Below are 55,888 nucleotides of genomic sequence, written 5' to 3' on the forward strand. Positions count from 1 at the left end.
CGACGCGGACGGGAAGTATGCCTTCTGGGGCCTGACCCCGACCCCGTACCCGATCCCGCACGACGGGCCGGTGGGCCAGATGCTCGAATCCGTGGGCCGCTCCCCGGTGCGCGCGGCGCACCTGCACTTCATGGTCACCGCCCCGGGCCTGCGCACCCTGGTCACCCACATCTTCGTCGACGGGGACCCGCAACTGGAAATCGGCGACTCGGTCTTCGGCGTCAAGGACTCGCTCATCAAACGGTTCACCGAACAGCCCGCCGGAACCCCCGCGCCCGACGGCCGCGACCTCGGCACCGCGGCCTGGGCCCGGGCACGCTTCGACATCGTCCTCGCCCCGGCCGAGGCCGAAGTCTAGGCGCCCGCCCGGCTCCGCCCAACCCCGGTTCACTACCCCGCCGCAAGTCCGAGGACGCGGCGGCGGTAGTGTGCCGGGGTTTCCGCGTAGGTCTCGCGGAAGACGGTGGTGAAGTGGGAGGGGCTGGCGAACCCGCAACGTGCGGCGAGCGCGGCAACTGGCTGGCTGGAATTTTCCGGAAGGCCGAGCTCCTCACGGCAACGCTCCAGCCGGCGGGCACGCACCCACGCGCCGACGCTGGTCCCCTCAGCGGCGAAGAGCTTGTGGACCAGGCGGACCGAGACGTAGTGCGCTGCGGCAATGCTGCGCGCACCGAGCTCCGGATCTCCCAGATGCGACTCCGCATACGCGGCCAGCTGGACGAAGTTCGCACGGCCGCCATCGTCCTCGACGGCGGGCGTGCCCAGCACTTCCAGGAACAGTCCGGCGACCAAGCCGGACAGCCCGGCAAACGCGCGGGACCGGCTCGGGGAGGAAAGCCTGGAATAAGCCGGCGCCAGGGAATCCAAGGTTGCCGCCACCGCGCCGGCCAGCGCGGCGTCGGGCCCGATCCGACGAGCCAGGAGTTCACCCATGATCCCGGGCGCAATGCCTGTCGTGGATCGCGGAAAGGTAAAAAAGCGGGTCTTGAACCCGAGCGGAGCAACGATCTCCATGGGACGGGTGGAGTCGTAGACCACCAGGTCTCCCGGCCGCAGCAGCGCCGTTCGACCGGCCTGGAAGATTTCCGTCCGGCCCTCCAGCACTTGGCAGAGCACGAAGTCGCCATGCCCGTCCGCAAGATCCTCCTCGCCACGGCGTCCGATGTGCCCGGTGGCCTGGACTTCGGCCAAGCGCATCCCGCCCTCGCGGCGGGCCAAGACCCTGCCGCGGAACGACAACGAGTCCACGGTTTCGAAGTGCAGGGGCAGCAGGCTTTGCGTGATGGCACCACGCCACGCACCGGCGTCATCGGCCTGTGCCTCGTAGTCCATTCCACCAACCGCACTCGGTTCCATCGTCCCCCTTTCCGGGGCTTCCACGCGCCCGAAAGGCTCCTGCGGGCAAGCGTGCACGCGGGAGCAATCACCGTGCACCCCAGCGTATCAAGTGTGATGCCAGCCACACCTAGTGTTGAACCCAACCAAGCCACCCGCGGACCCAAGGAGACGAAAATGCCGCAGACCCTGAGTCAGACACCCACCCGACTGCACGTCAGCGAGGAGGTGCCGGAATTGCTGCAGCGGCTGGAAGCGATCGCACCGCTGCTCGCCGATGCCGCAGACGAGAACGAGCGACTCGGCGAACTCCGCGCAGACGTCGCGGCGGCGCTTCACGACTCCGGCGTCTTCCGCCTCGGTATTCCCCGCGAACTCGGCGGATACGAGGCCTCCCCGCGCCAGGTCGTCGAGGTCATCGAGAAGCTTTCCCATGCGGATGCCTCCACCGGCTGGGCGGTGATGGCCCTGCAGATGGTCACCGGCACCACCGCGGCCTACCAGGGACGCGCGGCCACCGAAGAGATGTTCGGCGCAGGACGCTACAGTCTTTGCGCCGGCCAGGGCACCCGCATGGGCACCGCGCGCCGGACCGACGGCGGCTACCTGCTCAGCGGTTCTTGGCAATTCGCCTCCGGGCTGCCGCTGGCCAGCCACATCCACACCGCCGCGCTGGTGGAGGAAACGGGGGCGCCTCTGGTCTTCACCTTCCCCAAGGAACAGGCACGGATCGTGGACAACTGGGACGTCATGGGCCTGCGCGCCACCGGCAGCATCGACTACCACTGCGAGGACCTCTTCGTTCCCGAGGATTACACCTACGACATCACCACCAAGGCGCCGCTGCACGGCGGGGCCCTCTACCGCATGGGACTGGCGAACATGTCAGGGATCAACCACGCGGGATGGGCGCTGGGCGTGGCGCGCCGCATGCTCGACGAGCTCCGCGACCTGGCCGCCCAGAAGACCGGAGCCCCGTTCGCCGCCGTGGACACCGACGAGTTCGCCGCCGACTACGCCCGCGCCGAGGCGAAGCTGCGCTCCGCCCGGGCGCTGGTCATGGACGTCTGGGAATCCAACGAGGCCGCACTCGCCGCCGGAAAGGAGCTGGACGACGAACAGGAAACGCTCACCCGACTGGCCTTGAACAATGCCACCTGGTCCGCACACGAGGTCTGCATGACCGTCTACAAGTGGTCGGCCACCGCGGCCCTGCGCCACGGCACGCTGCAGCGCTTCTTCCGCGACATGCACGCCGGAACCCAGCACATGACCTCCGGCCCGGTGGTGCTGCAGGGCTGCGGCCGCAAGCTGGCCGGCCTGGCCAAGGACAGCACCTGGGTGTTCTTCTCGCTGGTCAAGGACGGGCAGTGAGTCCCGCCGCCCGAGCGCACCGCGCACCGGTTGCCGGCAGCACAGTGGCCACCCTCCCGTCCGCCGGGGTGGGACCCGCGGAGTTCAAGGCAGCCTTCCGCAACCACCCCGCCGGCGTTGCCATCATCACCGCCACCGGGCCCGAGGGTCCGGTGGGGCTCACCGTCAGCTCCGTGATCTCGGTGTCCGCCGAGCCGCCCCTGCTGGTCTTTTCACTCTCCGCAGGCTCGCGGACCACGCCGCTGATCGCGGGGGCGGACACCGTGGTGGTGCACCTTCTCGGCGCGGCCCAGGCCCCACTGGCCAAGGCCTTCGCCACCCCCGGCGTCGACAGGTTCGCCGCCACAGACTGGCATCTGCTGCCCACCGGTGAGCCGGTCCTCAGCCAGGCCCCGGTCTGGCTGCGCGGGCGGATCGTCAATGCGATGGACGCCGGCGGATCGGTGGTCGTTGCCGTCCACCTGCTCCAGGCCAACGTTCCCGCCGACGGGGACCTACCCGAAACCCCGCTGGTCTACCACAACCGCAGCTGGCACCGGCTTGGTGACCACTCCGTGATCGACTGAAAGGAAACAACACCATGGCACTCGACGAGGCAACCCAAGGCTTCCTGCGCGGCATGGCCGACTCCACGCCACCAGGCACACCACCTATGTGGGAAATGACTGCCGAGCAGGCACGCGCTGCCAGCGCCGGGCTGAAAAACCTCTACGGCGCCGGCCCGGACATGCACCGAGTGGAGGACCACGAGATCGAGGCGATCGACGGCGGGAGCTTCCGTGCCAGGATCCTTGTTCCGTCAGGGGCCCCGGACGCCGTGCTGGTCTACTACCACGGTGGCGGCTGGGTGCTCGACGGACTGGACGGCTATGACACCCTGGGGCGGCAGCTGGCCATGAAATCCGGGGCCGCCGTCGTCTTGGTCGAATACCGCAAGGCCCCCGAACACCCCTTCCCCGTACCGGTGGAAGATGCCTGGGCCGGGCTCGAGTGGACGGCCGGCCGGATCGATTCGATCGCAGGGTCCCCCGTGCCGCTCTTCGTCGCCGGCGACAGCGCCGGCGGCAACCTCGCGGCCATCGTCACCCATCGTGCGCGGGACCGGCAGGGACCGGAGATTGCCGGCCAGGTGCTGGTCTATCCGGCCACGGATGCCGACCTCGGCCGGGCGTCCTACCTCGAGCCGGAGAATCAGTCGTTCCTCACCACCGAGTTCATGGCATGGTTCTGGAACCACTACCTGCCGCAGGAGGCCGAGCGCACTCATCCCGAGGCATCGCCGCTTCGCGCCGCCTCGCTGGCCAGCTTGCCTCCAGCACTGGTGCTGACCGCGGAGCACGACGTGCTGCGAGACGAGGGCGAGGAGTATGCGCAGCGGCTCGTCGAGGCGGGCGTGCCGGTGGTGCACCGCCGCTGGGAGGGCCAAATGCACGCTTTCTTCACTATGGTCAATATTCTGCCGGCCAGCGCCGAGGCGATAGACCTGGTGGCAGGGCACGTGCGTGAGCGCGCCGCAGAGGCGCAAGCAGCACTCGCTCCGTAGCACCAAGGAGGAGGCATCCACGCCGGGCCACCCAGGCCACTGCCGGGTGGCCCGGCCAGTGCACTGCACCGGGAGAATCGCCAAGAATCGTGACCATCAATCCGGCCTCAAGGCAGGTTCCCCCTCCTGCATGCCGGTGCCTGCCTGGTGCATGGCGGTCTGCATCTTATTTCCCATTCAATGAGATGCCGTGTGGTTCTTTGGTGTGCGCGACCACAGACTTGATGCAGATACCTCACACTCCGGGTTCCCCCGCTGCGTGGCGCCGGCACAACGACGTGCCAAGGCCACCGGCGAACCTCCCCCGCACCAAAGGAACGCGACCACCTCATGACTTCAGCGCGCACCATCCTCAAGACCCAGGTCGGCATCGTCGGCGGCGGCCCCGCCGGGCTGATGCTCTCGCACCTCTTGGCCAAGAGCAATGTAGAGAACATCGTCGTCGAGTCACGCGACCACGAGACCATCCGCAACACCCACCGCGCCGGCATCCTGGAGGCGGGCTCGGTCAAGATGCTCACCGACACCGGCGTGGACGGCCGGGTGCTCACCCACGGTGACGAGCACGCAGGCATCGACCTGCGCTTCAACGGCGAATCCCACCCGTTGGACTTCACCGACCTGGTCGATGCCACCGTCACGCTCTACGCCCAGAACGAGGTCTTCGTCGACCTCGCCGCCGCCCGCAAACGCGATGCCGGCGATGTGCGCTACTCCTCCGAGGTCACCGCGGTCTTCGACCTGGAAACCGAGACCCCGAAGTTCCACTTCACCGACGCGGACGGCAACGGCTTCGAGGTGCACTGCGACATCCTGGTCGGCGCCGACGGCTCGCGCAGCTTCTGCCGCCGCGCGGTTCCCGGAACCCAGGACTTCAAGATCGAGTACCCCTTCGCCTGGTTCGGCATCCTCACCGAGGCCCCCAAGTCCTCCCCCGAACTCATCTATGCGAACTCCCCGCACGGCTTTGCGCTGATCTCCCAGCGGTCCGAGACCGTCCAGCGCATGTACTTCCAGTGCGACCCCAACGAGGACGTGGATTCCTGGAGCGATGACCGGATCTGGTCCGAGCTGCAACGCCGCGTCGACGGGCCGGACGGTTTCCAGCTCAAGACCGGGAACATCTTCGACAAAACGGTGCTGAAGTTCCGCTCCTTCGTGCGCGAACCGCTCTCCCATGGCCGGATGTTCCTCATCGGCGATGCCGGGCACACCGTCCCGCCCACCGGCGCCAAGGGCCTGAACCTGGCCTTCGCCGACGTCAAGGTGCTCTTCGAGGCCATCGACTCCTTCTACTCCACCAAGGACTCCGCGCTGCTGCACGGCTACTCCGACCTGGCGCTGAAGCGCGTGTGGAAGGCCCAGAACTTCTCCTACTGGATGACCTCGATGCTGCACACCCCGGTGGACGCCGACCCGTTCATGGCCAAGCGCGCCCTGGGCGAGCTCGACACCGTGGTCTCCTCGCGCTACGGCCAGCAGTACTTGGCCGAGTCCTACACCGGCTGGCCACACTCCTAACCTTCACCCCCGTCTTTTCTCCACCACACCCGCACGCCCCCACCGAAAGGAGCACGCAGTGAGCACCGAAACCACCTCGCCCGAGACGTTCAACGATTCGCACGTGCTGGATCCCGCAGCCACCACGCTCTCCCAGGAGGCCATCTCCACCGAGATCGCCGACATCCACGCGGCCTACCGCCAGTCCGTCGTTGACGGCAAGAAGGCCGAGACGCAGCCGCGCATCGACTTCGCGCCCTACCGTTCCTCGCTGCTGCGCCACCCCACCAAGAACCTGCACCACGCGGACCCCGAGACCATCGAGCTGCACTCCCCCGCCTTCGGCGAGCGCGACGTGCACGCCCTGGAGTCCGACCTGACCATCCAGCACAACGGCGAGCCGATCGGCGAGCGCATCGTCGTGGCCGGACGCGTGCTCGACGGCGACGGCCGCCCGGTGGCCGGACAGCTGGTGGAAATCTGGCAGGCCAACGCCGCCGGACGCTACATCCACAAGCGTGACCAGCACCCCGCTCCGATCGACCCGAACTTCACCGGCGTGGGACGCGCGATCACCGGTCCCAACGGCGAATACTCCTTCACCACCATCAAGCCGGCGCCGTACCCGTGGAAGAACCACCACAACGCCTGGCGCCCGGCGCACATCCACTTCTCGCTCTTCGGCACCGACTTCACCCAGCGCATGATCACCCAGATGTACTTCCCGGGCGACCCGCTCTTCTCCCTGGACCCGATCTACCAGGCCATCACGGACAAGGACGCCCGCGACCGCCTGGTCGCCACCTACGACCACTCGATCACCAGCCACGAATGGGCCACCGGCTACAACTGGGACATCGTGCTCACCGGGTCCAACCGGACCTGGATGGAAGACGAAGAGGGAGAGCTCTAAATGACCGCCACACCCAACACCCAGGCCCCCGCGCTCAAGCTGGCTCCCACCCCGGGCCAGACCATCGGCCCCTTCTACGGCTACGCGCTGCCCTTTGAGAAGGACAACGAGCTGGTCAACCAGGCACGGCCCGGCGCCGTCCGCCTGCACGGGGTCGTCACCGACGGCGCCGGCACCGTCATCCCCGACGCGTTGCTGGAAATCTGGCAGGCCGACGAGGACGGCAACGTGGTCTCGAAGGACGGCTCGCTGGTCCGCGACGGCTACACCTTCACCGGCTGGGGCCGCACCGCGGTGGACAACGTCGGGCACTACACCTTCACGACCCTGAATCCCGGGGCCACCGAGGAGGGCAAGGCGCCGTTCATCATGCTCACGGTCTTTGCCCGCGGCCTGCTCAACCGCCTGTTCACCCGCATCTACCTGCCCGAGGATGTTGCCGCGCTGGCCAACGACCCGTTGCTGGCCTCGCTGCCCGAGGACCGTCGCCGGACGCTGATCGCCACCCGCGAGGAAGACGGCTCGCTGCGCTTCGACATTTCGCTGCAGGGCGAGGGCGAAACCGTGTTCCTCTCCTACCCGCGCGAGTCGTAACACGCGCACCCCATGTGACCCCCGCCAGGGGCGGGACTCGCCTTTTGTCTCCCCGAACCGGGATGATGGAAAAGGCGGGTTCCCGCGCCGCGGGGGTTTTGGAGGTTCCACGCCCCCACCGCATTGATCCCGACCGGTGCCTGGATCCACCCCCGCGAACCAGCACCCCCCCAACCACAGACCTACAGGAGAAGCACCGCCCATGTACCCGGCCGATTACGGATTGCTGACCCCGGCCTGGGCGGCGACGCCCGTGGCGGACACCGCCTCGGATGCCGCCTTTGCCCAGGGAATGCTCGAGGTGGAGGCCGCCTGGGTCAAGGTCCAGGCCGACGCCGGACTGTGCACCGACGCGGACGCCCGGGCCGTCGCAGCCATCGCCAAGGTCGAGCTCTACGACCTGGCGGCCCTGGCCGCTGCGGGCCCGGACGGCGCCAACGCGCTGATCCCGCTGCTGGGCATGATGCGCGTCCAGCTCGCCGACACCGGCGCCCCGGCGACCGCCGCGACCGCCCTGCACCGCGGTGCCACGAGCCAGGACGTGATCGACAGCGCCCTGATGCTCATCGCTTCCCGGTCCATCGCACGGATCCGCACCGACCTGCTCGCCGCCGGGCAGTCGCTGTCCGCGCTTGCCGCCGAACACGCCTCGACCCTGTGCGTGGCGCGCTCGCTGACCCAGCACGCGCTGCCCACCGTCTTCGGGCTGCGCGCCGCCAACTGGCTCGCCTCCCTCACCGCCGCCGGGCGCCAGCTCGACGCGATCGCCGCTTCCCTGCCGCTGCAATGGGGAGGCGCCGTGGGCACCCTGGCCTCGCTGCACCAGCGGCTCGGCTCCGCGCTGCCGTACAAGTCGCAGCAGCGCCTGGCCGAACGCGCACACGAGCTCACCGCCGCCCTGGCCGCCGAACTTTCCCTCACCGCTCCGATCGCCCCCTGGCACACCGTGCGCCAACCCGTGCTGGGGCTCGGCTCCGCGCTGGGTTCCGTCATCGCGGCGGCCGGGACCTTCGGCGCGGACGTGCTCACCGCGTCGCGTCCGGAAATCGGAGAGCTGTCCGAACCGCGCGAGGCCGGCAAGGGCGGCTCCTCGGCCATGCCGCAAAAGCAGAACCCGGTGCATTCGGTGCTGCTGCGCAATGCCGCACTCTCCGCACCCGCCCACGTTGCCACGCTCTACACCGCCGCGGGCACCGCCGTGGACGAACGCCCCGACGGCGGCTGGCACGCCGAATGGGCTTCGGTGCGCGAACTGGTCCGCCTGGCCGGGGGCGCCGCACACCACGCAGCCGTCCTGGCCGCGGGCTTGGGCGTTCACCCGGGCGCCATGGCCCGGAACATGGCACTGTCCGGGGACCTGTTGGTCTCCGAACGTGTCTCTTCCGTCGTCGCACCCCTGGTGGCCGGCGGCAAGGCGGCGGTGCAGGAACTGGTCCTCGAGTCCCTGCGCACGTCCACCCCGTTGCGTACCCTGTTGCAGGGGGTTTTGCCCTCCGACATGGACAACCAGTTGTTCCTCGATGACCTGCTGGACCCGGCCGGCTACCTGGGTTCGGCCACCGACTTCATCACCCGCATCCGCGAAGACTTCACAGATTGGAAGGACTCATGAGCATTCCCACCCTGACCCCGTCCCTGCTGCATGCCGCAGCCGACCTCCCCACCCTGGTGCTGGGCCCGTCGCTGGGCACCGGCTCGCTGGCCCTGTGGGGACCGGCCGTGCCGTTCCTCAAGGAGCACTTCCAGCTGGTGGCCTGGGACCTGCCCGGCCACGGCGAATCCGCACCCTCCACCGAGGAATTCTCCATGGCCGAGCTGGCCGCCGGGGTCATCAAGATGATCGAGGCGCTGGAGACCGAGAAGGCCATCACCGCGGCCGCACCGCTGTTCTACGCCGGCGTTTCCGTGGGCGGGGCCATCGCCCTGCAGCTGGCCAACGACTTCCCCGGCGCCTTCGCCGGGCTCTCGGTCATCTGCTCGGCAGCCAAGATCGGCACCCCGGAGGCCTGGAAGGAACGCGCCGAGCTCGTGGCCAAGGCCGGCACCCCGGTGGTCGTCACCGGATCGGCCGAGCGCTGGTTCGCCCCCGGCTTCATCGAGGCCAACCCGGTGGTGTCCACCGACCTTTTGCACAACCTGCAGGACGCGGACCGGTTCGCCTACGCCCACGTCTGCGGCGCCCTGGCCGGCTTCGACCTGCGCGAGGCACTGCCGTCCATGAAGGACCCGATCCTGGCCATCGCCGGCGCCCACGACGTGGTTTGCCCGCCGGCCGATGCCCAGTTCATTGCCGAGCACGCGCCGAACGCGCAGGCCGCCACGATCGACACCGTCGCGCACCTGGCCCCGGCCGAGGACCCGGAGGCGACCGCCGCGCTGCTTCTCGAGTTCTTCGCCTCGATCTCGCAGGAGAAAATCGCATGACCGACGCTTCCCGTCTCCCGGGCGACACCTACGACGCCGGGCTCGAGGTGCGCAAGCAGGTCCTCGGCACCGAACACGTTCAGCGTGCCACGGCGAACTCCACCGACTTCACCGACGAGTTCCAGGAAATGATCACCCGCTATGCCTGGGGCACCATCTGGACTCGCGACGGGTTGCCGCGCACCACGCGCAGCGCCATCACGCTGACCGCGCTGATCGCGGGCGGCTACTGGGAAGAGCTCGAGATGCACGTGCACGCGGCCCTGCGCAATGGCATGACCGCCGACGAGATCAAGGAAGTCTTCCTGCAGTCGGCCATCTACTGCGCGGTGCCGGCGGCCAACACCGCGTTCAAGATCGGCAAGGCAGTGCTGGCCGAATACGAAGCACAGGACGCCAAGTAGTCCCTAAGTCCAAGGCAATGCGCCGGGCCCGGTCGATTCACCGAATTGACCGGGCCCGGCTTGCTTTTAGGCCGAGGGCGCTTGGACGATATCATCGGCGTGTTCGCCGATCCAGGCGACCAACGGAAGCAGCCGTTGGACAAGTTCACCGCCAAGGGTCGTGAGGCTGTAGTCGACCCGCGGCGGGATCACCGGCTGCGCGTCGCGATGGACGAACCCGTCCGCCTCAAGTGTCTTCAGGGTCTGGGCCAGCATTTTTTCGCTGATGCCCTCGGCGCGGCGGCGCAGTTCGCTCCAGCGTTGCGGGCCGCGCGCCAAGGCCACGAGAATGAGCACGCCCCATTTACTGGTGACGTGGTCAAGGACCGTCCGGCTCGGGCACCCGGCCTGGAATACCATGGCGGATGCGGGGACGGCCGGTGGTTGGAGGCTGCTGGTTGCCGACATGCAAGCACCTTACCTTAAAGTGCGTACTCTCTTTTGGGAAGTATTCTTCCGGATGCGCGGTTGTGAGTGAAGACAGTCATTTCTTCCGCGAAGGGAAACCCCATGACCATCCTCGTCACCGGCGCCACCGGCAAGCTCGGCCGCCTCGTAGTTGAAGCGCTCCTCGAGCGCAATGTTCCTGCCGAACAGATTGTGGCAGGAGGCAGGAACACGGCAAAGCTCGCCGACCTTGCACGGCTGGGGGTCCAGGTCCGCGCCATGGATTACTCCGACCCGGCTTCGCTGCGCGAGGCATTTGCCGGCGTCGAAAAGGTCCTGCTGGTCTCGGGCAACGAGCCGGGCCCCCGCGTGGCCCAGCACCTCGATGTCATCGAGACGGCCAAGGATGCAGGCGTCCAGCTCCTGGCATACACCAGCATCCCCAACGCCGACACCACCACCATGGCCCTGGCCGCCGACCACCAGGAAACCGAGCGGGCGCTGCGCAACTCCGGGCTCCCCTACGTTCTGCTGCGCAACGGCTGGTATCTGGAGAACTACACCGAACAGCTGGGAGGAATCCTGCAGCACGGCTCGGTTTTCGGCAGCGCGGGCGACGGCCGGCTCAACGGCGCGACCCGCGCCGACCTCGCACAGGCCGCCGCGGCCGTCCTTCTGGCCGAGGACCAGGCGGGCCTGGTCTACGAACTGGGCGGAGAAGAATCCTTCACCCTCGAGGACCTGGCACGCGAGGTCAGCACCGCCACGGGCCAGGCGGTGACCTACCAGGACCTGCCGGAGGAAGACTTCTCCCACCTGCTCGTGGGCGCCGGGGTTCCCGGCGACTTCGCGAGGATCCTGGCCGACAGCGACCGGGGCATCGCCCGCGGTGAACTGCTCGTCGACGGCAACGCCCTGGCAACGCTGCTTGGCCGCCCCGCCACGACACTGGGCGAAGCCGTGCGGGCCGCCGCCGGTGAATTGGCCACCCAGCGGGCCTGACCGGACACGGACACCAAACGGCGGGTCGACACGCCCCTCCACCTCAAGTACGCTCCAAATATGCCAACCCCCTTGTCTTCCCGAAAGCAGCCCCGCCCACCCGGGCGGGGCAAGATCCGGGAAGGAACATCAAATGGCTCATTCGCCTCACCGTCGCAATCGGGGCTGCGCTCTGTGCAAGCCGCACCAATGGCGCGGCCAGGGCAAGGCCCGCAAGTCCCCCTGGCGCGTCAACCGCGCAATCGGACGCAAACGCCGCTGGGACCGCCGCGTCAGCGATGACTAACTGCTGAAGGCCCGGGCCAAACGGCCGGCACGGCTCCCCGCGGGGGATGCAGTGCCGGCCGGGCTCGGGCTCTTGGTCAGGAACGCCCGGCCGCACGCGACCAGACGGCGTCCTCCGAATCCGCATCTTTACGCATCCACGCCTCGGAATCGCCCTCAAGCTGTACCGCTGCGGCGAACCAACAGGTATCCCCCGCCATGTGTCGGCCAACCGTCATGTGTTGGCCATGGCTCCACCGTACGTGGCCCAGCTCCTATGATGAAGCCATGCGCATAGCCGTCCTCGATGACTACCAAGACGTTGCCCGTTCCCTGGCGGACTGGGAGTCGCTGCCCGGCGACGCCGTCTTCTTCACCGCGTTCCTCGGGCACGACGACGATGCCGTCACCGCCGCCCTGCGGGACTTCGAGGTGGTGGTGGCCATGCGCGAGCGCACGCCATTCACCGCCGCGCGGTTGGCCGAGCTGCCGAACCTCAAGCTGCTTGTCACCACCGGCATGCGCAACGCCTCCATCGACCTGGACGCGGCGCGGGACCTCGGCATCACGGTGTGCGGAACCGCCGGCAGCGCGACGGCCGCGGTGGAACACGCCTGGGCGCTGATCCTGGCCGCCGCCCGCCGCCTGGATGTGGAGCTTTTCTCCACCGATCGCCCGCGTGCCGCCGGCCGGCCCTGGCAGCAGACCCTGGGCACCGGGCTGTCCGGCAAGACCCTCGGGGTCTACGGCCTGGGCAAGCTGGGCGGCCAGGTCGCGCTGATCGGGAAGGCCTTCGGGATGCGGGTCATTGCGCACAGCCAGAACCTCACGGCCGCCCGGGCCGCCGAGGTCGGCGCCGAGCTCGTAGCAAAGGAAGAACTCCTGGCCCGCAGCGACGTGCTCACCATCCACCTCAAGCTCTCCGAGCGCACCACCGGGGTCGTCGGAGCGGAGGAACTGGCACGCATGAAACACGGCTCGATCCTCGTCAACACCTCGCGCAGCGCGATCGTCGACACCGAGGCGCTGATCGAGGCCCTGGATTCAGGCACCCCGGCGCTGGCCGCCCTCGACGTGTTCGACGTCGAACCGCTGCCCAGGGGCCACCGGCTGCTGGACGCTCCCGGGGTGATCGCCACCCCGCACCTGGGCTACGTGACCGAAGACCAGTTCAGGATCTTCTACACCGGCGCGGTGGAGGACATCTCGGCCTGGGCGGCCGGAACACCGGTCAATATGCTGGCCTGACCTGCTCCGCCCTCAGTAATCCAGCGGTTCGGTGCCCAACAAGGCGTCTTTCACGGCGGCCGTGCGGCGGCGCAGCGCCTCGGCCACCGCCGCGACGGCGGGCTGGCGCAGCGAGTCCGGCCGCAGCACCATCCAGTACGGCAGGCGCTCGGCGAAGTCCTCGGGCAGCAGCCGCACCAAATCCGGGTGGCGGCCGGCCATGAAGCAGGGCAGGAAGCCGATCCCGGCGCCGGCACGAGTCGCCTCGACATGGACGAAGACGTTGGTGGAACTGAGCGAATCCAGCATCCCGGGAACCAGCCGCCGCGGGGCATCCAGGTCGTCGACCTGCAGCATCGAATCGACAAAGTACACCAGCCGGTGCTCGCTCAGTTCCTTGATGCCGGCGGGCGTGCCGAACTCTTGAAGGTAGCGACGCGAGGCGTACATCCCCAGCGTGTAGTCTCCGAGCCGGATGGCCTCGGCCCGGTGGACCTGGGGCTCGCCGACCACCACTTCCAGGTCCAGCCCGGAGCGGTGCTGCAGCGCCCGGCGGGTGACGTTGACGATCTCCACGCTGAGCCGGGGGTGTTTGCGCCGCAGCTGGGCAACGGCCGGCGCGATGATGAATGCGCTGAAGCCGTCCGTGGCGGAAATGCGCACGACGCCGGCAATCGCATCCGCTTCCTCCTCGCCTGCATGAATGGTGGCCATCGCGGTTTCCACGTCCTCGGCTGCCCGCACGGCCTTCCGGCCCAGGTCCGTCAGCTCCCAACCACCCATCGTGCGGGCCAGCGTCCGGCCTCCAAGGCCCTTCTCCAACGCGGCGATCCGGCGCGACACGGTGGTGTGGTTCAAGCCCAGGGACTCGGCCGCCGTCGTGAATCGTCCGGTGCGCGACACCGCGAGCAGGACCAGCAGGTCATCGGGGTTCGGGGCCGCGGCGCCGGGAAGCTTGAAGTTCATATCTGCAATTGTGCACCCGATCACTGCGTAACTGGTCATTGATGCACACCAATGGCCGCACCCATACTGGGTGGAGCCTTCCTGTGCGCTGGAACACAGGACCACCGCAACGCCGATGTCAACGCCGACACCCGCAGAACACAAGGAGTGCGCCCATGAGCGTCAACAAGCCGACAGACGTCCCGGACAGGAAGCAGACCAACGTCCCGGAGACGGAGAAATCGGGACTGAAAAAGATCGTGGCCGCCTCGATGGTGGGCACCGTCGTGGAGTGGTACGAGTTCTTCCTCTACGCCACCGCCGCCTCGCTGGTCTTCGGCAAGTTCTTCTTCCCCAACGCGGACTCGGAGCTGGACGGCATCATCGCCGCGTTCCTGACCTACGCGGTGGGCTTCATCGCCCGTCCGCTGGGCGGAATCGTGTTCGGCCAGATCGGCGACAAGCTCGGGCGCAAGCACACGCTGCAGGTCACCATCATCATGGTCGGCGTGGCAACGTTCCTGATGGGCTGCCTGCCCGGCTTCAACTCCATCGGCTACTGGGCACCGGCGCTGCTGGTGATCCTGCGCTTCGTCCAGGGCTTCGCCGTGGGCGGCGAGTGGGGCGGGGCCGTCCTGCTGGTGGCCGAGCACAGCCCCAACCAATCGCGCGGCTTCTGGTCCAGCTGGCCGCAGGCCGCCGTTCCGGTGGGCAACCTGCTGGCCACCCTGGTGCTCCTGGGCATGAGCTGGATCCTCCCGTCGGACCAGTTCCTGTCCTGGGGCTGGCGCGTGGCCTTCTGGGTGTCCGCGTTCATCGTCATCATCGGCTACTACATCCGCACCCACGTGTCCGAGGCACCGATCTTCCTGGAGGCCCGCGCCCAGGTGGAAGCCGACAAGGCCGTCAGCTACGGCGTGCTGGAGGTTGTGCGCAAATACCCCAAGGGCATCCTCGGCGCCATGGGCCTGCGCTTTGCCGAGAACATCCTCTACTACATCATCGTGTCCTTCACCATCGTCTACCTGAAGACCGTGCACGCCTACGACACGAGCCAGCTGCTGCTGGCCCTGCTGGTGGCCCACGTCATCCACTTCCTCGTGATCCCGCAGGTCGGCCGGCTCTCGGATGCCTTCGGCCGCAAGCCGGTCTACCTGGCCGGTGCGGTGCTCGGCGCCGGCTGGGCGTTCCTCGCCTTCCCGATGTTCGACACCCGCAACCCGCTCATGATCATCATTGCCGTCACCATCGGACTGTGCTTCCACGCCCTGATGTATGCGGGCCAGCCGGCCATCATGGCCGAAATGTTCCCCACCCGCATGCGCTACTCCGGCGTCTCCCTGGGCTACCAGGTCACCTCGATCGTGGCGGGCTCGATGGCGCCGATCATCGCGACCGCGTTGCTGAAGGACTTCGGCTCCTGGCTGCCGGTGGCCATCTACGTGGCGGCGGCCTGCGCCATCACGGCCGTCGCGGTCATCACGCTGAAGGAAACCCGGGGCGCGTCCCTGCACGACATCGACGACGCCGACGCCCGCAAGCACGGGCTGAACACCGCCCGGGTCGGCAACTGAGCGCCTCCACGCCGGCAACACGCATCAACCACGCTCCACACAAGGGAAGATTCATGACCCACCAGGAAACCTCACGGACGAACGCGCCTGCCCTCCAGCCACTGTCGGGCAGGCGGGCGCTGGTCACCGGCGGCGCCAGCGGGATCGGCTTGGCCGTCGTGCGCGCGTTGGCCGCCCGCGGCGCCCACGTCGTCGTCGCGGACAGGGACCGGGAAGGAGCCGAGGCGGCGGCGGAGGAGGTCGGCGGCTCAAGCTGGGTGGTCGACCTGCTGGACCCGGTCGCGGTCGCCGACGACAAGCTGGCGGAAGCCCTCGACGGGGTGGACATCCTGGTCAACAATGCCGGGATCCAACACATCAGCCCCATCCAGGACTTTGACCCGGCGGCCTTCCGCCGGATCATGACCCTGATGTTGGAGGTCCCGTTTCTGCTGATCCGGGCGGCACTGCCGAAGATGTATGCGCAGGGATTCGGCCGGATCATCAATGTGTCCTCGGTGCACGGGTTGCGCGCTTCCCCGTTCAAGTCCGCCTACGTCACGGCCAAGCACGGGCTCGAGGGTCTGTCCAAGGCCACCGCGCTCGAGGGCGGCGAGCACGGGGTGACCAGCAATTGCGTCAACCCCGGCTACGTCCGGACCCCGCTGGTGGAGAAGCAAATCTCGGACCAGGCCCGGGTCCACGGCATTCCCGAGGCCGAGGTGCTGGCCAAGATCATGCTGACCGAGAGCGCCGTCAAGCGACTGGTCGAGCCGGAGGAGGTTGCTTCGCTGGTGGCCTGGTTGGCCGGTGACGACGCGTCCATGGTGACGGGCGCCAGCTACACCATGGATGGCGGCTGGTCGGCGCGTTAGCTTTCGCCTTCCGCCCCGCAGCAACGAAACCGTCCCCGGGCGGGCGCATCAAGCGCTCGCCCGGGGACGGTTTGGCGTACGGCAGGCTCAGCCCCGGGGCTGCTCGATCTGCCCAAAGAGCGAGAGCCGGATCCTGCGCGCTTCGGTCATATGCCGACGCATGGCCTCCTGCGCCGCGGCGCCGTCGCGCTCCCGGATGAGCCGCACCATTTCTGCATGCTCCTCCAGGGATTCCGCCCAACGGGAGCCGACCGACAGCGTCGATGAGGGCGCATGGATCTGGTGGGTCGACAGGCGGTCCAGCAGGTCCTTCAGGATCGGGTTGTGCGCCGCCGTCCAGAGCGCGGAGTGGAACTCGATGTTGGTCCGCAGGCGTGTCTGGTCGTCGGGATCCGGTAATGCCCTGTCGCGTTCCAGCAGGCCTTCAAGGCGGATCAGGTCCATCTCGGTCCGCGTGGCGGCCGCCTCCAGGGCGGCCTGGCCTTCCAGCAAGATCCTCAGGTCGTAGACCTGCATGAGCTGTTCCGGGTCGATGTTCCGCACCTGGAGCCCGCGGGCCCCGCGTTCGAGCAACCCCTCCTGCGCCAGCCGGCCCAGCGCCTCGCGCACCGGGGTGCGGGAGACGCCGAAGCGGCCTGCCAGGGCAACTTCCTTGAACGCGGTGCCGGGACGGTGGGAGCCGTGCAAAATTTCGGCACGCAGTTCGGCATGGATCGTCTCCGAGTCCATCTTTGCCGCCATCTTCTTCCACCTCCGCCCCGTGTGAAGGGGCTACGTCGTAATTTCTTGCCTAGGCCAGCGTACCGGCACGGCGCCCGAACACGACGCCGGCGGCAAGCCCGGAACCGCCCGGGTAGTTCGCGGAGAAGAGGCCGCCGAGCATTTCGCCGCAGACGTACAGCCCGTCGAAGTGCTCGCCGTCCTCGTTCAGCACGCGGCCGTGGGTGTCGGACTTCAGGCCGCCGAAGGTGAAGGTGATGCCACAGGTGACCGGGTAGGCATAGAACGGGCCGGTCTCCAGAGGCATGGCCCAGTTGCTCTTCGGCGGGGTCACCTTGGCTGCGCGGCCATCGAGCACGTTCGGGTCGTATGCGATCGAGGTGTCGATGGAGCCATTGAAATCGCTGACGGTCTTGGACAGCGCCGCGGCGTCCACGCCGATCTTCTCAGCCAGTTCCTCGATGGTGTCGGCGATGACCTCGGAGATGCCCGGCATCTCGTACTCTTCGGCACGCAGCATCGGACGCAGCGAGGCGTCGAAGACCTGGTAGGCGACGGAATCCGGCTGCTGCAGGATGACCCGTCCGTACTTGGCATAGGTGAGGTTGCGGAAGTCCGCGCCCTCGTCCAGGAAGCGCTCGCCGCGGTTGTTCACGATGATGCCCAGCGGGTAGCTCTGGCGGGTCAGCCGGTTGGTCAGCTCGCGGTTGGATTCGTTGATGGCGGGGTCTGCATCCCACTGCACGGAGTGGCAGGTTCCCCAGTCCCCGCCCTTGGCCGCGCCGGCGGCCAGGCCGGCGGTGATCATCTCGCCGTGGTTGAAGGCGGTGCCGCGGATCCTGGCGTTCTCCCAGCCCTCGCCGAGGTGCTTGCGTCGCAGTTCCGGGTTCGATTCGAAGCCGCCGGCGCCCAGGACCACGGATTCGGCACGCAGCTCCTGCACGATTCCGTCTTCGCCGCGGACCTTGACGCCCTTGGCAACGCCGTCCTCGATGATCAGGTCGAAGACGTCCTGCCCGTAACGGACGTCGGTGCCGAGCTTGGCCGCTACGGCGACGTGGTCGTGCATCAGGCCCTCGCCGCCGCCGACGTTTCCGACATGCAGACCGCCCCAGAAGAGGTAGCTGCCGTCCTCGCGCTCGTAGGCCTGGCGCTCGTACATCAGGCGGTACTTCAACCCCAGGCCCTGGAGCCAGCGCAGGCCCGGTGCGGCCTCGGTGACCAGCACCTCGGTCAGTTCCGGGTCGTTGCGTCCCTCGGTGACCTTCTTGAGGTCGGCCGCGTAGTCGGCGGCAGAGTACGGCGGGACAACGCTAACGGCGTGGCGCTCGTCGGCTTCGATGAAGTCGCTCAGGTCCTCGAGCCCGTCGTGTGCGATGCGGGTTGCGCCCGCGGTGTAGTAGCTGTTGCCGCCGAAATGCTCCTGTGGCGCCTTCTCCAGCAGCAGGACCTTGCGCCCGCGCTCCGCCGCGGCGTGCGCCGCGGTGAAGGCCGCGTTGCCCCCGCCCACGACGATGACGTCTGCCGCGAGTTCGTTGCCTGCTTCGTTTTCCGTGCTGCCCATGATCGAGCCTCCTTGTCCGCGGCCCCCGTCCGGAGCCTTCTGGATACGAGTGTATACACAAATATACAAAGAGCGCCAGAGGGTGTCGATCCTTGGTCGGTGGAGCGGGGCTCTGCCCGGCTATTGGCCTGTCCAGCGGTAGCGGTGTTCCGGGCGGCCGGGTGCGCCGTACTTGGGCCGCAGTTCCGACAGCCCGCGCCCGGCCATCATCTCCAGGTACCTGCGGGCACTCACCCGCGAGATGCCGCAGCATTCGGAGACTTCGCTGGCCGACAGGTCGCCGGGGCCACCCGGCTGCGCCGCTTCGCGCAGCGCCCGACCCACCAATTGCACGGTGGGCTGGGAGAATCCCTTGGGCAGCGGGGAGTTGAGCGCTGCTGCGCTGGGCACAGCCCGCCTGTCCTCACGTTTTTCCGGGTCCCCGGCCCGGAACATGGAGTCGATGTCTCCTTGGGCCAAGGTCGGTCCCGCCTGGGTCACCGCTTCGGTCCTGGATTCCCGAAACGCTTCGAGCCGACGGTTGAAGTCTGTCACGGTAAAGGGCTTGACCAGGTAGTCGTCAACGCCGCGGCCAACGGCGAAGCGCACAGTGTTGCGCTCGGACGCGGCGGTGATCATGATGACGCCCGTATCGTGGCCACTGCCGCGCAGATCCTCCAGCACCTGAAGGCCATCCATGTCGGGCAGGTGCACATCGAGAAGCACCAGATCAACATCACTTTCTTCGAGGAAAGCCAGCACGGGGCCGCCACGCTCCAGCACACCGGCCACCTCGAAACCCTCCAACGCATCCACATAGCGGGCATGGAGGCGCGCAATATCCGGATCATCGTCGACGATCAGTGTCCTGATCATTCCCGTTCCCCCATCTCGCTTCCCGGCAACGTCCCCGGTGCCGTCCGATTCCATTCGACCGTCATCATGGCCCCGCCCAGTTCCCCGGTTCCCACCGACACCGAACCGGCACGGCGCCGGATCACCCGATCCACAAGCGCCAGGCCGATGCCGCGCCCGGCGCCGGTACCGGCCTTGCTGCTCACCCCGCGGCGAAAGATCCCCTCCACCTCGCTCGGCGCAATGCCCGGTCCGCTGTCTTCCACGCAGATACCCAGGCGTTCGGACCCGGCCTTCACCTGCAGCCGCACCGTTCCCCCGTCACCGGCGGCCTCGATCGCGTTGCTGAGCAGGTTTCCCACCACGGTCAGGACATCCTCGTCCGCACGCCAACCCGGCTCGATTTGGGATTCCGGATCCACCAGCAGCCGCACTCCCGCTTCGCGCGCGCCTGCCGCATTGGCGCCCACGAGCCCCGAGAGCGCCGGGTCCTTCAGGATGCCTGCGTCGGCCCCAAGCGCAGAGCCGCTGATCCGCTGCAGGTACGCGGCCGCCTCCCCCGGCTCGCCAAACGACAGGTAGCCCGAGAGCACGTGCAACCTGTTCGCGAACTCATGGGCCTGCGAACCCAAGGCGTCGGCCAGGCTTCTCTGTCCCTTCAATTCACGCAGCGTTTCCTCCAGCTCGGTACGGTCCTGCAGCGTCAACGTCCGACCCAGAGACTTGCCGTTGGCCAGCGCCTCGCGACGGGTTGCCACCAGGATGCGCTCCCCCGACAGGACGTACTTCGTTTCCTCGGCACCCGGGTCTTCGCTGCCGAGCTGGGCACTGACCGTAGGATCGAGAACATCCGATGCCCGCGACCCCACGACGTCGCCGCTCAATCCGAGCAGGCGCCGCGCCTCGTCGTTGACCAAGGTCAGTCGACCTTCGGAATCGACACCCACGACGCCGTCATGCACGCTGAACAGCAAAGCCTGTTGCGACTGCAGCAGACCAGCGACGGCCTCCGGCTCCACGCCATAGATCCGTCGGCGGACCATGCGCGCGGCCAGCGCCGAAGCAATCGTTCCAAGCGCCGCGGCTCCCATGATCCAAGGTGCCACCGTCCCCACGATTTCGAGCAGTTCCCCGCGAATCTCGCTCTGCAGGATGCCCACCGACACGGTCCCGACGATTTCCCCGTTGAACCGCACTGGTTCCTTGGCCCTGAGTGTCACGCCTTGCGGGCCGACCTCCGTGCCGCGAAAGGACTCCCCTTCGCGCACCGGCTCGTGATCCGACGAGACGGGTTCGCCGATGCGCTCCGGATCCGGGTGAGCCACGCGGATTCCCGCCATGTCCGCGACCGTCACATACTGGACCCCGGAAACAGCGGTCGCGAGATGGGCGATCGGCGCAATCACGGCCGAAGCCCCGGGTTTACCCAGTTCCGACCGTACCGACTCATGGGCCGCCATCTGAACGGCCACGGTATGGACCCGGTCGAAAGCGACCTGCTGGGTTCGATGGTCCTCGAAGACCAGGACAACGATGGACACCGCGCCGATCAGGCCGAGCACGATGCCCAGCTGCAACGCCAGGAGTTGCGCCCGGCGGCGGTGTTTCGACAAGGAACGCACGTGGCTCCGGGCCCCTTTCACATTTCGTTGACTTTGTTTTCTTTACTGTTCTTATGAACTAAAGCACATTTTTGCTGTGCCTTAGATCACTTCTCTGGCACCTTGGTGGTCGAGGGACCTGCCGATGACACCCGGTCCACCACCCATGAGATTACGGATGAAAATGAGCAAGAGCATAATCAAGAAGACCCTATACGGCACCGTCGTCGCCGTTGTGGCAGGTCTGGCACTGGTCAATGCGGCTGCCAGCGGGGGTGAGTCGACCGCGCGGTCAAAGCTCGTCCTCATGGCACCCGCAGCACCCGGCGGCGGATGGGACGGGTTCGCCCGCGAGTCGCAGCAGGCACTGAAGTCCGGCGGCGTGGTCAACAACGCGCAGGTGGTCAACGTGCCCGGCGCCGGCGGGACCATCGGCCTGAGCCAGTTCGTGCAGATGACGGGCCGCCACGACATGCTGATGGTCACCGGCGGCGTCATGGTCGGCGCCATCGAGCTCTCTGACTCCGAGTCCACCTTCGACGACATCGTGCCCATTGCCCGGCTTGCAGATGACTTCGCCGTGTTGGTGGTGCCGGCCAAGTCGGAGTTCAAGACCTTGGATGACTTCGTCAAGCGATGGAAGGACAATCCCGGCGGAACCTCGATCTCCGGCGGTTCGCTGGGTTCCATCGACCACCTGCTGACCGGCTTGGTGGCACAGAAGGTCGGCATCGATCCGATCGAGACCAACTACATCGCCTACTCCGGCGGCGGCGAGGCGCTGACCTCGATGCTCTCCGGAACGACCGTCGGTGGAATGTCGGGCTACAACGAGGTAGCCGATCAAATCGAATCGGGCAGCCTGCGCGCCTTGGCGATTTCCTCGGAAGAGCGTCTCCCCGGAGTCGATATCCCCACCTTCAAGGAACAGGGCGTTGACGCCTCGATGGCCAACTGGCGCGGCGTCGCCGCGGCTCCGGGGATCACCGAGGAGCAAAAACAGGAATTCGTGGACATCGTTTCCGAATACCGCCAGACCGAACACTGGCAGGGAGCGCTGGAACGCAACAGCTGGACGGACAGCTTCATGACCGGTGCGGAATTTGAAGAATTCATTGACTCCGAGGTCGCCGTGACCAAGGACATCGTGGAAGGGCTGGGACTGTGAAGACGATAGAGGAATCCCCCGCAACCGTGCGCACGGCAGATGACTACCCGGTACGCATCACCGGCTTCTGGTCGGGACGCAGCGAGCTGATCGTCCCGGCACTGGTCTTCGCCCTGGCCGGCTTCCTCTCCTACGGGACTGCGACCATGCAGGTGATGGGCACCAGCGTTCCGGGCCCGCAGTTCTTTCCCACCATCGTCTGTGTGCTGCTGTTCGTGGTGGCCGCCATCCACACGGTGCAGATCCTGCGCACGCGCCGTTTCCCCCATGCGGACAGCGAAGGGCAGAACCCCGACTTTTCCACGGACATGCTCGGCGATCTGGCCGACACCGAGCGCAATTCCATCTATGGGCCAAGCACGCTGCCTTCGGCCACAGGCAAACGCAAGACTTACTCGGATTGGAAGACGCTCGGAATGGTCATCGGAGCAGTGGCTGCGTTCATCGTGGCGCTGCCCGTCCTGGGCTGGATACTGAGTGCTGCTGGCCTGTTCTGGGTCGTGTGCCGCGCTTTGGGAAGCCGACGCCCATTGTTCGACCTCAGCGTCTCCATCCTGTTTTCCTCGGTCATCCAGCTGGCCTTCAATGCCGGACTCGGCCTCAACCTGCCCTCCGGCTTCCTGGAAGGACTGATCTGACATGGAATCATTAACCCTGCTCATGGAGGGCTTCGCGCAGGCCTTGACTCCCATGAACCTTTTGTGGGTGGTCATCGGTGCCGTCCTCGGAACCGCCGTGGGCGTGCTGCCCGGACTCGGTTCGGCAATGGCCGTCGCGCTTCTGCTTCCCATTACCTTTTCGCTTGATCCGACCGCGGCATTCATCATGTTCGCCGGGGTTTACTTCGGCGGCCTCTTCGGGGATTCAACCTCCGGGATCCTGCTCAATACGCCAGGCAATTCATCTGCCATCGCTTCCACCTTCGAGGGCCACCGCATGGCACTTGACGGCAGGGCAGCGAAGGCACTGGCCACCGCTGCCATGGGAGCCTTCATCGGCGGTCTCATTGCGACGACCGTGGTCGTATTCTTCGCCCCGGTGCTCGTGAAGATGGCAACGGCATTCGGCCCCGCCGAATACTTCGCCCTGGCGGTCTTCGCTTTCCTCGCGATTTCCTCGGTGGTCTCCGATTCCGTGGTCAAGGGCCTGATGGCCTTGGGACTGGGTCTGGTCCTGGCCCTGGTCGGCGTGGACGGGCCGTCCGGAACGCCCCGATTCACCCTCGGTATGCCGCAGCTCTTCGACGGCATGTCCATCGTCGTGATCACCGTTGGGCTGTTGGCACTGGGTGAAGTCTTGCATATTGCCTCACGTATCCACCGCGACGAGACGGCCGTCCGAGTCGAATCCAAGGGCCGGCCGCGGCTTGAGATGCGCGACATCCGCAGGGCGATGCCAGCCTGGTTGCGTGGCACGGCATTCGGCGTTCCCTTCGGCGTCATTCCCGCCGGCGGTTCCGAGGTACCCACGTTCCTGGCCTACGGCACGGAAAAGAGGCTCGCTGCCCGCAACGGAGACACCGATTTTGGTACCACCGGGTCGATCCGTGGCGTCGCCGCCCCGGAAGCCGCGGCAAATGCCACGGCTGGCACCGCCATGGGAGCGCTTCTCGCTCTCGGCCTGCCCACCTCGGCAACCGCTGCCATCATGTTGGCTGCCTTCCAGCAGTATGGGATGCAGCCGGGCCCGTTGCTGTTCGAACGCAGCGGTCCGATGGTCTGGACTTTGCTTGCGTCGCTGTTCATTGGCCTGGTTGTCCTGCTGGTCTTGAACATGCAGTTCGCCGTGCTCTGGGCCAAGCTGCTGCTCATCCCCCGGCACTACCTCTACGCGGGCATCGCGGTGCTCTCGGTACTGGGCGTCTACGCGATCAGTTCCTCGATCGTCGACCTGTGGATCCTGCTGGGCGTGGGCCTGTTGGGCTTCCTGATGCGCCGCTACAAGTTCCCGCTCGCCCCGGTACTGATCGCGGTCATCCTCGGTCCCCTGGCCGAAACGGAACTGCGACGCGCACTGACGGTCTCGGAAGGCGACCTGTCGATCCTCATCGACAGCCCGGTCACCATGGTGCTGTACGGGCTGTTGGCCATTACCCTGGTGATCACCGGTATCCAGCACCTGCGCCACGGCAAGGCGGCACGGAGCCAGGCGACCACATTCGACGCCGATAAGCTCAGCGTCTAGGCATTCGGGGTCCCTGGACCCGAACCACCGTCCAAGGGGGTGAAGGTCGACACGGTTTGACCGTGTCAACCTTCACCCCCTTTTTACGTTGCGCTGGAAGCGACCCCTCGCTGCGGGACGGATCGTCAGTTGGTCCGGTTTAGAACGGGTAGGGAGCGATCTCCGGGCGCATGGTCAGCCACTGGGTCTCGGTGAAAGCCTCCATGTTGGCCGCCGGCCCGCCAATGCGCCCGCCGTTGCCCGAATCCTTGACCCCGCCGAACGGCGAGTTGGCCTCGTCGGAGACGGTCTGCTCGTTGATGTGCACCTTGCCGGATTCGACCCGGTCGGCGATCTTCATGGCCATTCCCACGTCCCCGAGGATGGCCAGGGAAAGACCGTAACTCGATGCATTGGCCATCTCGACAGCTTCGTCGATGGTGGAGAAGCTGCGCACCGGAGCTACTGGTCCGAAGATCTCCTCCTTCCAGGCATCGTGGTCCGGGTCCAGGTCGGCCAGGACGGTGGGCGGGTAGAACCATCCCTCGCCGCGCTGGCCGCCGGCGGCCAGCCGGGCGCCGCCGGCAACGGCGGACTGCACCATGGAATCAATCCGCTCCAGCTGCCGGCCGTCGATGATCGGCCCGATCGCCACGGTTCCGGACTTCGGATCTCCCATAGGCAGGTTCTGCGCCTTTTCGGCCAGCGCCGCCACGTATTCCTCGTAGATGTCCTGGTGCACAATGTGCCGGCCGGTGGCCATGCAGATCTGGCCCTGGTGCATGAAGGAGCCAAATGCCGCAGCGGACGCCGCCTTGGCCAAGTCGGCACCGGGAAGCACGATCATGGCGCTGTTGCCGCCCAGTTCGAGGTGGGCGCGCTTGAGCAGCCGCGCGGCGCTCTCACCGATCTTGCGACCGGCGGCGGTCGACCCGGTGAAAGCGATGACGCGCACCTCCGGGGCCTCGACCACGGCGGCCCCGACGTCCGCGCCGCCGGGAAGCAGGTGCAACAGTCCCTCGGGCAGCCCTGCTTCCTCGAAGATCCGCATGATGGCCACACCCGCGCAGACCGAGGTGCGCGGATCGGGCTTGAGCAGCACCGCGTTGCCCAGGGCCAGGGCCGGGGCAACGGCACGAATGCCCAGGATCAGCGGGAAGTTGAACGGGGCAATCACGCTAACGACACCGACCGGGCGGCGCCGGGCGAAAGACCAGCGCTCCTCGTTGGTGGTGAGCACCTCGCCGGCCGGAAGCGAAGGCAATGCAGAGGCCTCGTAACACTCGTTGGCCGCGGTGTGCGTCTCGAGCGCCGCCTTGGCGGGAATGCCCCCGGATTCGCGCACCAGCCACTCATTGACCTCGTCCGCGTGCTCCTCCCAGAGCAGGCCGGCCCTACGCAGCACCGCGGCCCGTTCCTCCGGCTTCTTCGCGGCCCAGGCAACCTGTGCCTTGGCGGCCGCCGTGGCAGCACGCAAGACGTCGTCGGCGGAGGCCAATCCGAGGGTGCCCAGCACGTTTCCGGTGGCGGGCTCCACGACGTCCTGGGTGCCGGCGCCGCCGACCACCCAGCCGTTGACGTTGATCTTTGAGTTCCAGAGTGATTCTTCAAGCAGCGACACTTTGTGGTTCCTTATCTGGTGGACTGGTTTGCGGTGCATGGGCTTCGCAGGCGGGTTCCTTGGGACGGGGAGCTGGCGGTTCGTTGGTTGCCAGGTGATGAGAACATCCCGCAGGCGGTGACGGTTCATTTGTTGCCCCTCCAACCTGGTCCCCTCGTGCGACCTGCCCCCTATGCCCACGCTAGGCCGGAACCTGGCAACAGTCCAACGAATTTGCCTCCACGTGTCCATCGGGCTCGTCGATACCTCAAGGGCCCCGAGATGCTGGACCTCGGCCCCTGCTCGTCGAGAATTACGTGCCGCGCTTCCATGTGTTCACCAACGCCTGTCTGCCCGGGCGCAAGTTGGCGGCGGAGCTTTCCAGCGCCGAATCACTGGTCGATGAACACAACTCCCTGCAGTCGCCGAATGCCTTCCACCCGCAGCGGCACACGTCAAGGCGATCCAGACGCCCGAGGCCAAGCGCTGCCCAAACAGCTCCGGCCGCGATCTCCAGGTGATCCTGAAGGTAGCGGCCGGGGTCGGTTAAAGAGGTATGAAAATCAGTTTCCACGGTCGCCGGCTTGTAGCCGGGAGCGGGATGGAACGGCAGAATGGGCATATGCCCGCGACCGCATCGATCCACCGGTGGCAGACCCATCCGGTCACCCCGGACCGCTTCGAGGACTTCGCCGACGTCATCAATCCCACCCGACGGGACACGCATTGTTGGTGCCTCTCGCACCGCCTGCGGGTCAAGGACATCGAGGAGCTTGGCGGCGGCAGCCGCGAAAACGCCATGCGCAGACTCTGCGAGCGGGAGAACCCGCCCGGGGTGATCACCTACCGCGACGGCGAACCCGTCGGATGGTGCAGCATCGGGCCGCGCGCCGAGATCCCGCGCCTGACCGCCTCAAAACTCATTCGCCCCGTGGACGAGGTCCCGGTATGGTGCATCATCTGCGTGGTGGTGCGCAGCGGGCACCGCAGGCAGGGCGTCATCCGGCACCTGCTCGAGGGTGCCGTTGACTACGCGGCGTCCCGCGGGGCACCGGCCCTCGAGGCCCACCCCGTGGATCCGGTGGGGCGCATGGACACCACCATGGCCTTTGTCGGCACCCGGGCGATGTTCGAGCAGGCCGGGTTCAGGGTCATCGGCACCACCGACGCGGTGGCCAGCAGGATGCCGCGGCTGGTCATGCGCCGCGACCTCTGAGGCAGTACCCGGGAACACTCCAGGTTTAGGTGAGCGACCAGGAGCGCTTGGACAGGCCGAACCAGAAACCGTCGATGGCGGTCTTGGCCTCGATGCCGCCGGAGGCATATGCCGCGCCGAGTGCAACATAGAGCGGCGCCCAGTGCTCGGAGCGCGGGTGCGCCTCACGTGCGGCCGGTGCCTTGTGCAGGAAGTCGAGGATGGAATCCACGTCGCCGCGGGCCATGGCCTCTTCGGCCCAGTGGTCGAATTCGCTCGAGGCGGCCGGCGGGGCGACGTCCGGTCCGCCCGCCGGGTTGAACCAGCGCAGGTTGTGCGTGGTGAAGCCGGAACCGATGATCATGGTGCCGCGGTCGCGCAGCGGGGCCAATGACTGGCCGAGGGCGAAGAGGCCCTGCGGATCCAGCGTGGGCATAGACATCTGCACCACCGGGACATCGGCGCCGGGGAACATTTCCTTGAGCGGGACGTAGGCGCCGTGGTCCAGTCCGCGGGTCTCGTCGCGCTCCACGTGGTGGCCATGGTTGCCGGTCAGCCGGGCGACCTCGTCGGCCAGCTCCGGCGCCATCGGGGCGTCGTAGCGCACGTCGTAGTAGTGCTGCGGGAAGCCCCAGAAGTCGTAGACCAGTTCCTGCTTTTGGCGCGTGGCGCTCAGCGACACCGGTGCGTTCTCCCAGTGCGCGGAGATCATCAGGATGTCCTTGGGCTTTTCCATGGTGCCGGACCACGCTGCGAGCTCGGCGGTCCAGGTGGCGTCGTCGGCGAGCGGCGGGGCACCGTGGGAGAGGAAGAGTACCGGTGGGCGGTCGGCTGCTGTAGTCATGGAATCAGCATACACCCATTTTGGTTGATGCTTCAAGTAATATCACCGTCGAAGTCATGTTTCTTGGATCACCACGGGAATCGACTTCGCGCATTCTGCTGTGCAGAATGTCTTGGCGCCGGGAAGGATGCCGGTCCTACCGTGGATGAACCAGATCACATCGCCGCCCCAGGGCGCCGGCAGACCAAGGAGCAGCATGCAGTTCTACCAGGATGGCTACCGTCCGGGCGACCCCGAGGTCCGCCCCGCCGCACCCGGACGCCGCGCACCGGGAACCTTTCCGACGCAGGTGGACGTGCTCATCGCCGGCACCGGCCCCGCCGGTTCGGTCCTTGCCGCGCAGCTGGCCGAATTCCCCGACATCTCCACCCTCGTCGTCGAGCGCCGCGAGGCGCCTCTCGAGCTGGGGCATGCCGACGGGGTCGCCTGCCGCACCGTGGAGATGTTCAACGGCTTCGGACTCGCCGAGCGACTGATGCGCGAGGCCTACTGGGTCAACGAGACCAGCTTCTGGGGCCCGGCATCCGGCGACGGGATCGCACGCACCGGCCGGATCCAGGATGTCGCCGACGGGCTGTCCGAGTACCCCCACGTGATCGTGAACCAGGCCCGCATGCAGGACCTCTTGCTCGAGCACATGGCCAACTCCCCCAGCCGGCTGGCCCCCGACTACGGGCTGGAACTCATCGATGTCAGCATCGCCGACACCGGCGACTACCCGGTCACCGCAAGACTGCGCCGCACCGGCGAGGATCCCGGCAACGAGATCACCGTGGCCGCGAAGTACGTCGTGGGCTGCGAGGGAGCGCGCTCGAACGTCCGCCGCTCGCTGGGCATCAAGATGCAGGGGGACGCACGCAACCACGCCTGGGGTGTCATGGACATGCTGGCAGTCACCGACTTCCCCGACATCCGCCTGAAGTCCGCCATCCAGTCGGCCTCCGGCGGCTCCATCCTGCTGATCCCGCGCGAGGGCGGCTACCTGGTGCGGCTCTACGTCGATTTGGGCGACATCGACCCCGGGGACCGCGAGGCCCGCGGGCGCTTCACCGCCGACTCGGTCATCGAGGCCGCGCAAAAGATCCTGCACCCCTACACGCTGGACGTGAAGGAAATCGCCTGGTGGAGCGTCTACGAGGTGGGCCAGCGCATCGCCGAGCGGTTCGACGACGTGCTGCCGGAAGACCGCGGCACCCGCACCCCGCGCGTCTTCATCGCCGGGGACGCCTGCCACACGCACAGTGCCAAGGCCGGCCAGGGCATGAACGTGTCCATGCAGGACGGCTTCAACCTGGGCTGGAAGCTGGCCGCGGTGCTCCAGGGCCGCAGCCCCGAGTCCCTGCTGGACACCTATTCCGCCGAGCGCCGGGTCATCGCCCAGGAGCTGATCGACTTCGACCTCACGTGGTCCACCGCCATGGCCGCCAAGCCCAAGGACCCGGCGAACCCGGAGGCCGGGGGCATGGACGCCGCCGAGCGCCAGGGCATCTTCACCCAGGGCGGGCGGTTCACCGCCGGATTCGCCACGGACTACCAACCGAGCATGATCACGGGGGCCGACACCCACGAGCACCTGGCCACCGGCTTCCCGGTGGGCGAGCGCTTCCACTCCTCCGGCGTGATCCGGCTGGCCGATGCCAAGCCGCTGCAGCTCGGGCACCAGGCGCTGGCCGACGGCCGCTGGCGGATCTACGCGTTCGCCGACGCCGCCCGCCCCGACACCGCCGATTCGCGCCTGGCGGCGCTCTGCACCTTCCTCGCCGAAGATCCTTCTTCCCCGATGCGCGCCTTCACCCCTACAGGGGCCGATACCGACGCGGTATTCGACGTGCGCGCGGTGCTGCAGCAGCACCACCGCGAGGTGGAGCCCGGAGACGTGCCCGCGTTCCTCTTTCCGCGCAAGGCGCCGCTGGGGCTCATCGACTACGAGAAGGTCTTCACCGCGGATGCGGCGAACGACATCTTCGCCGCGCGCGGGATCGACCGCGTACACGGCGCCATCGTGGTGGTCCGCCCGGACCAGTACGTGGCCCACGTGCTGCCGCTGGATGCCCACGCGGAGCTGGCCGGGTTCTTCGCCGGCATCATGCGCGCACCGGCGCTCGTCTGACCTTTATGCGGTCGCGGGCTCCATGGAACCCGCGACCGCCCGTAGGATTCTGTTGTGCAGAAAATTAATCGGATCGTCAAGCGGCCCGTCCACGCCGTCGAATCGGTGGAAAACGCCTTGCGCATCCTGGTGCTGCTGCAGGAACGCGATTCGCTGCGCATCGTCGATGCGGCCAGGGAGCTGGGCGTGGCACCCTCCACGGCCCACCGGCTCCTGGCGACCCTCGTCTACCGGGGCTTCGCGGTGCAGGATCCGCAGAAACACTACGCCGCCGGACCCAACCTGCACCTCGATGCGGCCCGGAATCCGGCCAGGAGATTGGTCGCCGCGGTGCGCCCGCAGCTCGAGGCGCTGGCCGCGGCGACGGGCGAGACGGTGAACCTGGTGGAGCGCGTCGGGGCGAGCGCCCGGTTCCGCCACAGCGTCGAAGGTCCGCAGCTGGTGCGGATCGGCGACCGCACGGGAACGGTGCTCCCGGCCGCCACCTCTTCCGCGGGGTTGGCCGCACTCTCGGTCCTCTCCGATGCGGCCGTCGCCCAGCTCTACCGTCGCCGGGCAACCCGGAGCGACGGGAACGAGCTGGATGCCGACGGCCTGGCGCACTTGCTCTCCGAGCTCGCGCAGGTCCGGGCCAGGAACTACGCGATCAACATCGGCCGCACCGAACCGGAGCTCGCCGCCATCGGCGCTCCCGTGGGTCCGCTGGCCAACGGGAAGTCCTTTGCGCTGTCCCTCAGCGCACCGATCTCCCGCGCCGGGGACCTGCAGGGCGCCAGGGTCGTTTCCCTGCTGTTGGCCGCCTGCGACGGCATCCGCGGCGCCCTGGACACGCAACCGGAATGACGGATGGCCCCCGACACCGAGTGTCGGGGGCCATCCGTCCGCGGGCCGGGAACGGCTAAAGCACCAGGAACGGGACCAGCAGCGAGGTCACGAACAGCACCAGCGCGCCGCCGAGCCGGTTGGTCAGCGCGGCAAAGGGCATCAGGTGCATGCGGTTCGCGGCGCTGAGCACCGCGACATCTCCGCTGCCGCCGGTGTCCGCCATGACCAGGCCCGGGGTGATGGAGGCTTCCACGAAGTTGAACTTCATGAGCCAGCCCAGGATGCCGGAGGTCAACGTCGCGATCAGCACCGTCACGACGGTCAGCAGGATGAACTTCGGGTTGCTCAGCGAGGCGACGACCTCGTCCATGTCGATGTAGCTGATGCTCACGCCCACCAGCAGCGCCGGGACCATGGTGGCACCCACCATGTCGCCCCAGTCGGCCGTGGATTCCTCGATGTCCTTGGGCAGCCAACCGAAGATCTTCACCGCGGCGGCGGCAATGATGGTCCACGCGTAGGGGTGCAGGACCTCGAGGTAGGAGCCGACCAGTTGCCCGAAGATGAACAGCGCGCCGGCGAAGAGCAGGCCCTTGCCCAGGGCAATGAACGAAGAGGCCTCGTTCTTGGGCGGCAGGGACAGCTCGGACTTCTTGCCCTTGATGCGCATCAGTTCGCCATGGCCGTTGAAGCCGACGAAGAACTGCTTGCGGGTCTTGCCCAGCCCGTTGTAGATGCCCGCAATGATGATGCACACGATGTTGGCCACCACGACGGCCGACATCAAATCGCCCATGAACGTCGCCGAATCCTCACCGGTGCGGGCCGCGTACATCTCGCTCATCGGCAGCGCTCCCACGCCCAGCCCGCCGGCCATGATGGGGGCGGCAATGAACAGGATGCCCTCCATGAACCCGAAGCCGGTGGCAGCGCCCAGCAGCCCGACCAACACGAACGTGGCGGCCAGGCAGCCGACCAGCGGCACCGCGAAGCGCGGCCCGGCCTTCAACAGCAGCGCTCGCGGCATGCCCAGGATGGAGCCGGCGATGATGGTGATGACGAAGAAGTCCAGGAAGCCGTGCCCCTTGACGAAGTTCTCCACGACCTCCACCAGGTTCGCCGGCAGCAGGTCGAAGGACATGAGCGTGGCCGGGATGAAGGTGCACAAGACCGTGGGCAGGCCGAAGTCGCGCACCACCGGGAACAGGTTGCCGATCCAGATCAGCAGCCCGCCGAGCAGGATGGTGACGGTGAAGCCCGAGAGCATGGAGTCGGGCAACTTGCCGGTGGCCGCGGCGATGAACACCATGGCGGCGAGCACGATGAACAGTGCGGCCGGCAGGCTGGCGATCCGGGTGCCGCGCGGGCCGGGGAAGTGCGTGCCGCGCAGCTTGCCGACTTGGGGTTCGACGCGGCGCTGCACGCCGGGCTCGTCGGGGTGCTGGTTCTCAAGGGTGGAAACGGGGTTTTCAATCTGAGACATCGTCGTCCTCGCAGAATGATGGGGCGCACCGGCTCCTGGTTCAGGCTTCCCGGCGTGCGGTGGATGGGAGGTGTTTCTAGTGCCCGGCCAGGGCGCTCACCGGCAGTGCCGGGGAGTTGGACACCGTTGTGCGGGCCAGGCGCACGGCACGGTTCAATGCCGTTTCGTCGATCCCGGTCTCGTGTCCGGCGGCGTGCAGGTGGGCCACGAGTTCCTCGGTGGCGAGGTTTCCCGCCGCGCCCGGGGCAAACGGGCAGCCGCCGTAGCCGCCCAGCGCGCTGTCGAAGCGCGTGATGCCCGCCGCGATGGCCGCGTCGACGGTGGCCAGCGCCTGCCCATGGGCGTTGTGCAGGTGCAGGTAGTAGGTCAGCTCCGGCTCCGCGTCCTGGACGTGGCGCACGCTGGCCATCAGCCGCTCGGTGGGGGTGGTGCCCAGGGTGTCGGCCAGGCCGATCTGGGTGATGCCCATGTCCTTGAAGGCGCGCACCACGCGCAGCAGGTGCCCCGGATCGATCTCGCCCTCGAAGGGGCAGGTGAAGGCGGTGGAGATCCCGGCGAAGAAGTTGATGCCCGGGTGGGCCGCCACGTCGGCGGCGAGGGATTCAAGCGCCTGCTCGATGCTGGACCCGGCGTTCGCGCTGCTGTGCGCCTGGCTGGCGGAGGTCACCACCTGGATGTCGGTGGCACCGGCGGCCACTGCCCGCACGATCCCCTTGCCGTTCAGGGCCAGGGAGGTGAAGGTCGCCCCGGTGCCGGCCGGCAGCCCGGTGAGCACCGCGGCCGCGTCGCCCATCTGCGGCACGCGGGCCGGGTTCACGAAGGAGGCGACCTCGAGCCGCTTCACGCCCGAAGCCAGCAGCGCCTCGGCAATGGAGAGCTTGTCGGCCGTGGAGACGATGACGTTTTCGTCCTGCAGGCCGTCGCGCAGGAAGACGTCGGTGATGTGGATCTGCATGTCAGTTCTTCTCCTTGACGCCGAGCGAGTCGATTTCCTGGGTGCTCAGGCCCGCCAGGTCGCGCAGGACCTCGTGGGTGTGTTCGCCGAGTTCCGGGCCGACCCAGTTCACGCGGCCTTCGTGCCCGGGGATCTTGGGGACCACGCCGGGGAAGCGGATGAGTTCGGGTTCGTCCTCGATGACGACCTCGTGGGTCTGGATCATGTCGCGGGCCAGGTAGTGCTCGTCCTTGGCGATCGAGGGAGCGTCGTAGACCGGGCCGGCCGGCACCCCGGCGGTGTCCAGCGCGTTGAGCACGTCGGCCAGCGGCATCGAGCTGGTCCAGGCGGCGATGGCTCCGTTGAGTTCCGCTTCGCGCGCCCCGCGGCCCTCGGTGGTCAACAGGGTTTCGTCGGAGGCGAGGTCGTCGCGTCCGATGGCCTTCATGAGGCGGATGAACACGGAGTTGGAGTTGCCGCCGATCACGACCTCCAGGTCGTCCCCGCACGGGTAGGAGCCGGTGGGCACGACGCCCGGCAGCGCGCCGCCGGTGCGCTTGCGGACCATGCCGTAGGCGTCGTAGTCCGGGACCAGGGACTCGAGCAGGGAGAAGACGCCCTCGTAGAGCGCCACGTCGACGATCTGCGGGCCCTCGCTTTGCACGCCCTTGGCCTTCTGGAACATCAGCATCAGCGCGCCGATGACGCCGTAGAGACCGGAGACGGTGTCCCCGACGCTTGCTGCGGCGCGGCCGGCCGGGCGGTCCGGTTCGCCGGTGATGTAGCGCAGGCCGGCAAAGGACTCGGCCGAGCTGCCGAAGCCGGCGCGGTTCTTGTAGGGTCCGGTCTGGCCGTAGCCGGAGATGCGGACCATGACCAGGTTGGGGTTCGCGGCGTGCAGCTCCTCCGGGCCCAGTCCCCACTTTTCCAGGGTGCCCGGGCGGAAGTTCTCGATCACGACGTCGGTCTTGGCCACGATCCTCAGGATGGCCTCGCGGCCCAGCTCGCTGCGCAGGTCCAGGGCGACGGACTTCTTGTTTCGGCCCATGGTGCGGAAAAGCATCGAGGTGGTGCCACGGGTCTTGCGCCAGTCGCGCAGCTCGTCGCCGCCCTCGGGCTTCTCGATCTTGATGACTTCGGCCCCGAAGTCACCGAAGAGCCGCGCGGCGAACGGGGCGGCAATGAAGCTTCCCAGTTCCAGCACGCGGATCCCGTCCAGCGGCAAGGTGCTGCCCGGGAGATGGAGATTTTCAGTCATGGTCTTGGCCCTTTTCTTCGGCGGCTACATCGAAACTTCCCACACAATGGGATATGATTCCCTGCAGGCAGGAAGACAGTAGCAAGTGATTCAGGACACAGCAAGAGGTGTTGCGGCAAAAGCTGCACATCCAGCGCCCCGGACCCCGGCCCTGGGCGCGAAACGCGACATCACGGGCTGTTTTCCCGGTTCAGGAAAAATTGCGTCACAACCCACGGGCGGCAGCCACATGCCCGCCCACATCAGGAGGAGTCAGTCATGACCGAGACGACGGCAACCAGCAATCGCATGCTTGAACGCGTCGCCCTGGTCCTAGACGCGGTGGATGGTTCGTCCGCCTCGGCCAGCGAGCTGGCGCGGCGCACCGGACTGTCGGTGTCAACGGTCCACCGTCTGGCGCTGTCGATGGTGGAGTACGGGTTCCTGCGCCGCATCGATGACGGCGACTTCAAGCTGGGCCACCGCTTCGTCCGCACCGCGCTGGAATCGATTGCCGCCCCGGTCCTCACCGAGCTGCGCAATGCCACCGGGGAGACCGCCCAATTGTGGATTCGCCGGGGAGAACGGCGCATCTGCCTGGTGACGGTGGACAGCCAACACGAACTCAAGGCCACGCTCCCGGCGGGCTCCGCGCTGGAACTGCCCAACGGGTCGAGCGGGCGGCTGCTCTCCCGCGATCCGGAGGCCCTCGATTCCGTGGAGCAACACGGATGGGTCGAATCGGTGGGCCGGCGAACCCCGGGCCTGGGCTCGGTCAGCGCGCCGGTCATGCTGCGCGACCAGATGATCGCCACGCTCTGCCTGGCCGTGCCACTGATCCGGGTCGAGGCCTCCCCCGGCCTGGACTTCGGGGAGAAGGTCGTCCGCGCGGCACGGCTGATCGGCACCGAACTGGAAATGGGCAAGCAACTCTAGGGACGCCTCCCCGGGCTCAGAGGCCCCAGGCCCGCGCGTTCGCCAGCGCCTGCTCCACGTCTGAGGCCTCCAGCTTCCGATAGAGGCTGCGCATCTGGGACTTGACCGTGTTTTCGGACCGGTAGTCCGCCTCGGCAATCTGGCGACGGGTCATTCCCGCACGCAATTGCCGCAAGACCTCTTGTTCCCGCACTGTCAGGACCGGTCTCCGCGGCAACGGTGCGGGCGCGAGATCCAGCGCGTACCCCAGCCTCTGGAGCTCTTCGGGATCAAGCTCCAGGTGCCTGCCCACCTCGGACCATCCGGGGACAATGCCCAGAATCGCGAGTTCGTAGAGGACCCCCGAGTCCCGATGCTCCTGTTTCACGCGCTGCAATGTCTCCGGAGTCGGGCCATGGGGGTTCCGGGCGGCGATATCCAAATACAGCGCCAGGTTTCCCCGCCGTCGCATGCCCCCGGTGAGCGGGACTTCCTGAAGGGCCGCCAGTGCCGCATCGGGATTTCCGCCCAGCAGGTGGCCGAGCGCAACCAGCAGGGGGTCCCTGTTTTCGATCCCGGTTCCAGGGCGCACGCCGCCGCGCTCCAGGATCTCGGCCAGCAGCAGCGTGTCGTCCAACAACCTCTGCGCCAGGGGCGCGGCCGCCGCGTAGCGACGCTCTTGGCGCAGGGAGGAGATCAACCCCCGCGCCGCATCGAAGATCCCGGCATTGAGTTTCTGCAGCGCCAGCAGCTGGGCATGCACGGACCAGAATTCGTCGTTGTCCACGACGGACGGCAGGGTGCCCATCTCCACATCGAAGCCGGCGTAGTCGAGCCGGGCCAGGGCCAGGAGCGCCCGGGCCATCGCGGCCGTGCGCTCCACCATCACCCTGCCCCACCCGACTTCGCCGATGGAGGCGTCGTGCTTGGCCAGCCAGCGCATGGCAGAGCCGCTGTCCCCTTCCAGCACATCGAGCAGCGCCATCTTTCCTGCCACGTCGGCCAGCAGAAAGGCCTTGTCGGAGACCTGCGCCCAGTGGAAGCCCCGCTCATAGGCCTGGCGGGCCTCGGCGTCGCGGCCGGCCAACTGCAGGGTGATCCCGGCCTGGAGTTCAACCATCGACACCAGTGCCGGGTTGAGCCTTTGGGCGTCAAGCGCCCGGTGCAGCGCCTCGCGGAGGCGCTTCGCGGCGGCCGCCGCTTCCGGGTAGAACCCGGACTGCCGCAGGTGGAGCATTTCCAGAATGCCCACCGTCAGGGCGTGGGTGTTTGGTCTGGCGTATAGCCGCACCGTGTCACGATGCAGGCGCTGGGCCGTTTGGTTGGTGGCGTAGTCGGGTTCGAACCCCGGCATCTGCAGGGCAATTCCGTCACGGTCCGCCTGGCCCAGCATCCGCAAGCCGATCCGCATGTACTCGGTCTGGTTCGCAATGAAGCGCGGGATCTTGGCCGCGACCACGCCCAACTGCTTGGGGTTGCGCATGAGGATGTCCACCCAGTTCTCCAGCAGCATGTTCAACAGCGCCTGCCAGCTGCGGCGCGCGACGGCCGACTCCACCGCTGCGCCGACCCCGCGGGTTGCGGCCATCGCGTTGACGGCGGCCTGTTCCAGCACGGCGGTGGACTCGCGGCCACGCAGTGAGACCCGTTCCGCCAACACCTTGCGCACCATTGCCGGCATCATCCAACCGCCCCGCCCGTCGGCTTGCACCAGGCCCGCCTCGACGAGTTCCTCCAAGGTGTGGACCACCGGGGAAAATTCGCCGTAGAAGGCCTCGACGGTGCGCCTGTCGTACGCGGGCAGGAACGCCGCCTCCGACAACGCCCCGTCCGGATCGCGGCTGGCCAGCCAGAGAGCCAGGCCGCTGCGGATGATCTGCTGGGCGCGGGTGTGGGCCTGCGGATCCGTTGCAAGGGCCCGCGTCGCTGCGAGCCACCCTCCGGACAACTCGTGGATGCGACGGGCCTCGTCCCGCTCGGCCGCTGCTCCCGGGCCGACAAGCTGCGCCGTCTCGCCGGCATCCAGCAGCAGGTCGCGGTGTTTTGCCACCAGGCACGGGGTTCGGGAGGCGAGGTCCCAGAGGGAGGCGGCCGGCGCCAGGATGACGGCCAGGTGCAACGTGGCATCCGCACGGAGCCGTTGAACCAGCAGGTCCACTTCGGTTGCCTCGTCGACGCCCCCGCCGGACCAGTCGAGCACTTCCCCGGCCTTGTCCCCGATCCACGAGTGCGCAAAACTTGAGCGGCCGGTGCCGGCCGCGGCGCGGATGAACAGCAACCTGCAGGTTCCGTCGTCCCAGGCCAGGAACCTCGCCATGGCTGGATGAATGGCCTGTCGACCGGATGCGGCCCCCATGCCACCCCTTCCCCCTATGCGCTCGTCGCACGTTCACCGGTGCGCCGAGGTGGCAGCTGCGGTTGTCCCCCCAAAATGCCGCCAGTGCCACATGGCGACGGGCCACTTGTTACCTCATCCTAAACGCCATCTCCCCGTTTTGACCCTCTGCGGCAACACCTGGACGCCGCCCCCCAAGGGGCCGGGAAGCGGGCAGCAATCCACTTCGGCAGTTCACGCACCCTCCGGCGCCGGGTCGTTTCCCCCGGCGCACGGAATGTCCTCTCGGACACATCGGCCACCCGCGGCGCCCCCGACTCCCCTAGAATTGGGCTGAATCCCCTGTTTTGCGCCGCTGGTGCGACATCCTGCCCCTTGGTTGTGCCGGAGGGTCCACCGAGGCCGGCGCACCCGCACGCCCATTCTTCCGAACGGAAACCTTTTCATGCCTTCCCTGCCCGCCACCGCAATCGCCGCGCCGACGCCGGTCGAACGCCAGTCGGTGCTTCGCACCCTGCGCTCCCCCCGGCTGCTCGGCGTGGAGATCCTCGGCGGACTGGTGGTGGCCCTCGCGCTGATCCCCGAGGCGATCGCGTTCTCCATCATCGCCGGGGTCGACCCCCGGGTGGGGCTGTTCTCCGCGTTCACCATGGCGGTGACCATCGCGGTGGTGGGCGGGCGCCCCGCGATGATCTCGGCCGCCACCGGCGCGGTGGCCTTGGTCATCGCACCGCTGGTGGCAAGCCACGGCGTGCACTACCTGGTCGCGGCCATCCTGCTGGCCGGGGTCTTCCAGGTCCTCCTGGCGGTGTTGGGCGTGGCCAAGCTGATGCGCTTCATCCCCCGCCAGGTCATGGTCGGGTTCGTGAACGCGCTGGCGATCCTGGTGTTCATCGCCCAGCTGCCCGAGCTCATGAATGTGCCGTGGCTGGTCTACCCGCTGCTGCTTCTCGCCTTGTTGATCGTCTTCGGCCTGCCGCGGATCACCACCAGGGTCCCGGCCCCGCTGGTCGCGATCGTGGTGCTCACGCTCATCACCGTGCTCGCCGCCGTCACGGTCCCGACCGTCGGAGACAAGGGCGAGCTTCCCTCCAGCCTCCCGGAGCTGTTCTTCCCGCAGGTCCCGCTGGACTTCGAGACCTTCAAGGTCATCGCCCCCTACGCGCTGGCCGTGGCCTTCGTGGGGTTGCTCGAATCCCTGATGACCGCCAAGCTGGTCGACGACGTGACCGACACCCGCTCCAGCAAGACCCGCGAGGCCTGGGGCCAGGGCGTGGCCAACCTGGTGACCGGGTTCTTCGGCGGCATGGGCGGTTGCGCGATGATCGGGCAGACCATGATCAACGTGAAGGCCTCCGGCGCGCGGACCCGGATTTCCACGTTCCTGGCCGGCGTCTTCCTGCTGGTGCTGGTGGTGGTCTTCGGCGACGTCGTGGCGCTGATCCCCATGGTCGCGCTGGTGGCGGTCATGATCTTCGTGTCGTGGGCGACCTTCGACTGGCATTCCATCCGCCCCTCCACCTTGCGCCGCATGCCCAAGAGCGAAACCTCGGTCATGCTCATCACCGTGGTGGCCACGGTGTCCTCCCACAACCTCGCCGTGGGCGTGGGCGCCGGCGTGCTCACCGCGATGATGCTCTTCGCCAGGCGCGTGGCGCACTTCGTCACGGTGAAGCGCACGGTGGACCCGACGGGCGAAACCGCCACCTACACGGTCAACGGCGAGCTCTTCTTTGCCTCGTCCAACGACCTCTACACCCAGTTCCAGTACGCGCTGGACCCGGGACACGTTCTCATCGACATGCACGCCTCGCACCTCTGGGACGTCTCCACCCTCGCGGCGCTCGACGCCATCACGGCCAAGTACGAGGCCGCCGGCACGCGCGTGGAAATCGTCGGCCTGAACGAGGCCAGCGCCGCCATGCGCCAGCGCATGGCCGGGCACCTGGGCTAAGCGGTCATGTCGTGGCGGCCGCCACCGCTCCTTCGAGCCAGCTGCGCTCGAGGTCGCTGAGCGGGCGCGAGGACAGCCCGTCCTCGGCCAGCGGCACCATCACCGTGGTGCCGTCGAAGACCGGGGCCCCGTCCTGGAACCCCACGTGGCGCAGCGAGAACGACTTGGTGCCGATGCGCACCACCGACAGCTGGATGGTCATCGTCGGCTGGTAGTACAGCGGACGCAGGTAGTCCAGCTGCAGCGAGGCCACGACGGTGCCGAAGGGGAAACGTCCCGCCTTGCCGCGCGGCTGCGTCCAGCGCAGCCGCGCCTCTTCCATCAGCGTGACGATGCGGGCGTTGTTCACGTGCCCCAGCGCGTCCTCGTCGGACCAGCGCAATTGCAATTCGATGTCGATGGGGGCCTTGGTGACGGCGGCGTGGTTTTCGCTCATGGATCCCATTGCACCAGAGCGGGGCAAAAGCGCGCAGAACATGAAGTTCGTGGTCGCCGGCACCGCTACGCTGGTTGGATGCGCATGTGGAGCCTGCACCCGACATTCCTGGACACCAAGGGCCTGCTCGCCTGCTGGCGCGAGACCCTGCTGGCCCAAAAGGTGCTGGACGGCAGGACCGCCGGCTACCGCAACCACCCGCAGCTTGAACGCTTCCGCGCCACCGCGGATCCGTTGGCGGCGGTGGGAAACTACCTGGAGGGCGTGGCCTTGGAGGCAGACGCGCGCGGGTACAACTTCAACCGCGCCCTCATCCTGCACCCGCCGGCGGCCGGCCCGGTGCACATGTTCACCGTGACCACCGGCCAGATTGCATACGAGCGCGGGCACCTGCTGGCCAAGCTGGCCGTGCGCGATCCGGAGCGGGAGGCGCATCTGGCTGCGGTCGATCCGCCCCGACTGCACCCGGCCTTCGAGGCCGTCCCCGGGGACATCGAGTCCTGGGAACGGCCCGAAACCGGACGCCGGGGTTAGCCGGCCGGGGTGAAGTCCCGCGCCCCGATGTAGTCGGGACGCGGCTCCGCGGCACCGAACGGCTCCACCAGGGTGTTTTCCACGCTGTTGAACACGATGAAGATGTTCGAGCGCGGGTACGGGCTCACGTTGCCGTTCGAGGCGTGCATGCAATTGGAATCGAACATCACGGCTCCGCCGGCCTTGCCCTCGAGCACGTCGATCCCGTATTCGTCGGCGAATCGGGTCAACGTCCCCTTGTCCGGGGTGCCGGCGCCCTGCATGATGAGCGACTTCTTGTAGTTGTCCTCCGGGGTCTCGCCACCGCAGGAGACGTACTTCTGGTGCGATCCGGGCATGATCATCAGCGGCCCGTTGAACGAATAGTTGTCGGACAGGGAGATCGAGATGCTCACCGCCCGCGGGGTCGGCATGCCGTCCTCGGCGTGCCAGGTCTCGAAGTCCGAGTGCCGGGAGAATTCCTTGCCCTCGAAGCCGGGCTTGAAGTTGACCCGGGACTGGTGGATGTACACCTCCGAGCCGAGGATCTGCCGGGCACGGCCCACCACGCGCGGGTCGTTGGCGATTGTCTTGAAGACCTCGCTGCTGCGGTGCACGTCGAAGATCGAGCGGACCTGGCGCGACTTCTCCTCGATGATGGTCCGCTCGTCGGCCCGCACGCCGGGGTCCCGGGACATCCGGCGCAGCTCGGCCTGCAGCACCGCCAGTTCCTCGGCGTCGACCAGCTTCTCGATGGCCAGGTAGCCCCTGGCCTCGAAGCCCTGCAGGGTGTCGGCGTCGATCGGACCGTCGGCCGCGGTTCCCCGGACCACCGGGTCCGGGCGGTCGAGCACCGCGTAGTCGCTGCCCGTTCGTGTGGGGTACGCATCTTTCACCCGATGCAGTGTCTGGCTCATGTTCGTTCCTCCTCGGTTTTTTTACTTGCCTGCGCCGTACCGCGCAGACACCGATGTGCCGGACCCGTCGGGGCCGGCACATCGGGGTGCCCGCACCTGGGAAAGAGGCGGGCAAATCCAGGGGGTGTCCCCGTTGGGGGGCTAGGAGACCGAAGCGGTCTCCTCAAGGACCAGCGGGTACACGCCGTTCTCGTCGTGGACCTCGCGGCCGGTCACCGGCGGGTTGAAGACGCAGGCCATGCGCAGCTCGGTGGTGGCGCGCACGGTGTGCTTCTCGTTGCCGTCGAGCAGGTACATGGTGCCGTCGCGCAGCTCGTGCACCTCGCCGGTGACCTCGTTGGTCAGCGTGCCCTCGCCCTGGACGCAGTACACGGCCTCGATGTGGTTGGCATAGTGGAACGTCGAGGTGGTTCCGGCGTAGATCACGGTGTCGTGGAAGGAGAAGCCGACGCCTTCCTTGGCGAGCACCATGCGGCGGCTGCGCCAGGTCTCCGACTTCACGTCGCGGTCGGTGTCGTTCAGGTCGTTCAGGTTGGTAACCAGCATGTGTCCTCCTGGGATCGGTTGGGTGTGGTGGGTGGTGCAGGCTATGCGGAGGCCAGGGCCGGGGCCCCGACGGCGGTGCGCACGGCCTCGGCGAGGATTGCCAGTCCGCGGCCGAGTTCCTCATCGGTAATGGTCAGCGGCGGCATGATCTTGATGACTTCGTCCTCGGGGCCCGAGGTCTCGACCAGCAGGCCGTTCGCAAAGGCCTCGGCGGCGACCTTGGAGGCCGTGGCCAGGTCCGGGAAGATGATGCCGGCGAGCAGTCCGCGGCCACGGACGCCAGCACCCTCGACGGTGCCGGCGATCTCCTCGAGTCCGCGGTGCAGGGCCGCGATGGTGCCCGCAAGCTGCTGCGCGAACGCGTCATCGGCCCAGTAGGTGCGCAACGCCGCGGTGGCGGTGACGAAGGCCGGGTTGTGGCCGCGGAAGGTCCCGTTGTGCTCGCCGGGCTCCCAGACGTCCAGCTCCGGGTGGAACAGCGTCAACGCCATCGGCAGCCCGTAGCCGGAGATCGACTTGGACACGCACACGATGTCGGGTTCGATCCCGGCTTCCTCGAAGCTGAGGAAGGTTCCGGTGCGGCCGCAGCCGGCCTGCACGTCGTCGACGATCAGCAGGATGTCGTGGCGCTTGAGCAGCGCGGCGAGGCTGCGCAGCCACTCGGAGCGGGCGGCCCGCAGCCCGCCCTCGCCCTGCACGGTCTCCACGATCACGGCGGCCGGCTTGTCCACGCCGGAGCCCGAATCCTCCAGGATCCGCTCGAGCCACATGAAGTCGGCGGTGGTGCCGTCGAAGTAGTCGTCGTACGGGATCTTGGAGCTGTTGGTCAGCGGGATGCCGGCACCCTTGCGCTTGAGCGAGTTGCCGGTCACCGACAGCGCACCCAGGGTCATGCCGTGGAAGGCGTTGGTGAAGGAGAGGATGTGCTGGCGCCCGGTGACCTTGCGGGCCAGCTTCAGCGCCGCCTCCACGGTGTTCGTCCCGGTCGGGCCGGGGAACATGACCTTGTAGTCGAGGTGGCGTGGCTTGAGGATCAGTTCCTGGAACGTTTCCAGGAATTCGCGCTTGGCCGGGGTCATCATGTCCAGCGAGTGCACGACGGCCCTGCTGGCCAGGTAGTCCAGCAGCGGCTTGGTCAGCTTCGGGTTGTTGTGCCCGTAGTTCAGGGCGCCGGCGCCGGAGAAGAAGTCCAAGTACTCGGTCCCGTCCTCCGCGGTTTGCGTGGCACCGGTGGCGTGCGTGAACACGACCGGCCAGCTGCGGGAGTAGCTGCGGACTTCGGATTCCAGGGTTTCAAAAATGTTGCTCATGGTCTTTCCCTTCAATAGGTACGACAAAGCTGCGGCCAGGTCCCTCAGGGACCGGTCGCGGGGCGGAGATGCGGGTGGTGGTGCGGGCGGGTTGCCCGCCGTGCGCAAGGGATGCGGCCGGTGGCCGGCCAGCGTGGCGGCGCCGCTAGCGGCTGCCGGCGACCGCCAGAGAGGGCAAAAGCGAAATGGCGTCGCGGCCGATAGGGGCGATCCGGTACAGGTACTCGGTGTCGTGGCCGTCCGGGTACAGCTCGGGGGTGAACAGGGCGGTGCGGGTCAGGTCGGCCCCGTGCCGTTCGGCGAAGCGGGTGAACAGCCGGTTGGAGGGCGCGTTGTCCTGCGTGACCGTGGTTTCGAGGCGCTCCGCGCCGCAGCGTGCGGCAAGCTCGTCGAGCATGGCCGCGGCCAGGCCGCGCTGCTGGAAGCCGGCACCCACGGCGACCTGCCACACCATGAGGGTTCCCGGCTCGTCCGGACGCAGGTAGCCGGTGACGAAACCGGCCGGGGCACCGCCGATCTCGGCGACAAGCGACGTCTTGGCGAAGTCGCGGCACCAGAGCAGGTACGCATACGAAGTGTTCACGTCCAGCACCTGGCTGTCGTGGGCCATCTGCCACAGGGCCTGGCCGTCGGATACTGCTGGTTGGCGGAATGTTGCCTCGGACAATGTGTTTTCGAGTTCTACAACCATCCATTCCAACGTAGCCATGTGTCGGGAGAATTCAACCCGGGGTGCAGCGCATTTGACACGAATCCGCCCGCGGCGGGAGCCTGCCCCCATGCGAGGGGATCCCACGGGCGACTAAGGATGCACGGGTGCCGCGCGGGGCCCAAAACAGGCCCTAAATACCGTTACCGTTTTGTTATATTACGTCGCGCACTTGTGTCGGCCATCACGCCCCAAATCGCGGATCGGGCTGCCCGGCCGGCCGAAATCGATGCGCCGGCGGGTGCCACGGGCCGGACTCCCGCCGCATCCGCTAGACGGAAGGGAACTGAATGATCTCGCTGCGGATCAGGAACCTCTTGCCCTCGGGCGCTTCCACGGAGAAGCCCGAACCGCGCCCGGGGACCACGTCGATGGTCAGCTTGGTGTGCTTCCAGTACTCGAACTGCTCGCGGCTCATCCAGAAGTCCAGGGCGCCCAGCGCACCGCCCGCGTCGTCCGGCAGCGTGAAGGTGCCCAGCAGGATGTCCGAATCGCCGGTCTTGAAGTCCCCTGCCGGGAAGCACATGGGCGAGGACCCGTCGCAGCAGCCACCGGACTGGTGGAACATCAGCGGCCCGTGCCGGTCCCAGAGCTTGCGCAACAGGTCCGCGGCTTCCTCCCCCAGCGCCACCCGCGAAAATTCCTCGCCGGCAATCCTCGGCGCCGACTCGATGACGTTATCCATGGTTCTGCTCCCTTGTCCTTCCGGTGTTTCCAATGACAGACACCACCGCCCGGCACCGTCTTGCGGGATCGGTGCCGGGCGGGAGGTGTGGAACGGTTCGTGCACCGGCCTTGCCCTGGTTCCACGGGGCAAGGTGATCATTGGGTGCTCGTTACTTGTTGACGTAGTCGATGACCACGCGGCCATCGATCTTGGCGTGCTTCATCTCGTCGAAGACCGCGTTGACGTCTTCGAGCGGGCGGGTGTGGAAGGTCGGCTTGATCTTTCCGCGGGCGTAGAAGTCCAACGCCTCGTCCATGTCCTGCCGGGTGCCGACGATCGAGCCGCGGATGGTCAGTCCCTTGAGCACGATGTCGAAGATGGGTGCCGGGAAGTCCCCCGGCGGCAGGCCGTTGAACACGATCGTTCCGCCGCGGCGGGTCATGCCGATGGCCTGGCCGAACGCGGCCGGGTGCACCGCGGTGACCAGCACCCCGTGGGCACCGCCGGTGGCCGCCTGGATGGCCTCGGCCGGGTCTTGCGCGAACGCGTTGACGGTGACCTCGGCGCCGTGGCTGCGGGCCAGGGCCAGCTTTTCCTCGGCGACGTCGACCGCGGCGACGCGCATGCCCATGGCGACCGCATACTGCACCGCAATGTGTCCAAGCCCGCCGATGCCGGAGATGACGACCCACTGGCCGGGCTTGACCTCGGTCTGCTTCAGGCCCTTGTAGACGGTCACGCCGGCGCAGAGCACCGGGGCGATCTCGTACGGGTCCGCGCCCTCGGGGATGTGGGCGGCGAACTTCGCATCCACCAGCATGTATTCGCCGAAGGAACCGTTGACAGAGTATCCGCCGTTCTGCTGCGACTCGCAGAGGGTTTCCCAGCCGGTGCCGCAGTACTCGCAGCTGCCGCAGGCGCTGGCCAGCCAGGCGTTGCCGACCAGGTCGCCGACCTTGACCTCGGTGACCCCTTCGCCGATCTTCTCGACCGTGCCGACGCCCTCGTGGCCGGGAACCAGCGGGAGGTTGGGCTTGATGGGCCAGTCGCCCTCGGCGGCGTGGAGGTCGGTGTGGCAAACGCCGGAGGCGATGACCTTGACCAGCGCCTGGCCGGGGCCTGGCTCGGGGATCTCGGTGGTTCCAACGGTGAGTTCGTCGCCGAATTTCTCGACAATTGCTGCGCGCATGGTGCTCATCAGGTTTTCCTTGTCATTGGTCGATGGCGCGGGCACAGGGGGCGTGCGCCGGATGGCGACTGGCCCCTGATCCCGCGCCACCGAAGAAGGGTCGAAGGGAGGGTGGTGCTCACGTGCGGGGGTGGTGCGCGTTGGGGTCGGCGGCCTTCCGGCCGCCGACCAAATGGCGGTTTAGAAGAAGCCGAGCTTGTCCTCCGAGTAGGAGACCAAAAGGTTTTTGGTCTGCTGGTAGTGGTCAAGCATCATCTTGTGGTTCTCACGTCCGATGCCGGAGGACTTGTAGCCGCCGAAGGCCGAGTGCGCCGGGTAGGCATGGTACTGGTTGACCCAGACGCGGCCGGCCTGGATGTCGCGCCCGGCGCGGTAGGCGGTGTTGCCGTTGCGGCTCCACACCCCCGAGCCCAGCCCGTAGAGGGTGTCGTTGGCGATCTCGATCGCCTGGTCGTAGCCGGAGAACTTGGCGACCGAGACGACGGGGCCGAAGATCTCCTCCTGGAAGATGCGCATCTTGTTGTGGCCCTCGAAGATGGTCGGCTGCACGTAGTAGCCGCCGGCCAGGTCGCCCTCGAGCTCCGCCCGGCCGCCGCCGGTGAGCACCTTGGCGCCCTCGGCCTTGCCGATGTCCAGGTAGGAGAGGATCTTTTCCAGCTGGTCGTTGGACGCCTGGGCGCCCATCATGGTCTCGGTGTCCAGCGGGTTGCCCTGCTTGATGGCCTTCGTGCGCTCCACGACGTCGGCCATGAAGGAGTCGTAGATGGATTCCTGGACCAGGGCGCGCGAGGGGCAGGTGCAGACCTCGCCCTGGTTCAGCGCGAACATCGTGAAGCCTTCCTTGGCCTTGTCGTAGAACGCGTCGTCCTTGGCCGCGACGTCCTCGAAGAAGATGTTCGGGGACTTGCCGCCCAACTCCAGGGTGACCGGGATCAGGTTCTCCGAGGCGTACTGCATGATCAGCCGGCCGGTGGTGGTTTCGCCGGTGAACGCGATCTTGCGGATGCGCTTGTTGGAGGCCAGCGGCTTGCCGGCCTCGACTCCGAAGCCGTTGACGACGTTCAGCACGCCGGCCGGGAGCAGGTCGCCGATCAGCTCCATGAGCACCAGGATCGAGACCGGGGTCTGTTCGGCGGGCTTCAGCACGATCGCGTTGCCCGCGGCAAGCGCCGGGGCGAGCTTCCAGACGGCCATGAGGATCGGGAAGTTCCAGGGGATGATCTGCCCGACCACGCCGAGCGGCTCGTGGAAGTGGTAGGCGGTCGTGTTGTCGTCGAGTTGGGACAGGCCGCCCTCCTGGGCGCGGATGGCGCCGGCGAAGTAGCGGAAGTGGTCGATGGCCAGCGGCAGGTCGGCGTTGATGGTCTCGCGCACCGCCTTGCCGTTGTCCCAGGTCTCGGCGACCGCAAGCATCTCGAGGTTTTCCTCGATGCGGTCGGCGATCTTGTTCAGGACCACCGCGCGTGCCGCCGGGCTGGTCTTGCCCCACGGGCCGGCTGCCGCTTCCGCCGCATCCAGGGCCGCCTCGATGTCCTCCGCGGTGCCGCGGCCGACCTCGCAGAAGCCCTTGCCGGTGACCGGGGTGATGTTCTCGAAGTACTCGCCCTTGATCGGGGCGACCCACTGGCCGCCGATGTAGTGCTCGTAGCGGGACTTGAACTGGACCAGTGAACCTTCGGTGTTGGGGTTGGCGTAGACCGTCATGACGACTCCTTGCAATCGGTGGTGTGGTGCTGCTCTGAATGTGAGCCTACTCACACCAACGTTGCGGCAACGTTGCATTCCAAGGTGGCAAGGATGTGCCGGCCGCGACACCGTGGAGTTGCGCGAGGGTCGCTTTGCACAGCCGCTCCGGGCGTTGAGCCAGCGGGCCACCGCCACACGCGGCATTGCCCGGCCATCACGCCGCACAAACCGTCCAGGGCGCCGGCACAACCGTCCCCCCTTCACACCGTTTCCCGGACTCCGTAGCGTGGGTTGCACGCGGCAGTCCTGTCCGCGGGAAATGGAGGCGGCTCACGATGGCCGTAAGGAAAGTTCTGGTGGTAGGCGGCGGAATAACCGGCACGGTGGCCGCCATCGCGATGAAACAAAAGGGCCTCGACGTCACGCTCGTCGAGGCCTCCCCCGTCTGGCACGGTGTGGGCCACGGGATCACCGTGCAGGGGAACGCCCTGCGCTCATTCCGCGAGATCGGCGCGTTGGAGAGAATGCTTCCGAAGGCGCATGCGTTCACCGGCCTGCAGCTGCGCCATGCCGACGGGCACCTGATCGCCACGATCCAAACCCCTCGCACCGGCGGGGAGGATCTGCCCCCGACCATGGGGGCCCTGCGCAGCGACCTGCAAACCGTGCTGGTGGACATGATCCACGAGCTGGGCATCGAGGTAAGGCTCGGCACCGAAATGACGGCCTTCAAGAACCTCGACGATGGCGTGCGGGTCACCTTCCGCGAGGGAACCACCGAAGACTACGACCTGGTGGTCGCGGCCGACGGAATCAATTCCAGGACCCGACCCATGCTCGGCATCACCCACAACAAGAAGCCGACAGGGCTGGGCATCTGGCGCGTCGTCGCCCGCCGGACCCCCGACATGGACTGCGCCGCGGTGTTTCACCACGGACCGCAATACAAGGCCGGGTACACCCCCATCTCCGCCGACCTCTGCTACGCCTACGTACTCACCGACCCGCAGCGCCCGGACAACGGGCTGGGGGCCGCCGACGAGATCAAGCGGCTGCTGGCCGGCTACCACGGGCCCTTCGACAGCATCCGCGAAAACATCACCGAGGCCGACGTGATGAACTTCCAGCCCATCGAGTGGCTGCACGTGGACGACGAGCCGTGGCACCGGGGCCGGGTCATCCTCATCGGGGACGCCGTCCATGCCTGCCCGCCGCTGATCGCCCAAGGTGCCGCGCAATGCTGCGAGGATGCGACCCTGTTGGCCGAATATGTCACGCGCGAGGGCGACATCGAGGCCTTGCTCCAGGAGTACGTCGCCCGCCGGAAGGCGAGGGTCGCCGGAGTCGTGGCAGCCTCGATGCAGCTCGCCGATTGGGAGCTGCACCCCGATCAGGAAGGAATCGACACAGCCGGGCTCATGGCCGACGCCCTCCAGGCGCTGACTGCCCCCGCGTGATCCCGCCCGCGGAACACCGCGGTCACCGGTCAACCGGCGGATTCGAGCCGTTCGAGTGCGGCAACCACCATGGCCCGGCGGGGCGAGCGGGCGGGCAGAACCTGCAAGGTCGTGCCGAGGACTTCCTCGTCGTCCTGCACCTCGGGCAGCTCCAGGAAGCGAAGAAGTTGCGTGTCGCTGCCGTCCTGCAGCATCCCCTGCCTCAGCGCGGCGAAGACCTCGTCTCGGATCACCTCGATGCCCGGGGCCTGCGAGCGCGGCAGGACCGGACCCCCATAATGGGACAACGCGGCGTCGAGGTCACCGCCTTCGATGGCGAGCAGCACCTCGCGGGCATCACTTTGCGGAAGGTTCCCGAGCCGATACGGGCGCGAAAGTGGTACCAACAGCGGATCGAATTCCGCCAGGACCTTGCGCAACCTGACCATTTCCGCCCGGAGCGTTCCCACATCGGCGGCATCGGGATTGAGATGCAGGAACTCGACCAATTCCTCGCCGGTGAGCCCGCGTGGATGCCAACTCAGCAACGCGAGCAGTTCCGCGTGCCTGGTGCTTAGCTCAATGCTCCTGTCGCCGCGATGCAGCTCCGCTCCAGTGCCGGAGGTCAGCCGGAGCATGGAGCTCTCGACCGGCACGGCCTTCACCCGGGAGGCGGCTGGAACGATGAAGGACCTTCGCGACGGTTCGACGCTTTCCTGGTGCCAGCGCAGCTCGGACTCGGCCGCCGCCACCGCCGCCCTCAGGAGTGCCAGTGAATGTGCGGCGACGGCGTCCTCGCCGCCGGTGATGTCCACGACGCCGAGTATTTCCCCGGTGTCCGGCGCATGGATGGGTACGGCTGTGCAGCTCCAGCGCTGGGCGATGGGGTCGAAGTGTTCCGCACCGGAAACCTGCACTCCGCCTCGGGTGGCAAGCGCCGTGCCCGGCGCCGAGGTTCCCACGGTGCGTTCGGACCAATCTGCACCGGGAACAAAGGCCATGGATTCGGCATCCCGCAAGGCCTGGCTGTCCCCCTTGACCCAGAGCAGGCGTCCCGTGTGATCCCCGATGGCCAGGATCAACCCCGTCTCCCGTGCCGGTTCGAGCAGGAGCCGGTCAAAGACCGGAAGGACAAGCCGCAACGGCGAGGCGCTCCGCAACTCGAGCAGGGCGTCGTCGCCGAGCACCGTGTGGGCGTTGGATTCGGCCGTGCCCTTGTATTCCAGGGACCGCAACCATGAATCGCGGACCACGTCGCGCAATTTCCAGGCCACGTGGTCGAGCGCCCCGATTCCCAGCGTCTCGTGGGCCGCCAGCGCACTGCGCTGCAACGCCATGGAGGCGGGAGAAATGAGAGGCATTTTTCACCTTCCGCGGGGCAAGGAGCCAAGGAGCGGAGTCTTGAGCTGACACCACGGCGTGATCCCCTTCACGATTTGCTCCCAAGCTTAGGGGAGATTCCCGGTCAAATGAACCCCGCCGGCTGCCGCCACCACATCGGCGGTCACCGGATCCACCGCGCGTCCTGCCCTTGCACTGATCCCGACGCCCGAGCATCATGGGTGCGGGATGTCTTCCCGTTTCACCAAACGTCTCTTCCCAAGAAAAGGAGCGGCCCCATGGCCCGCATGATTTTCGTCAATCTTCCCACCAAGGATCTCGCCGCCTCGGATGCGTTTTATGCCGGGCTGGGATTTGAAAAGAACACGGACTTCTCCAATGAGGTGGCCACCGCGTGGATGATCACCGAGACCATCTGGGTCATGGTGCTCACCGAGGAGTTCTACTCCTCGTTCCTGCGCAACGGGGACAAGCCCACCTACGGCGCCGGCCCGCGCGAGGTGCTCAATGCCATCAGCGGTGAAACCCGCGAAGAGGTCGATGAGTACGCCAGCCGCGCACTCGCGCATGGCGGCACCATCTACCGCGAGGCCGCCGAGGAGTTCCCGGGCATGTACTCGGTGGCATTCCTGGACCCCGACGGACACGAATGGGAAGTCGGCTGGATGGACATGTCGGCCGCCCCGGGCGCATAAAAGAAGCAGGTAGGTGTGCCACCGACGTTTCGGTCCGCGGCACACCTACCTGCTGGTTCCTGGTTTCGGGGCCTTCGAGTTCAGGCCGTGCAGGCCTCATTGGAACATCCCGCGTCCCGCGGTGACCAATGGGCCGCGCTCTCGCCCTTGTCCTCCCACACAATGTGGCGGTGCTGGCCGCATCGTTCGCAGGAAGGCGCCAGGAAGGTGGCACGCTCGGCATCCGTGTACAACTTGTAGTCACCCATGTTTTTCTCCCTTGAACCGCACGGAACTAAAGTGCAATCACTCTACGCCGGGTTGGGAGCGGAACTCTAGGATGCCGGGTGGTGGCGCTTGAACTTGCGGTAGTGGTTGACCGTGCTGAGAAGGATGTAGAACCAACGCCGGGGGTTGGTTTCCTTCCTGTAGTACAGCGGGTGGCTGTAGCGCTTGGCCGAAATGAGTTCCTCGACCCCGCTCTTCATGTCGCTTGGCAGATAGCGGCGCAAGAGCCGCAGCGGCAGGATGTTGTAGAGGTGGCGGTTGCCGGCGACCTGCAGTTCTTCGCCCCCCGCAAGCCCTCCGCGCAGGTATTCCTCGACATAGAAGCGCGTGACGTTGTTCCCGGCGGCGGTGATGTAGAAGTGGTTGCGGCCCAGGCGCGGGTTCAGTTCAAAGAACTTGTAGGTGCCGTCGCGCGGGTCGAGCTTCATGTCGAACATGGAGAAGCCGGTCCAGCCGAGCTCCTCGAGCAGGCGCGTGCCCTCGACAACCGCCGTCTCGTTGGGCTGCGCGACGATGGCAGCTGAGTTTCCCAGGGCCCCGGGCGCGTGCTCCTCGACGATGACCCGACCGCAGGAGGCAAAGCGCACCTTGCCGGTGCGGTCGCTGAAGAACGTGGCCAGGTGCATGCCGCTGTCATCGCCCGGGATCAGGTCCTGGACGACAAGCGTGCCGGTGTACCCGGCGCTGGTCGCATTGGCGATGAGGTCGGTCAGTTCCGCCAGCGAGGCGACGGTGTGCACTTTTTTCTTGCCCGCAAATTCCAGGGCTCCCCAGGCCACGCCGTCCGAGGGCTTCACGATGGCGGGGAACGGCACGCCCTCGGCGGCGAGTTCGGCCTCCAGTGCCGCGGGATCCGCGGAACCGCCGGCGCAGTCATGGACCACGGTGGCCGGGTAGCTCACGCCGAGGTCGCGGCACAACTCGTAGAAGGCGTCCTTTTCGGTGGCCCGGTCCAGCTCCGCGTTGCCCACATACGGGATGGTGAACCACTCGGAGAGCTCGTCGGCGTGGGTGGCGATGAAGCGGATGTGCTGGTCCGCCGCGCCGAGGAGCAGCAGCGGCCGCTTGGTGCCGTTGGCGCCGACGAGTTCACGTCCCAGCCCGGAAACGAAAGCGGCGAATGCCGCCGGGTCGTCCTGCTGCGCGAACGGGCGCGGCACCAGGATGCGCGAGTGTTCGGTTATGCCGGTCATGACCGAGGGGACGACGACCGAGCGCACGTCGTACTGCTCGTGGAACTCGCGCGCCAACGAGTACGCACCGATGTCACCGCCCAAAATGACAGGGACGAAGGGCTGGTTCTCGTTGATCTGCATGAACCAAAACTATCAACCCCACACAAATCGGATACCCCATAGGGGTACTTGACAAAATACCCATAGGGGGTATTGTTTGAGGCATGGAAAACATCGCTCTCCCCCTCGACGAGCACGTCGGGCACGGATACACGGCCAACAAGGAAGCCCTGACGAAGCGGCTCAGCCGCATCGAAGGCCAGGTCCGCGGCGTCAGCCGCATGGTGAACGAGGACAAGTACTGCATCGACATCCTTGCGCAGATCTCGGCCATCAATGCAGCCCTGCACAAGGTCAGTCTCGGCCTGTTGGAAGAACACGTTTCCCATTGCGTCGTGAATGCCGCAGAGCAGAGCGTCCAAACCGGGGACCGGTCCTACGTGGACGATAAGGTCTCCGAGGTCACCACGGCCATTGGCCGTCTGCTGCGCTGAGACACCCTCCCCAAGATTTCCCACCCAAGAACCCACCCCCAGGAGAAACCATGAGCGAAACATCAAGCGGCGGTTGCTGCGGCGGCAGCTGCGGCTGCAACTCGAGTGAAGGACTCACCATCACCACGCGACCGGAGGACACCATGGCACAGAACCACATCACCCTGAAGATCGACGGCATGACCTGCGGCCACTGCGTCGCCTCCGTCACCGAGGAACTGCGGGACGTCGAGGGCGTCACCGACGTCGAGGTCATCCTCTCGGCAGGCGGCACGTCCACCGCAAACATCACCGCCAGCACCCAGATCCAGGAAACTCTCCTGGCCCAGGCGGTCCAGGAAGCCGGCTACACGCTCGTTTCCACCGACGCCTAACCCCATACCGCCCGCCCGCTGCGAGATCCGCAGACGGAAACCCCAGGAACGGAACCATGAGCAACGAGACCGACATCCCCGTCAACCAACGCATCGTCGACCTGGACATCCAGGGCATGACCTGCGCATCGTGCGTGGGCCGCGTCGAACGCAAGCTCGGAAAGATCGAGGGCGTCGAGGCCCTGGTGAACCTGCCGCTGGAATCGGCACGCGTCACCGTCCCGGAATCCGTCAGCGACGACCAACTCATCGCAACCGTCGAATCCGCCGGATACAAAGCACAGGTCAAGCCCGATAAGCACGCCCACGCCGCGATGCCTGCGGCCGCAACCCCTCCGGCGCCCGAGGCGGGCGACGGTGGCGAACACGGGAATCACGGCACCGCACCGGCACACGGACCCGAGTCGCATGCAGCCGGCATGCACGACCACGGACCCGTCGGCGGGGACTTGAGGAAGCGGCTCATCGTGGCCGCCATCCTCACCGTGCCGCTCTTCATCATTTCCATGATCCCCCCGGCGCAATTCCCGCACTGGGGCTGGGTCGCGATGGCGTTGTCCACCCCCGTGGTCTTCTGGTCCGCCTGGCCCTTCCACCGCGCCGCGGCCATCAACGCCCGCCACTTCGCCTCCACGATGGACACCCTGGTGTCCATCGGCGTGCTGGCAGCCTACTTCTTCTCGCTCTGGCAGCTGATCGCCGACCCGAACATCACGGCTCACATCGGCATGTCGATGAGCGAACACGCACTCTACTTCGAAACCGCCGGTGTCGTGGCCACGTTCCTGCTGCTGGGCCGCTGGCTCGAGGCCCGCGCCAAGTCGCGCGCCGGCAACGCCCTCAAGGCCCTGCTGGACCTGGGCGCCAAGGAAGCCACGGTGCTGCGCAACGGGGTGGAGACCAAGATCGCGGCCTCCGAGCTGGTTCCCGGCGACGAGTTCGTCGTGAGGCCCGGGGAAAAGATCGCCACCGACGGCTTCGTCGTCACGGGACACTCGGCCATCGACACCGCACTGGTCACCGGCGAATCGGTGCCCGTCGAGGTGGGTCCGGACGACACCGTCACCGGTGCCACCATCAACACCTCCGGGGCCCTGCTGGTGCGCGCCACCCGCGTCGGGGCGGACACCACCTTGGCCCAGATGGGCCGGCTGGTGTCCGAGGCGCAGACCGGCAAGGCACCGATCGCCCGACTGGCCGACCGCATTTCCGCCGTCTTCGTTCCGATCGTGCTGGTCATCGCGGTTCTCACCTTCGTCCTCTGGCTGATGTTCACCGGAGATCTGAACTCTGCCTTCACCGCGGCCGTCGCCGTGCTGGTCATCGCCTGCCCGTGCGCCTTGGGCCTGGCCACCCCGATCGGATTGCTGGTGGGAACCGGTCGCGGGGCCCAGCTGGGCATCCTGATCCGCGGACCGCAGGTCCTGGAAGACACCCGCAAGATCGACACCGTGCTGCTGGACAAGACCGGAACCATCACCGAGGGCAACCTCGCCGTCACCTCGCTGGACCCGGTCGCCGGGTTCGATGAGCCGGAGCTGCTGGCCCTGGCCGGGGCCGCAGAGTCCGGCTCCGAACACCCGATCGCCCACGCCATCGTCGCCGCGGCCCGCGCCAAGGCAGCGCTGCGGGAAACCAGCGGATTCAATTCCGCACCGGGCGGCGGCGTCCGCGCCACGGTCGGCACCCGCGTGGTTGTCGCGGGCCGGGAAAGCTGGTTGAAGGAAAACGGCATCGAACTCACCGATGGGCACCGTGCCGGACCTGCGGCAGCGCAGCGGGCCGGCGCCACCTCCATCATGGTTGGCGTCGACGGGTCCTTTGCCGGATTGGTGAACCTGACCGACACCATCAAAGAATCCTCCGCCGCCGCCATTGCCAGGCTCAAGGAACTGGGCCTGCGCCCGGTCCTGCTCACCGGCGACAACGCCGCGGTGGCCAAGCTGGTTGCCGCACGGGTCGGCATCGCCGAGGACGACGTCTTCGCCGACGTTTTCCCCGACGGCAAGGCCCAGGCCGTGCGCGAGCTACAGGCCCGCGGGCAGGTGGTCGCCATGGTCGGCGACGGCGTCAACGACGCCCCTGCACTGGCCCAGGCCGACCTGGGGATCGCCATGGGATCGGGAACCGATGTCGCCATCGAGGCCGCGGACCTGACCATCATGGGCAACGACCTGTCCCAGGTGGCCCAGTCCATCGAGCTGTCCCGCAA

The 55,888-nt window shown here is 67.2% G+C and carries 51 protein-coding genes and 1 pseudogene (1 of these 52 cut by a window edge); 28 read left to right on the plus strand and 24 right to left on the minus strand.

Annotation, left to right across the window (positions count from 1 at the left end):
• Positions 1 to 358: pseudogene (locus ACIPVK_RS04860) on the plus strand (hydroxyquinol 1,2-dioxygenase); the annotation flags it as partial.
• A gap of 32 nt (positions 359 to 390) precedes the next feature.
• Here ACIPVK_RS04860 and ACIPVK_RS04865 read toward each other — a convergent pair.
• Positions 391 to 1,356 carry an AraC family transcriptional regulator gene (locus tag ACIPVK_RS04865; RefSeq protein ID WP_407610831.1) on the minus strand — a complete coding sequence of 322 codons (966 nt, stop codon included), beginning with the start codon at positions 1,354 to 1,356 and terminating at the stop codon, positions 391 to 393.
• 156 nt (positions 1,357 to 1,512) lie between these two features.
• On the opposite strand from ACIPVK_RS04865, the gene ACIPVK_RS04870 reads away from it, so the two are divergent.
• The 9 genes from ACIPVK_RS04870 (at position 1,513) to pcaC (ending at position 10,087) form a co-directional block, all read left to right on the plus strand.
• Complete coding sequence (locus ACIPVK_RS04870; RefSeq protein ID WP_407610832.1) at positions 1,513 to 2,709, plus strand: acyl-CoA dehydrogenase family protein; 1,197 nt, start codon at positions 1,513 to 1,515, stop codon at positions 2,707 to 2,709.
• Complete coding sequence (locus ACIPVK_RS04875; protein WP_407610833.1) at positions 2,706 to 3,275, plus strand: flavin reductase family protein; 570 nt, start codon at positions 2,706 to 2,708, stop codon at positions 3,273 to 3,275. Before ACIPVK_RS04870 ends, ACIPVK_RS04875 begins: the two co-directional genes overlap by 4 nt.
• 14 nt (positions 3,276 to 3,289) lie before the next feature.
• Positions 3,290 to 4,252: an alpha/beta hydrolase gene (locus ACIPVK_RS04880; RefSeq protein WP_407610834.1), complete on the plus strand. Its 963-nt coding sequence runs from the start codon at positions 3,290 to 3,292 to the stop codon at positions 4,250 to 4,252.
• Between the two features lie 330 nt (positions 4,253 to 4,582).
• Complete coding sequence (locus ACIPVK_RS04885; RefSeq protein ID WP_407610835.1) at positions 4,583 to 5,773, plus strand: 4-hydroxybenzoate 3-monooxygenase; 1,191 nt, start codon at positions 4,583 to 4,585, stop codon at positions 5,771 to 5,773.
• Positions 5,774 to 5,831: 58 nt separating this feature from the next.
• Positions 5,832 to 6,665 (plus strand): protocatechuate 3,4-dioxygenase subunit beta, encoded by an 834-nt coding sequence (pcaH, locus tag ACIPVK_RS04890; protein WP_407610836.1) that lies wholly within the window; start codon positions 5,832 to 5,834, stop codon positions 6,663 to 6,665.
• Complete coding sequence (pcaG, locus tag ACIPVK_RS04895) at positions 6,666 to 7,259, plus strand: protocatechuate 3,4-dioxygenase subunit alpha (protein WP_407610837.1); 594 nt, start codon at positions 6,666 to 6,668, stop codon at positions 7,257 to 7,259. It abuts the gene before it with no gap.
• A 202-nt stretch (positions 7,260 to 7,461) separates the two neighbouring features.
• Positions 7,462 to 8,871 (plus strand): lyase family protein, encoded by a 1,410-nt coding sequence (locus ACIPVK_RS04900; RefSeq protein ID WP_407610838.1) that lies wholly within the window; start codon positions 7,462 to 7,464, stop codon positions 8,869 to 8,871.
• Entirely contained in the window at positions 8,868 to 9,683 is an 816-nt protein-coding gene (locus tag ACIPVK_RS04905) for an alpha/beta fold hydrolase (RefSeq protein ID WP_407610839.1), read from the plus strand. The genes ACIPVK_RS04900 and ACIPVK_RS04905 overlap by 4 nt, the downstream gene beginning before the upstream one ends.
• On the plus strand, positions 9,680 to 10,087 hold the full coding sequence (gene pcaC, locus ACIPVK_RS04910; protein WP_407610840.1) for a 4-carboxymuconolactone decarboxylase: 408 nt from the start codon (positions 9,680 to 9,682) through the stop codon (positions 10,085 to 10,087). The genes ACIPVK_RS04905 and pcaC overlap by 4 nt, the downstream gene beginning before the upstream one ends.
• Positions 10,088 to 10,153: 66 nt before the next feature.
• On the opposite strand, the gene ACIPVK_RS04915 is transcribed toward pcaC, so the two are convergent.
• Positions 10,154 to 10,534, minus strand: a complete 381-nt coding sequence (locus tag ACIPVK_RS04915; RefSeq protein WP_407610841.1) for a winged helix-turn-helix transcriptional regulator — start codon at positions 10,532 to 10,534, stop codon at positions 10,154 to 10,156.
• A 102-nt stretch (positions 10,535 to 10,636) separates the two neighbouring features.
• Between ACIPVK_RS04915 and ACIPVK_RS04920 the strand changes: the two genes are divergently transcribed.
• The gene (locus tag ACIPVK_RS04920) at positions 10,637 to 11,515 is read left to right on the plus strand and encodes an SDR family oxidoreductase (RefSeq protein WP_407610842.1); all 879 of its coding nucleotides are present in this window, start codon (positions 10,637 to 10,639) and stop codon (positions 11,513 to 11,515) included.
• Positions 11,516 to 12,067: 552 nt separating this feature from the next.
• Positions 12,068 to 13,027 carry a D-2-hydroxyacid dehydrogenase family protein gene (locus ACIPVK_RS04925; protein WP_407610843.1) on the plus strand — a complete coding sequence of 320 codons (960 nt, stop codon included), beginning with the start codon at positions 12,068 to 12,070 and terminating at the stop codon, positions 13,025 to 13,027.
• A gap of 12 nt (positions 13,028 to 13,039) precedes the next feature.
• On the opposite strand, the gene ACIPVK_RS04930 is transcribed toward ACIPVK_RS04925, so the two are convergent.
• Positions 13,040 to 14,011 carry a LysR family transcriptional regulator gene (locus ACIPVK_RS04930; protein ID WP_407610844.1) on the minus strand — a complete coding sequence of 324 codons (972 nt, stop codon included), beginning with the start codon at positions 14,009 to 14,011 and terminating at the stop codon, positions 13,040 to 13,042.
• Between the two features lie 116 nt (positions 14,012 to 14,127).
• Between ACIPVK_RS04930 and ACIPVK_RS04935 the strand changes: the two genes are divergently transcribed.
• Together ACIPVK_RS04935 and ACIPVK_RS04940 are read left to right on the plus strand one after the other, a co-directional pair.
• Positions 14,128 to 15,525 (plus strand): MFS transporter, encoded by a 1,398-nt coding sequence (locus ACIPVK_RS04935; RefSeq protein ID WP_407610845.1) that lies wholly within the window; start codon positions 14,128 to 14,130, stop codon positions 15,523 to 15,525.
• Positions 15,526 to 15,578: 53 nt separating this feature from the next.
• Positions 15,579 to 16,379, plus strand: a complete 801-nt coding sequence (locus tag ACIPVK_RS04940; protein ID WP_407610846.1) for a 3-hydroxybutyrate dehydrogenase — start codon at positions 15,579 to 15,581, stop codon at positions 16,377 to 16,379.
• An 87-nt stretch (positions 16,380 to 16,466) separates the two neighbouring features.
• Here the strand turns inward: ACIPVK_RS04940 and ACIPVK_RS04945 are convergent, their stop codons facing one another.
• The 4 genes from ACIPVK_RS04945 to ACIPVK_RS04960 form a co-directional block, all read right to left on the minus strand.
• The gene (locus ACIPVK_RS04945; protein ID WP_407610847.1) at positions 16,467 to 17,120 is read right to left on the minus strand and encodes a GntR family transcriptional regulator; all 654 of its coding nucleotides are present in this window, start codon (positions 17,118 to 17,120) and stop codon (positions 16,467 to 16,469) included.
• A gap of 49 nt (positions 17,121 to 17,169) precedes the next feature.
• Positions 17,170 to 18,663 (minus strand): FAD-dependent tricarballylate dehydrogenase TcuA, encoded by a 1,494-nt coding sequence (gene tcuA / locus ACIPVK_RS04950; RefSeq protein WP_407610848.1) that lies wholly within the window; start codon positions 18,661 to 18,663, stop codon positions 17,170 to 17,172.
• Positions 18,664 to 18,783: 120 nt separating this feature from the next.
• Positions 18,784 to 19,518: a response regulator gene (locus ACIPVK_RS04955; RefSeq protein ID WP_407610849.1), complete on the minus strand. Its 735-nt coding sequence runs from the start codon at positions 19,516 to 19,518 to the stop codon at positions 18,784 to 18,786.
• A complete protein-coding gene (locus ACIPVK_RS04960; protein WP_407610850.1) occupies positions 19,515 to 21,059 on the minus strand; it encodes an ATP-binding protein in 1,545 nt (514 codons plus the stop codon). The genes ACIPVK_RS04955 and ACIPVK_RS04960 overlap by 4 nt, the downstream gene beginning before the upstream one ends.
• A 223-nt stretch (positions 21,060 to 21,282) precedes the next feature.
• Here ACIPVK_RS04960 and ACIPVK_RS04965 point away from each other — a divergent pair, with 223 nt between their 5' ends.
• The 3 genes from ACIPVK_RS04965 to ACIPVK_RS04975 are packed head-to-tail and all read left to right on the plus strand — an operon-like array spanning position 21,283 to position 24,450.
• Positions 21,283 to 22,266 carry a Bug family tripartite tricarboxylate transporter substrate binding protein gene (locus tag ACIPVK_RS04965; protein WP_407610851.1) on the plus strand — a complete coding sequence of 328 codons (984 nt, stop codon included), beginning with the start codon at positions 21,283 to 21,285 and terminating at the stop codon, positions 22,264 to 22,266.
• Positions 22,263 to 22,904 (plus strand): tripartite tricarboxylate transporter TctB family protein, encoded by a 642-nt coding sequence (locus ACIPVK_RS04970; RefSeq protein ID WP_407610852.1) that lies wholly within the window; start codon positions 22,263 to 22,265, stop codon positions 22,902 to 22,904. Before ACIPVK_RS04965 ends, ACIPVK_RS04970 begins: the two co-directional genes overlap by 4 nt.
• Position 22,905: 1 nt before the next feature.
• Positions 22,906 to 24,450: a tripartite tricarboxylate transporter permease gene (locus ACIPVK_RS04975; protein ID WP_407610853.1), complete on the plus strand. Its 1,545-nt coding sequence runs from the start codon at positions 22,906 to 22,908 to the stop codon at positions 24,448 to 24,450.
• A gap of 139 nt (positions 24,451 to 24,589) precedes the next feature.
• Here the strand turns inward: ACIPVK_RS04975 and ACIPVK_RS04980 are convergent, their stop codons facing one another.
• On the minus strand, positions 24,590 to 26,050 hold the full coding sequence (locus ACIPVK_RS04980) for an aldehyde dehydrogenase family protein (protein ID WP_407610854.1): 1,461 nt from the start codon (positions 26,048 to 26,050) through the stop codon (positions 24,590 to 24,592).
• Positions 26,051 to 26,342: 292 nt separating this feature from the next.
• Positions 26,343 to 26,603, minus strand: a complete 261-nt coding sequence (locus ACIPVK_RS04985) for a hypothetical protein (RefSeq protein WP_407610855.1) — start codon at positions 26,601 to 26,603, stop codon at positions 26,343 to 26,345.
• A gap of 48 nt (positions 26,604 to 26,651) precedes the next feature.
• On the opposite strand from ACIPVK_RS04985, the gene ACIPVK_RS04990 reads away from it, so the two are divergent.
• A complete protein-coding gene (locus ACIPVK_RS04990) occupies positions 26,652 to 27,245 on the plus strand; it encodes a GNAT family N-acetyltransferase (RefSeq protein ID WP_407610856.1) in 594 nt (197 codons plus the stop codon).
• Between the two features lie 25 nt (positions 27,246 to 27,270).
• Here the strand turns inward: ACIPVK_RS04990 and ACIPVK_RS04995 are convergent, their stop codons facing one another.
• Complete coding sequence (locus tag ACIPVK_RS04995) at positions 27,271 to 28,068, minus strand: dioxygenase (protein ID WP_407610857.1); 798 nt, start codon at positions 28,066 to 28,068, stop codon at positions 27,271 to 27,273.
• 196 nt (positions 28,069 to 28,264) lie between these two features.
• On the opposite strand from ACIPVK_RS04995, the gene ACIPVK_RS05000 reads away from it, so the two are divergent.
• Both ACIPVK_RS05000 and ACIPVK_RS05005 read left to right on the plus strand, forming a co-directional pair.
• The gene (locus ACIPVK_RS05000; RefSeq protein ID WP_407610858.1) at positions 28,265 to 30,178 is read left to right on the plus strand and encodes an FAD-binding monooxygenase; all 1,914 of its coding nucleotides are present in this window, start codon (positions 28,265 to 28,267) and stop codon (positions 30,176 to 30,178) included.
• A 54-nt stretch (positions 30,179 to 30,232) separates the two neighbouring features.
• Positions 30,233 to 31,021, plus strand: a complete 789-nt coding sequence (locus ACIPVK_RS05005; RefSeq protein WP_407610859.1) for an IclR family transcriptional regulator — start codon at positions 30,233 to 30,235, stop codon at positions 31,019 to 31,021.
• A gap of 55 nt (positions 31,022 to 31,076) precedes the next feature.
• On the opposite strand, the gene ACIPVK_RS05010 is transcribed toward ACIPVK_RS05005, so the two are convergent.
• The 3 genes from ACIPVK_RS05010 to ACIPVK_RS05020 form a co-directional block, all read right to left on the minus strand.
• Positions 31,077 to 32,486, minus strand: a complete 1,410-nt coding sequence (locus ACIPVK_RS05010; protein WP_407610860.1) for a 2-hydroxycarboxylate transporter family protein — start codon at positions 32,484 to 32,486, stop codon at positions 31,077 to 31,079.
• Between the two features lie 76 nt (positions 32,487 to 32,562).
• Entirely contained in the window at positions 32,563 to 33,441 is an 879-nt protein-coding gene (locus ACIPVK_RS05015; RefSeq protein ID WP_407610861.1) for a hydroxymethylglutaryl-CoA lyase, read from the minus strand.
• A 1-nt stretch (position 33,442) separates the two neighbouring features.
• Positions 33,443 to 34,678, minus strand: a complete 1,236-nt coding sequence (locus ACIPVK_RS05020) for a CaiB/BaiF CoA transferase family protein (RefSeq protein WP_407610862.1) — start codon at positions 34,676 to 34,678, stop codon at positions 33,443 to 33,445.
• A gap of 258 nt (positions 34,679 to 34,936) precedes the next feature.
• On the opposite strand from ACIPVK_RS05020, the gene ACIPVK_RS05025 reads away from it, so the two are divergent.
• Entirely contained in the window at positions 34,937 to 35,593 is a 657-nt protein-coding gene (locus ACIPVK_RS05025; protein ID WP_407610863.1) for an IclR family transcriptional regulator, read from the plus strand.
• A gap of 16 nt (positions 35,594 to 35,609) precedes the next feature.
• Here ACIPVK_RS05025 and ACIPVK_RS05030 read toward each other — a convergent pair whose 3' ends face one another.
• The gene (locus tag ACIPVK_RS05030) at positions 35,610 to 37,889 is read right to left on the minus strand and encodes a LuxR C-terminal-related transcriptional regulator (RefSeq protein ID WP_407610864.1); all 2,280 of its coding nucleotides are present in this window, start codon (positions 37,887 to 37,889) and stop codon (positions 35,610 to 35,612) included.
• A gap of 463 nt (positions 37,890 to 38,352) precedes the next feature.
• On the opposite strand from ACIPVK_RS05030, the gene ACIPVK_RS05035 reads away from it, so the two are divergent.
• Positions 38,353 to 39,861: a SulP family inorganic anion transporter gene (locus ACIPVK_RS05035; protein ID WP_407610865.1), complete on the plus strand. Its 1,509-nt coding sequence runs from the start codon at positions 38,353 to 38,355 to the stop codon at positions 39,859 to 39,861.
• A gap of 4 nt (positions 39,862 to 39,865) precedes the next feature.
• Here ACIPVK_RS05035 and ACIPVK_RS05040 read toward each other — a convergent pair whose 3' ends face one another.
• Positions 39,866 to 40,297: an acyl-CoA thioesterase gene (locus ACIPVK_RS05040; protein WP_407610866.1), complete on the minus strand. Its 432-nt coding sequence runs from the start codon at positions 40,295 to 40,297 to the stop codon at positions 39,866 to 39,868.
• Positions 40,298 to 40,381: 84 nt separating this feature from the next.
• Here ACIPVK_RS05040 and ACIPVK_RS05045 point away from each other — a divergent pair, with 84 nt between their 5' ends.
• Positions 40,382 to 40,831 (plus strand): pyrimidine dimer DNA glycosylase/endonuclease V, encoded by a 450-nt coding sequence (locus tag ACIPVK_RS05045; RefSeq protein WP_407610867.1) that lies wholly within the window; start codon positions 40,382 to 40,384, stop codon positions 40,829 to 40,831.
• Here ACIPVK_RS05045 and thpD read toward each other — a convergent pair.
• The 7 genes from thpD to ACIPVK_RS05080 all read right to left on the minus strand — a co-directional run bounded on the left by thpD (position 40,828) and on the right by ACIPVK_RS05080 (position 47,852).
• A complete protein-coding gene (gene thpD / locus ACIPVK_RS05050) occupies positions 40,828 to 41,727 on the minus strand; it encodes an ectoine hydroxylase (RefSeq protein ID WP_407610868.1) in 900 nt (299 codons plus the stop codon). The two genes, ACIPVK_RS05045 and thpD, sit on opposite strands and share 4 nt — an antisense overlap.
• Before the next feature lie 141 nt (positions 41,728 to 41,868).
• A complete protein-coding gene (locus ACIPVK_RS05055) occupies positions 41,869 to 42,273 on the minus strand; it encodes an ectoine synthase (RefSeq protein ID WP_407610869.1) in 405 nt (134 codons plus the stop codon).
• Positions 42,274 to 42,314: 41 nt separating this feature from the next.
• Entirely contained in the window at positions 42,315 to 43,583 is a 1,269-nt protein-coding gene (ectB, locus tag ACIPVK_RS05060; RefSeq protein ID WP_407610870.1) for a diaminobutyrate--2-oxoglutarate transaminase, read from the minus strand.
• A gap of 145 nt (positions 43,584 to 43,728) precedes the next feature.
• Positions 43,729 to 44,274, minus strand: coding sequence for a diaminobutyrate acetyltransferase (gene ectA / locus ACIPVK_RS05065; RefSeq protein WP_407610871.1), 546 nt, complete (start codon positions 44,272 to 44,274; stop codon positions 43,729 to 43,731).
• 289 nt (positions 44,275 to 44,563) lie between these two features.
• Complete coding sequence (locus tag ACIPVK_RS05070) at positions 44,564 to 44,977, minus strand: DUF779 domain-containing protein (RefSeq protein WP_407610872.1); 414 nt, start codon at positions 44,975 to 44,977, stop codon at positions 44,564 to 44,566.
• Positions 44,978 to 45,128: 151 nt separating this feature from the next.
• On the minus strand, positions 45,129 to 46,157 hold the full coding sequence (adhP, locus tag ACIPVK_RS05075; protein WP_407610873.1) for an alcohol dehydrogenase AdhP: 1,029 nt from the start codon (positions 46,155 to 46,157) through the stop codon (positions 45,129 to 45,131).
• A gap of 171 nt (positions 46,158 to 46,328) precedes the next feature.
• Complete coding sequence (locus ACIPVK_RS05080; RefSeq protein WP_407610874.1) at positions 46,329 to 47,852, minus strand: aldehyde dehydrogenase family protein; 1,524 nt, start codon at positions 47,850 to 47,852, stop codon at positions 46,329 to 46,331.
• Positions 47,853 to 48,169: 317 nt separating this feature from the next.
• On the opposite strand from ACIPVK_RS05080, the gene ACIPVK_RS05085 reads away from it, so the two are divergent.
• Positions 48,170 to 49,291: an FAD-dependent monooxygenase gene (locus ACIPVK_RS05085; protein ID WP_407610875.1), complete on the plus strand. Its 1,122-nt coding sequence runs from the start codon at positions 48,170 to 48,172 to the stop codon at positions 49,289 to 49,291.
• A 29-nt stretch (positions 49,292 to 49,320) separates the two neighbouring features.
• On the opposite strand, the gene ACIPVK_RS05090 is transcribed toward ACIPVK_RS05085, so the two are convergent.
• Entirely contained in the window at positions 49,321 to 50,631 is a 1,311-nt protein-coding gene (locus ACIPVK_RS05090) for a GAF domain-containing protein (RefSeq protein ID WP_407610876.1), read from the minus strand.
• A gap of 258 nt (positions 50,632 to 50,889) precedes the next feature.
• On the opposite strand from ACIPVK_RS05090, the gene ACIPVK_RS05095 reads away from it, so the two are divergent.
• Positions 50,890 to 51,306 (plus strand): VOC family protein, encoded by a 417-nt coding sequence (locus ACIPVK_RS05095; RefSeq protein ID WP_407610877.1) that lies wholly within the window; start codon positions 50,890 to 50,892, stop codon positions 51,304 to 51,306.
• A gap of 314 nt (positions 51,307 to 51,620) precedes the next feature.
• Here the strand turns inward: ACIPVK_RS05095 and ACIPVK_RS05100 are convergent, their stop codons facing one another.
• Complete coding sequence (locus tag ACIPVK_RS05100) at positions 51,621 to 52,889, minus strand: carbamoyl-phosphate synthase (protein ID WP_407610878.1); 1,269 nt, start codon at positions 52,887 to 52,889, stop codon at positions 51,621 to 51,623.
• An 83-nt stretch (positions 52,890 to 52,972) separates the two neighbouring features.
• On the opposite strand from ACIPVK_RS05100, the gene ACIPVK_RS05105 reads away from it, so the two are divergent.
• The 3 genes in view from ACIPVK_RS05105 to ACIPVK_RS05115 are tightly spaced (at most 56 nt apart) and all read left to right on the plus strand, a layout consistent with a single transcriptional unit that may run on beyond the window.
• Positions 52,973 to 53,302 carry a metal-sensitive transcriptional regulator gene (locus ACIPVK_RS05105; RefSeq protein ID WP_407610879.1) on the plus strand — a complete coding sequence of 110 codons (330 nt, stop codon included), beginning with the start codon at positions 52,973 to 52,975 and terminating at the stop codon, positions 53,300 to 53,302.
• A gap of 50 nt (positions 53,303 to 53,352) precedes the next feature.
• The gene (locus ACIPVK_RS05110; protein ID WP_407610880.1) at positions 53,353 to 53,676 is read left to right on the plus strand and encodes a heavy-metal-associated domain-containing protein; all 324 of its coding nucleotides are present in this window, start codon (positions 53,353 to 53,355) and stop codon (positions 53,674 to 53,676) included.
• Between the two features lie 56 nt (positions 53,677 to 53,732).
• Positions 53,733 to 55,888 carry the 5' portion of a heavy metal translocating P-type ATPase gene (locus ACIPVK_RS05115; RefSeq protein ID WP_407610881.1) on the plus strand. 175 nt of this gene lie beyond the right edge of the window, so the window shows 2,156 of its 2,331 coding nt (coding positions 1-2,156); it begins with the start codon at positions 53,733 to 53,735; its stop codon lies off the right edge, out of view.

Source organism: Paeniglutamicibacter sp. MACA_103 (assembly GCF_045798555.1).
Lineage (GTDB): Bacteria > Actinomycetota > Actinomycetes > Actinomycetales > Micrococcaceae > Paeniglutamicibacter.

Excerpts from the sequence above, each read along its gene's own strand:
- ACIPVK_RS05110 (WP_407610880.1), top strand. The coding sequence starts at position 53,353 with ATGAGCGAAACATCAAGCGGCGGTTGCTGCGGCGGCAGCTGCGGCTGC.
- ACIPVK_RS04935 (WP_407610845.1), top strand. The coding sequence starts at position 14,128 with ATGAGCGTCAACAAGCCGACAGACGTCCCGGACAGGAAGCAGACCAAC.
- ACIPVK_RS05070 (WP_407610872.1), bottom strand. The coding sequence starts at position 44,977 with ATGGATAACGTCATCGAGTCGGCGCCGAGGATTGCCGGCGAGGAATTT.
- ACIPVK_RS04880 (WP_407610834.1), top strand. The coding sequence starts at position 3,290 with ATGGCACTCGACGAGGCAACCCAAGGCTTCCTGCGCGGCATGGCCGAC.
- ectB (WP_407610870.1), bottom strand. The coding sequence starts at position 43,583 with ATGAGCAACATTTTTGAAACCCTGGAATCCGAAGTCCGCAGCTACTCC.
- ACIPVK_RS04995 (WP_407610857.1), bottom strand. The coding sequence starts at position 28,068 with ATGACTACAGCAGCCGACCGCCCACCGGTACTCTTCCTCTCCCACGGT.
- ACIPVK_RS04965 (WP_407610851.1), top strand. The coding sequence starts at position 21,283 with ATGAGCAAGAGCATAATCAAGAAGACCCTATACGGCACCGTCGTCGCC.
- ACIPVK_RS04925 (WP_407610843.1), top strand. The coding sequence starts at position 12,068 with ATGCGCATAGCCGTCCTCGATGACTACCAAGACGTTGCCCGTTCCCTG.
- ACIPVK_RS05090 (WP_407610876.1), bottom strand. The coding sequence starts at position 50,631 with ATGCCTCTCATTTCTCCCGCCTCCATGGCGTTGCAGCGCAGTGCGCTG.
- ACIPVK_RS04940 (WP_407610846.1), top strand. The coding sequence starts at position 15,579 with ATGACCCACCAGGAAACCTCACGGACGAACGCGCCTGCCCTCCAGCCA.
- ACIPVK_RS05085 (WP_407610875.1), top strand. The coding sequence starts at position 48,170 with ATGGCCGTAAGGAAAGTTCTGGTGGTAGGCGGCGGAATAACCGGCACG.
- ACIPVK_RS04975 (WP_407610853.1), top strand. The coding sequence starts at position 22,906 with ATGGAATCATTAACCCTGCTCATGGAGGGCTTCGCGCAGGCCTTGACT.
- ACIPVK_RS05045 (WP_407610867.1), top strand. The coding sequence starts at position 40,382 with ATGTGGAGCCTGCACCCGACATTCCTGGACACCAAGGGCCTGCTCGCC.
- ACIPVK_RS04900 (WP_407610838.1), top strand. The coding sequence starts at position 7,462 with ATGTACCCGGCCGATTACGGATTGCTGACCCCGGCCTGGGCGGCGACG.
- tcuA (WP_407610848.1), bottom strand. The coding sequence starts at position 18,663 with ATGGGCAGCACGGAAAACGAAGCAGGCAACGAACTCGCGGCAGACGTC.
- ACIPVK_RS05010 (WP_407610860.1), bottom strand. The coding sequence starts at position 32,486 with ATGTCTCAGATTGAAAACCCCGTTTCCACCCTTGAGAACCAGCACCCC.
- pcaC (WP_407610840.1), top strand. The coding sequence starts at position 9,680 with ATGACCGACGCTTCCCGTCTCCCGGGCGACACCTACGACGCCGGGCTC.
- ACIPVK_RS04945 (WP_407610847.1), bottom strand. The coding sequence starts at position 17,120 with ATGGCGGCAAAGATGGACTCGGAGACGATCCATGCCGAACTGCGTGCC.
- ACIPVK_RS04930 (WP_407610844.1), bottom strand. The coding sequence starts at position 14,011 with ATGACCAGTTACGCAGTGATCGGGTGCACAATTGCAGATATGAACTTC.
- ACIPVK_RS05025 (WP_407610863.1), top strand. The coding sequence starts at position 34,937 with ATGACCGAGACGACGGCAACCAGCAATCGCATGCTTGAACGCGTCGCC.
- ACIPVK_RS04885 (WP_407610835.1), top strand. The coding sequence starts at position 4,583 with ATGACTTCAGCGCGCACCATCCTCAAGACCCAGGTCGGCATCGTCGGC.
- pcaG (WP_407610837.1), top strand. The coding sequence starts at position 6,666 with ATGACCGCCACACCCAACACCCAGGCCCCCGCGCTCAAGCTGGCTCCC.
- ACIPVK_RS05035 (WP_407610865.1), top strand. The coding sequence starts at position 38,353 with ATGCCTTCCCTGCCCGCCACCGCAATCGCCGCGCCGACGCCGGTCGAA.
- ACIPVK_RS05080 (WP_407610874.1), bottom strand. The coding sequence starts at position 47,852 with ATGACGGTCTACGCCAACCCCAACACCGAAGGTTCACTGGTCCAGTTC.
- ACIPVK_RS04865 (WP_407610831.1), bottom strand. The coding sequence starts at position 1,356 with ATGGAACCGAGTGCGGTTGGTGGAATGGACTACGAGGCACAGGCCGAT.
- ACIPVK_RS05100 (WP_407610878.1), bottom strand. The coding sequence starts at position 52,889 with ATGCAGATCAACGAGAACCAGCCCTTCGTCCCTGTCATTTTGGGCGGT.
- ACIPVK_RS05030 (WP_407610864.1), bottom strand. The coding sequence starts at position 37,889 with ATGGCGAGGTTCCTGGCCTGGGACGACGGAACCTGCAGGTTGCTGTTC.
- ACIPVK_RS04870 (WP_407610832.1), top strand. The coding sequence starts at position 1,513 with ATGCCGCAGACCCTGAGTCAGACACCCACCCGACTGCACGTCAGCGAG.
- ACIPVK_RS05055 (WP_407610869.1), bottom strand. The coding sequence starts at position 42,273 with ATGCTGGTTACCAACCTGAACGACCTGAACGACACCGACCGCGACGTG.
- ACIPVK_RS05095 (WP_407610877.1), top strand. The coding sequence starts at position 50,890 with ATGGCCCGCATGATTTTCGTCAATCTTCCCACCAAGGATCTCGCCGCC.
- ACIPVK_RS05020 (WP_407610862.1), bottom strand. The coding sequence starts at position 34,678 with ATGACTGAAAATCTCCATCTCCCGGGCAGCACCTTGCCGCTGGACGGG.
- ACIPVK_RS04905 (WP_407610839.1), top strand. The coding sequence starts at position 8,868 with ATGAGCATTCCCACCCTGACCCCGTCCCTGCTGCATGCCGCAGCCGAC.
- adhP (WP_407610873.1), bottom strand. The coding sequence starts at position 46,157 with ATGAGCACCATGCGCGCAGCAATTGTCGAGAAATTCGGCGACGAACTC.
- thpD (WP_407610868.1), bottom strand. The coding sequence starts at position 41,727 with ATGAGCCAGACACTGCATCGGGTGAAAGATGCGTACCCCACACGAACG.
- ectA (WP_407610871.1), bottom strand. The coding sequence starts at position 44,274 with ATGGTTGTAGAACTCGAAAACACATTGTCCGAGGCAACATTCCGCCAA.
- ACIPVK_RS04990 (WP_407610856.1), top strand. The coding sequence starts at position 26,652 with ATGCCCGCGACCGCATCGATCCACCGGTGGCAGACCCATCCGGTCACC.
- ACIPVK_RS05000 (WP_407610858.1), top strand. The coding sequence starts at position 28,265 with ATGCAGTTCTACCAGGATGGCTACCGTCCGGGCGACCCCGAGGTCCGC.
- ACIPVK_RS05040 (WP_407610866.1), bottom strand. The coding sequence starts at position 40,297 with ATGAGCGAAAACCACGCCGCCGTCACCAAGGCCCCCATCGACATCGAA.
- ACIPVK_RS05015 (WP_407610861.1), bottom strand. The coding sequence starts at position 33,441 with ATGCAGATCCACATCACCGACGTCTTCCTGCGCGACGGCCTGCAGGAC.
- ACIPVK_RS04955 (WP_407610849.1), bottom strand. The coding sequence starts at position 19,518 with ATGATCAGGACACTGATCGTCGACGATGATCCGGATATTGCGCGCCTC.
- ACIPVK_RS05105 (WP_407610879.1), top strand. The coding sequence starts at position 52,973 with ATGGAAAACATCGCTCTCCCCCTCGACGAGCACGTCGGGCACGGATAC.
- ACIPVK_RS04915 (WP_407610841.1), bottom strand. The coding sequence starts at position 10,534 with ATGTCGGCAACCAGCAGCCTCCAACCACCGGCCGTCCCCGCATCCGCC.
- ACIPVK_RS04920 (WP_407610842.1), top strand. The coding sequence starts at position 10,637 with ATGACCATCCTCGTCACCGGCGCCACCGGCAAGCTCGGCCGCCTCGTA.